The organism is Sinomonas mesophila (assembly GCF_001999765.1).
Classification (GTDB): domain Bacteria; phylum Actinomycetota; class Actinomycetes; order Actinomycetales; family Micrococcaceae; genus Sinomonas; species Sinomonas mesophila.
In genome coordinates this window covers 22,780-78,585 of sequence record NZ_KV908328.1, presented here as the reverse complement: position 1 = coordinate 78,585, position 55,806 = coordinate 22,780, and the positions used below count along the sequence as shown (strand labels likewise).

50 protein-coding genes, 3 tRNA genes and 1 pseudogene are annotated in these 55,806 nt (G+C 72.7%); 33 read left to right on the top strand and 21 right to left on the bottom strand.

From position 1 onward, the window contains the following. Positions 1–151 precede the first annotated feature (151 nt). The 4 genes from BV907_RS08710 to BV907_RS08695 all read left to right on the top strand — a co-directional run bounded on the left by BV907_RS08710 (position 152) and on the right by BV907_RS08695 (position 6,622). Positions 152–1,975, top strand: a complete 1,824-nt coding sequence (locus BV907_RS08710; RefSeq protein ID WP_077489337.1) for a phosphoenolpyruvate carboxykinase (GTP) — start codon at positions 152–154, stop codon at positions 1,973–1,975. A gap of 150 nt (positions 1,976–2,125) precedes the next feature. Beyond that, positions 2,126–3,484, top strand: a complete 1,359-nt coding sequence (locus BV907_RS08705; protein ID WP_077489336.1) for an MFS transporter — start codon at positions 2,126–2,128, stop codon at positions 3,482–3,484. Then, the gene (locus BV907_RS08700; protein WP_077489335.1) at positions 3,477–6,026 is read left to right on the top strand and encodes a PEP/pyruvate-binding domain-containing protein; all 2,550 of its coding nucleotides are present in this window, start codon (positions 3,477–3,479) and stop codon (positions 6,024–6,026) included. Before BV907_RS08705 ends, BV907_RS08700 begins: the two co-directional genes overlap by 8 nt. Next, a complete protein-coding gene (locus tag BV907_RS08695) occupies positions 6,023–6,622 on the top strand; it encodes a TetR/AcrR family transcriptional regulator (protein ID WP_077489334.1) in 600 nt (199 codons plus the stop codon). Before BV907_RS08700 ends, BV907_RS08695 begins: the two co-directional genes overlap by 4 nt. 52 nt (positions 6,623–6,674) lie before the next feature. Here the strand turns inward: BV907_RS08695 and BV907_RS08690 are convergent, their stop codons facing one another. Beyond that, entirely contained in the window at positions 6,675–7,349 is a 675-nt protein-coding gene (locus BV907_RS08690; protein WP_077489333.1) for a GntR family transcriptional regulator, read from the bottom strand. 109 nt (positions 7,350–7,458) lie between these two features. Between BV907_RS08690 and poxB the strand changes: the two genes are divergently transcribed. Further along, on the top strand, positions 7,459–9,195 hold the full coding sequence (gene poxB, locus BV907_RS08685) for a ubiquinone-dependent pyruvate dehydrogenase (RefSeq protein ID WP_077489332.1): 1,737 nt from the start codon (positions 7,459–7,461) through the stop codon (positions 9,193–9,195). A gap of 129 nt (positions 9,196–9,324) precedes the next feature. Here the strand turns inward: poxB and BV907_RS08680 are convergent, their stop codons facing one another. After that, the gene (locus BV907_RS08680) at positions 9,325–9,693 is read right to left on the bottom strand and encodes a winged helix-turn-helix transcriptional regulator (RefSeq protein ID WP_217697903.1); all 369 of its coding nucleotides are present in this window, start codon (positions 9,691–9,693) and stop codon (positions 9,325–9,327) included. Positions 9,694–9,780: 87 nt separating this feature from the next. Between BV907_RS08680 and BV907_RS08675 the strand changes: the two genes are divergently transcribed. After that, on the top strand, positions 9,781–10,386 hold the full coding sequence (locus BV907_RS08675; RefSeq protein ID WP_077489330.1) for an NAD(P)-dependent oxidoreductase: 606 nt from the start codon (positions 9,781–9,783) through the stop codon (positions 10,384–10,386). Between the two features lie 260 nt (positions 10,387–10,646). Here the strand turns inward: BV907_RS08675 and BV907_RS08670 are convergent, their stop codons facing one another. Continuing rightward, positions 10,647–11,096, bottom strand: a complete 450-nt coding sequence (locus tag BV907_RS08670) for an RrF2 family transcriptional regulator (RefSeq protein ID WP_077489329.1) — start codon at positions 11,094–11,096, stop codon at positions 10,647–10,649. A gap of 17 nt (positions 11,097–11,113) precedes the next feature. Further along, positions 11,114–12,031, bottom strand: a complete 918-nt coding sequence (locus tag BV907_RS08665; protein WP_077489328.1) for a LysR family transcriptional regulator — start codon at positions 12,029–12,031, stop codon at positions 11,114–11,116. Between the two features lie 72 nt (positions 12,032–12,103). On the opposite strand from BV907_RS08665, the gene BV907_RS08660 reads away from it, so the two are divergent. Continuing rightward, positions 12,104–13,081, top strand: coding sequence for an EamA family transporter (locus BV907_RS08660; RefSeq protein ID WP_175637418.1), 978 nt, complete (start codon positions 12,104–12,106; stop codon positions 13,079–13,081). Between the two features lie 13 nt (positions 13,082–13,094). Here the strand turns inward: BV907_RS08660 and BV907_RS08655 are convergent, their stop codons facing one another. Then, a complete protein-coding gene (locus BV907_RS08655) occupies positions 13,095–13,544 on the bottom strand; it encodes a hypothetical protein (protein WP_077489326.1) in 450 nt (149 codons plus the stop codon). Continuing rightward, positions 13,541–14,986: a phosphomannomutase/phosphoglucomutase gene (locus tag BV907_RS08650; RefSeq protein WP_245827867.1), complete on the bottom strand. Its 1,446-nt coding sequence runs from the start codon at positions 14,984–14,986 to the stop codon at positions 13,541–13,543. The genes BV907_RS08655 and BV907_RS08650 overlap by 4 nt, the downstream gene beginning before the upstream one ends. Positions 14,987–15,119: 133 nt before the next feature. Here BV907_RS08650 and BV907_RS08645 point away from each other — a divergent pair, with 133 nt between their 5' ends. Continuing rightward, positions 15,120–15,779: a biliverdin-producing heme oxygenase gene (locus BV907_RS08645; protein WP_077489325.1), complete on the top strand. Its 660-nt coding sequence runs from the start codon at positions 15,120–15,122 to the stop codon at positions 15,777–15,779. A gap of 84 nt (positions 15,780–15,863) precedes the next feature. On the opposite strand, the gene BV907_RS08640 is transcribed toward BV907_RS08645, so the two are convergent. Next, entirely contained in the window at positions 15,864–17,597 is a 1,734-nt protein-coding gene (locus tag BV907_RS08640) for a thiamine pyrophosphate-dependent enzyme (RefSeq protein WP_077489324.1), read from the bottom strand. Between the two features lie 104 nt (positions 17,598–17,701). Between BV907_RS08640 and BV907_RS08635 the strand changes: the two genes are divergently transcribed. After that, positions 17,702–19,906 (top strand): RecQ family ATP-dependent DNA helicase, encoded by a 2,205-nt coding sequence (locus tag BV907_RS08635; RefSeq protein WP_077489323.1) that lies wholly within the window; start codon positions 17,702–17,704, stop codon positions 19,904–19,906. Positions 19,907–20,049: 143 nt separating this feature from the next. Continuing rightward, a complete protein-coding gene (locus BV907_RS08630; protein WP_077489322.1) occupies positions 20,050–21,045 on the top strand; it encodes a hypothetical protein in 996 nt (331 codons plus the stop codon). A 95-nt stretch (positions 21,046–21,140) separates the two neighbouring features. Here BV907_RS08630 and BV907_RS08625 read toward each other — a convergent pair. Then, positions 21,141–21,229, bottom strand: a tRNA-Ser gene (locus BV907_RS08625). A 59-nt stretch (positions 21,230–21,288) separates the two neighbouring features. Further along, positions 21,289–23,406 carry a prolyl oligopeptidase family serine peptidase gene (locus BV907_RS08620; RefSeq protein ID WP_077489321.1) on the bottom strand — a complete coding sequence of 706 codons (2,118 nt, stop codon included), beginning with the start codon at positions 23,404–23,406 and terminating at the stop codon, positions 21,289–21,291. Positions 23,407–23,444: 38 nt separating this feature from the next. Between BV907_RS08620 and BV907_RS08615 the strand changes: the two genes are divergently transcribed. Then, positions 23,445–25,409 carry an FAD/NAD(P)-binding protein gene (locus BV907_RS08615; protein ID WP_077489320.1) on the top strand — a complete coding sequence of 655 codons (1,965 nt, stop codon included), beginning with the start codon at positions 23,445–23,447 and terminating at the stop codon, positions 25,407–25,409. A 426-nt stretch (positions 25,410–25,835) separates the two neighbouring features. Here the strand turns inward: BV907_RS08615 and BV907_RS08610 are convergent, their stop codons facing one another. Both BV907_RS08610 and BV907_RS08605 read right to left on the bottom strand, forming a co-directional pair. Further along, a complete protein-coding gene (locus BV907_RS08610) occupies positions 25,836–26,630 on the bottom strand; it encodes a VOC family protein (RefSeq protein WP_077489319.1) in 795 nt (264 codons plus the stop codon). Between the two features lie 133 nt (positions 26,631–26,763). After that, positions 26,764–26,851 (bottom strand) — tRNA-Ser (locus BV907_RS08605). Positions 26,852–26,925: 74 nt separating this feature from the next. On the opposite strand from BV907_RS08605, the gene BV907_RS08600 reads away from it, so the two are divergent. The 7 genes from BV907_RS08600 (at position 26,926) to BV907_RS08570 (ending at position 33,359) form a co-directional block, all read left to right on the top strand. Continuing rightward, the gene (locus BV907_RS08600; RefSeq protein WP_077489318.1) at positions 26,926–27,909 is read left to right on the top strand and encodes an NAD(P)H-quinone oxidoreductase; all 984 of its coding nucleotides are present in this window, start codon (positions 26,926–26,928) and stop codon (positions 27,907–27,909) included. 195 nt (positions 27,910–28,104) lie between these two features. Beyond that, positions 28,105–30,381 carry a carbon starvation CstA family protein gene (locus BV907_RS08595; RefSeq protein WP_077489317.1) on the top strand — a complete coding sequence of 759 codons (2,277 nt, stop codon included), beginning with the start codon at positions 28,105–28,107 and terminating at the stop codon, positions 30,379–30,381. After that, positions 30,381–30,632 (top strand): YbdD/YjiX family protein, encoded by a 252-nt coding sequence (locus BV907_RS08590; RefSeq protein WP_077489316.1) that lies wholly within the window; start codon positions 30,381–30,383, stop codon positions 30,630–30,632. The genes BV907_RS08595 and BV907_RS08590 overlap by 1 nt, the downstream gene beginning before the upstream one ends. A gap of 158 nt (positions 30,633–30,790) precedes the next feature. Continuing rightward, positions 30,791–31,357, top strand: a complete 567-nt coding sequence (locus tag BV907_RS08585; protein ID WP_139346683.1) for a bacterial proteasome activator family protein — start codon at positions 30,791–30,793, stop codon at positions 31,355–31,357. An 8-nt stretch (positions 31,358–31,365) separates the two neighbouring features. Beyond that, the gene (locus BV907_RS08580) at positions 31,366–31,806 is read left to right on the top strand and encodes a hypothetical protein (protein WP_077489314.1); all 441 of its coding nucleotides are present in this window, start codon (positions 31,366–31,368) and stop codon (positions 31,804–31,806) included. A 100-nt stretch (positions 31,807–31,906) separates the two neighbouring features. After that, entirely contained in the window at positions 31,907–32,761 is an 855-nt protein-coding gene (locus BV907_RS08575) for an aldo/keto reductase (RefSeq protein ID WP_077489313.1), read from the top strand. A 76-nt stretch (positions 32,762–32,837) separates the two neighbouring features. Next, positions 32,838–33,359 (top strand): DNA mismatch endonuclease Vsr, encoded by a 522-nt coding sequence (locus BV907_RS08570; RefSeq protein WP_077489312.1) that lies wholly within the window; start codon positions 32,838–32,840, stop codon positions 33,357–33,359. Here BV907_RS08570 and BV907_RS08565 read toward each other — a convergent pair. Beyond that, positions 33,345–35,132 (bottom strand): glycoside hydrolase family 15 protein, encoded by a 1,788-nt coding sequence (locus tag BV907_RS08565; protein ID WP_077489311.1) that lies wholly within the window; start codon positions 35,130–35,132, stop codon positions 33,345–33,347. The genes BV907_RS08570 and BV907_RS08565 overlap by 15 nt on opposite strands. 169 nt (positions 35,133–35,301) lie before the next feature. Here BV907_RS08565 and BV907_RS08560 point away from each other — a divergent pair, with 169 nt between their 5' ends. After that, a complete protein-coding gene (locus tag BV907_RS08560; RefSeq protein WP_077489310.1) occupies positions 35,302–35,820 on the top strand; it encodes a hypothetical protein in 519 nt (172 codons plus the stop codon). A gap of 55 nt (positions 35,821–35,875) precedes the next feature. Here BV907_RS08560 and BV907_RS08555 read toward each other — a convergent pair whose 3' ends face one another. Then, a complete protein-coding gene (locus BV907_RS08555; RefSeq protein WP_077489309.1) occupies positions 35,876–36,778 on the bottom strand; it encodes an SDR family oxidoreductase in 903 nt (300 codons plus the stop codon). 145 nt (positions 36,779–36,923) lie between these two features. Between BV907_RS08555 and BV907_RS08550 the strand changes: the two genes are divergently transcribed. Then, positions 36,924–37,874, top strand: a complete 951-nt coding sequence (locus BV907_RS08550; protein ID WP_077489308.1) for a DNA topoisomerase IB — start codon at positions 36,924–36,926, stop codon at positions 37,872–37,874. On the opposite strand, the gene BV907_RS08545 is transcribed toward BV907_RS08550, so the two are convergent. After that, the gene (locus tag BV907_RS08545; RefSeq protein ID WP_077489307.1) at positions 37,871–38,281 is read right to left on the bottom strand and encodes a hypothetical protein; all 411 of its coding nucleotides are present in this window, start codon (positions 38,279–38,281) and stop codon (positions 37,871–37,873) included. The two genes, BV907_RS08550 and BV907_RS08545, sit on opposite strands and share 4 nt — an antisense overlap. A 476-nt stretch (positions 38,282–38,757) precedes the next feature. On the opposite strand from BV907_RS08545, the gene BV907_RS08540 reads away from it, so the two are divergent. Beyond that, on the top strand, positions 38,758–39,342 hold the full coding sequence (locus BV907_RS08540; protein ID WP_175637417.1) for an SDR family oxidoreductase: 585 nt from the start codon (positions 38,758–38,760) through the stop codon (positions 39,340–39,342). 33 nt (positions 39,343–39,375) lie between these two features. Next, a complete protein-coding gene (locus tag BV907_RS08535) occupies positions 39,376–40,161 on the top strand; it encodes a sigma-70 family RNA polymerase sigma factor (protein ID WP_077489305.1) in 786 nt (261 codons plus the stop codon). A gap of 18 nt (positions 40,162–40,179) precedes the next feature. Here BV907_RS08535 and BV907_RS08530 read toward each other — a convergent pair whose 3' ends face one another. Beyond that, positions 40,180–40,410 carry a glycosyltransferase family 9 protein gene (locus BV907_RS08530; RefSeq protein WP_175637416.1) on the bottom strand — a complete coding sequence of 77 codons (231 nt, stop codon included), beginning with the start codon at positions 40,408–40,410 and terminating at the stop codon, positions 40,180–40,182. A 245-nt stretch (positions 40,411–40,655) separates the two neighbouring features. On the opposite strand from BV907_RS08530, the gene BV907_RS08525 reads away from it, so the two are divergent. The 6 genes and pseudogenes from BV907_RS08525 (at position 40,656) to BV907_RS08495 (ending at position 45,180) form a co-directional block, all read left to right on the top strand. Further along, positions 40,656–41,942, top strand: coding sequence for a glycosyltransferase (locus tag BV907_RS08525; RefSeq protein ID WP_077489304.1), 1,287 nt, complete (start codon positions 40,656–40,658; stop codon positions 41,940–41,942). Beyond that, positions 41,942–42,994, top strand: a pseudogene (locus tag BV907_RS18305) (adenylyltransferase/cytidyltransferase family protein); the annotation flags it as partial. The gene BV907_RS08525 and the pseudogene BV907_RS18305, both read left to right, overlap by 1 nt. A gap of 182 nt (positions 42,995–43,176) precedes the next feature. Further along, on the top strand, positions 43,177–43,446 hold the full coding sequence (locus tag BV907_RS08510; RefSeq protein ID WP_077489302.1) for a DUF7218 family protein: 270 nt from the start codon (positions 43,177–43,179) through the stop codon (positions 43,444–43,446). Then, positions 43,427–43,999: a DUF6328 family protein gene (locus BV907_RS08505; RefSeq protein ID WP_245827866.1), complete on the top strand. Its 573-nt coding sequence runs from the start codon at positions 43,427–43,429 to the stop codon at positions 43,997–43,999. The genes BV907_RS08510 and BV907_RS08505 overlap by 20 nt, the downstream gene beginning before the upstream one ends. Before the next feature lie 139 nt (positions 44,000–44,138). Next, positions 44,139–44,621 (top strand): universal stress protein, encoded by a 483-nt coding sequence (locus tag BV907_RS08500; RefSeq protein WP_077489301.1) that lies wholly within the window; start codon positions 44,139–44,141, stop codon positions 44,619–44,621. A gap of 211 nt (positions 44,622–44,832) precedes the next feature. Beyond that, on the top strand, positions 44,833–45,180 hold the full coding sequence (locus tag BV907_RS08495) for an SPW repeat domain-containing protein (RefSeq protein ID WP_342745537.1): 348 nt from the start codon (positions 44,833–44,835) through the stop codon (positions 45,178–45,180). 48 nt (positions 45,181–45,228) lie between these two features. Here the strand turns inward: BV907_RS08495 and BV907_RS08490 are convergent, their stop codons facing one another. Continuing rightward, entirely contained in the window at positions 45,229–47,142 is a 1,914-nt protein-coding gene (locus tag BV907_RS08490; protein WP_077489299.1) for an amylosucrase, read from the bottom strand. A 169-nt stretch (positions 47,143–47,311) separates the two neighbouring features. Next, a tRNA-Thr gene (locus tag BV907_RS08485) sits at positions 47,312–47,384 on the bottom strand. Positions 47,385–47,606: 222 nt separating this feature from the next. On the opposite strand from BV907_RS08485, the gene BV907_RS08480 reads away from it, so the two are divergent. After that, a complete protein-coding gene (locus BV907_RS08480) occupies positions 47,607–48,317 on the top strand; it encodes an HAD-IA family hydrolase (RefSeq protein WP_245827865.1) in 711 nt (236 codons plus the stop codon). 38 nt (positions 48,318–48,355) lie between these two features. On the opposite strand, the gene BV907_RS08475 is transcribed toward BV907_RS08480, so the two are convergent. Genes BV907_RS08475 through tmk form a run of 4 tightly spaced genes read right to left on the bottom strand, consistent with a single transcriptional unit; the run spans position 48,356 to position 52,498 of the window. Next, on the bottom strand, positions 48,356–49,036 hold the full coding sequence (locus BV907_RS08475; protein WP_077489298.1) for a phosphotransferase family protein: 681 nt from the start codon (positions 49,034–49,036) through the stop codon (positions 48,356–48,358). Positions 49,037–49,040: 4 nt separating this feature from the next. Further along, positions 49,041–50,579: an alpha/beta hydrolase gene (locus tag BV907_RS08470; RefSeq protein WP_077489297.1), complete on the bottom strand. Its 1,539-nt coding sequence runs from the start codon at positions 50,577–50,579 to the stop codon at positions 49,041–49,043. A gap of 12 nt (positions 50,580–50,591) precedes the next feature. Next, the gene (locus BV907_RS08465) at positions 50,592–51,734 is read right to left on the bottom strand and encodes a DNA polymerase III subunit delta' (RefSeq protein ID WP_077489296.1); all 1,143 of its coding nucleotides are present in this window, start codon (positions 51,732–51,734) and stop codon (positions 50,592–50,594) included. Then, a complete protein-coding gene (gene tmk, locus BV907_RS08460) occupies positions 51,731–52,498 on the bottom strand; it encodes a dTMP kinase (RefSeq protein WP_077489295.1) in 768 nt (255 codons plus the stop codon). Before tmk ends, BV907_RS08465 begins: the two co-directional genes overlap by 4 nt. 143 nt (positions 52,499–52,641) lie before the next feature. On the opposite strand from tmk, the gene BV907_RS08455 reads away from it, so the two are divergent. From BV907_RS08455 to BV907_RS08440, 4 genes are all read left to right on the top strand, one after another. Next, entirely contained in the window at positions 52,642–53,817 is a 1,176-nt protein-coding gene (locus BV907_RS08455) for a trans-sulfuration enzyme family protein (RefSeq protein ID WP_077489294.1), read from the top strand. Between the two features lie 9 nt (positions 53,818–53,826). Further along, entirely contained in the window at positions 53,827–54,147 is a 321-nt protein-coding gene (locus tag BV907_RS08450; RefSeq protein ID WP_077489293.1) for a DUF2516 family protein, read from the top strand. Between the two features lie 51 nt (positions 54,148–54,198). Further along, positions 54,199–55,050, top strand: a complete 852-nt coding sequence (locus tag BV907_RS08445) for a class I SAM-dependent methyltransferase (protein WP_139346675.1) — start codon at positions 54,199–54,201, stop codon at positions 55,048–55,050. A gap of 10 nt (positions 55,051–55,060) precedes the next feature. Beyond that, positions 55,061–55,806 (top strand): phosphoglyceromutase (locus BV907_RS08440; protein WP_077489409.1); only part of this gene is annotated, 746 nt, incomplete at its 3' end.

Below are 55,806 nucleotides of genomic sequence, written 5' to 3'. Positions count from 1 at the left end.
TCACTTAAATCCAGCCGTTGGAGCCTCTTATCCCCGAAATCCCGGGGTTTCAGATGTTTCGCTCTCATTTCAGAAACCTTGGTGGGCGGGTGGTACAGACCACCTTCCCTACAGTGGAAGGACACGCCGACCCGATCAAAGGAGTAAGACTATGGGCGAAACTCGTCTGCCGCTGCTCGCGGAAGCCCCCACCACGTACGAGCCGCTGCTCTCCTGGGTCGAGGAAGTTGCCGAGCTGACCAAGCCCGAGAGCATCCACTGGGTCGACGGCTCCGAGGCGGAGTACCGCCAGCTGACGGACGAGCTCGTCGCCGCCGGGACCCTCACGCCCCTGAACCAGGAGCTGTTCCCGAACTCTTTCGCGGCCTTCTCCGACCCCGCGGACGTGGCCCGCGTCGAGGAGCAGACCTTCATCTGCTCCGAGGACGAGCGCGACGCTGGCTTCACCAACAACTGGATGGACCCGTCCACCATGAAGGAGAAGCTGCGTGGCCTCTTCGACGGCTCCATGCGCGGCCGGACGATGTACGTCATCCCCTTCGTCATGGGCCACCTTGACGCCGAGGAGCCGAAGTTCGGCGTCGAGATCACCGACTCGGCCTACGTCGTCGCCTCGATGCGCGTCATGGCCCGCATCGGCACGGACGTGCTGAACACGATCGAGGCCACCGAGGCGTTCTTCGTCCCGGCTCTGCACTCCGTGGGCGCCCCGCTCGAGCCGGGCCAGGAGGACGTGGCGTGGCCGTGCAACCCCGAGAAGTGGATCGTGCACTTCCCCGAGGAGCGCTCGATCTGGTCCTTCGGCTCCGGCTACGGCGGCAACGCCCTGCTCGGCAAGAAGTGCTACGCGCTGCGCATCGCCTCGGTCATGGCCCGCGACGAGGGCTGGCTCGCCGAGCACATGCTCATCCTCAAGCTCACGAGCCCCGAGAACAAGGTCTACAACGTCGCCGCGGCCTTCCCATCCGCGTGCGGCAAGACCAACCTCGCGCTGCTCGACCCGACGATCGAGGGCTGGAAGGTCGAGACCCTCGGCGACGACATCACCTGGATGCGCTTCGGCAAGGAGGGCGAGCTCCGCGCGATCAACCCCGAGGCGGGCCTGTTCGGCGTGGCCCCCGGCACCGGCTGGGGCACCAACCCGAACGCGATGCGCGCCATCGCCAAGGGCAACAGCATCTTCACTAACGTCGCGCTCACGGACGACGGCGGCGTGTGGTGGGAGGGCATGACCGACGAGGTCCCGGCCCACCTCACCGACTGGCAGGGCAACGACTGGACCCCCGAGTCCGGCCGCCCCGCCGCCCACCCGAACTCGCGCTTCTGCACGCCGATCGACCAGATCGACATGCTCGCCCCCGAGTACTTCGCCCCGGAGGGCGTCGAGATCTCGGCGATCCTGTTCGGCGGCCGCCGCAAGACGACGGTCCCGCTCGTGACGCAGTCCCGCGACTGGGCGAACGGCATCTTCATGGGCGCCACGCTCTCCTCGGAGACGACCGCCGCGGCCGCGGGCGCCGTCGGCGTCGTGCGCCGCGACCCGATGGCGATGCTGCCGTTCATCGGCTACGACGCGGGCGACTACCTCAACCACTGGGTCAACGTCTCCGCCAAGGCGAATCCGGCGCGGCTGCCGAAGATCTTCCTCGTCAACTGGTTCCGCCGCACCCGCGAGGGCGGCTTCGCGTGGCCGGGCTTCGGTGACAACTCCCGCGTCCTCAAGTGGGCCATCGAGCGCATCGAGGGCGCCGCGGACGCCGTCGAGACCCCGATCGGCTTCGTGCCGACCCCGGAGAGCCTCGACCTGACCGGCCTCGACATGACACCCGCCGAGGTCCAGGAGGCCGTCCGCTTCGACCGCGACGAGTGGGTGACCGAGCTCGCCGGCCTGCAGGAGTGGTTCGACCGCTTCGGCGGCTCGCTCCCGGACAGCATCACGGCCGAGCTCGAGGGCCTCAAGTCGCGCCTTTCGTAGTCCAGGACTGACGCGCACGACGGCGGCGTCCCACCTCGCGTGGGGCGCCGCCGTCGTCGTGTGCGCACCGCTGCGCGTGACCCTGTGGACGCGGCCAAGAAGCCAATAGAGGACGTTGCGTTCTCTAACGTTCGGGCGTACCGTGGGCGCATGGAGCGCAGGGACCGGATTCCCGAGCGGGTGCGCAGGGCGTTTCCGGGGCTCATGCTCGTCATGTTCCTCGCGACGGTGGACCAGACGGCGATGGCCTCGGCCCTTCCGAGCGTCGCCGGGGACCTCGGGGGCCCGGAGCACATGCCGCTCATCGTGGCCGCCTACTTCGTCGCCGCGACGGCGGCCATGCCCGCCGCGGGGTTCCTCGGCGACCGGGCGGGCCACCGCAGGGTCCTCCTCGGCGGGCTCGCCGTCTTCGTCCTCGGAGCGTCGCTGTGCGCCTCCGCCGCTGGTGTGCCGCAGCTCGTCGCGTACCGCACCCTCCAGGGCCTCGGAGGCGGGACGCTCATGATCGGCGCGCAGGCCACGCTCGGCGAGCTTGTGAGCCCGCGGGAACGAGGGCGCTATCTAGGCCTGCTCGGCATCGCCTTCATGGCGGCGGCAGTCATCGGTCCTCTCGTGGGCGGCGCCGTCGTGGACCTTGCCTCGTGGCGGTGGATCTTCCTCGGCTACGTCCCGCTGGCCGCGGGGGCCGCGTACGCGATCGTCCGCGGCATCCGCCTCACGCCGCCCACGCGCCACGCCGGTCCGAGCATGCCCCGGGCCCTCTGGCGGGACCCCGCATTCGTGCTCGCGGTGGCCGTGAGCTTCCTCGTCGGCTTCGCGATGTTCTCCTCCATCGCCTATCTGCCCGCCTACCTGCAGATCGCGCTCGGAGCCTCCGCGACGGCCTCCGGCGCCGTGCTCCTGCTCCTCATGGTCGCGCTCCTGACCGCCGCCATCGCCTCCGGGGCCGTCGTGAGCCGCACGGGGCGCTACCGGGCCTTCCCCGTCGCGGGGATGGCGCTCGCCGCGGCGGGTCAGGGGACCCTCGCGCTCCTGGGTCCGGCCGGTGGGCTGCCCGCCGCGGCCGCATCCGTGGCGCTGACCGGCCTCGGCGTGGGGCTCACAATGCAGATCATGGTCGCCGTGGCTCAGAACGCCGCGACCCGCGAGACCCTCGGCGCCGCGACGTCAGCCGTCGCGCTCGTGCGCCAGGCGGGGGCCGCGGCCGGCGTCGTGGGCCTCGGCGCGATCCTCACGGCAGGTTTCGTGGCGCGCCTGCCCGAGGAGGCCATCAGGGTGCTCGGCGACCGCGCCGGCTCCCTCGACCCGGAATCGCTCGCGACCCTGCCCCCGGGGATCGCGGGGGACGTCTCCGCTGCGTTCGGCGCCGCCCTTCCGCCCGTGGCCGCCGCGTCCGCCGCCGTTCTCGCGGTCGCGTTCGTCCTGACCCTGTTCCTTCCCGAGCGCGAACTGCGAACCGAGGCCTTCGCCGAAGGCCGCGGCCAGACCCCAGGAGGCCGCCATGCCTGAGCCGATCGTCCGCCCCCTCGCATCCTTCGGTGCCGGGGACCTCGCCCTCGCCGGGGGCAAGGGCGCCAACCTCGGGGAGCTCGTGCGCGCGGGGTTCCCCGTCCCGCCCGGGTTCGTCGTCACGACGGCCGCGTACGCCCGGATGGCCGACGACGCGGGGCTCGGTGCGCTCGTCGAGGAGGCCCTCGGCGCGGGGCGGACGGGACAGGCTGCGGCCGGACAGGGCGCCGCCGCCCGGCTCCGCGACACCGTCCGGGCCGCGCGGGTTCCCGAGGACGTGCGCCGGGCGGTCTCGCTCGCCTACGCAGAGCTCGGCGGCGGGCCCGTCGCCGTGCGCTCGAGCGCGACCGCCGAGGACCTCGGCGGCGCGGCGTTCGCGGGCCAGCAGGACACGTTCCTCAATGTCGTGGGCCCCGACGCCGTGCTCGACGCCGTGCTCCGCTGCTGGGCGTCGCTCTGGACGGACCGGGCGGTCGCGTACCGCGCGCGGGCCGGGGTCGACCACGCGGGGGTGGGCATCGCCGTCGTCGTCCAGCGGCTCGTCGACGCCGACGTTGCGGGCGTGCTGTTCAGCGCGAACCCGGTGACGGGGGAGCGGGGCCAGACGGTCGTGGACGCGGCCGCCGGGCTCGGCGAGGCCGTCGTCTCGGGACTCGTCACGCCCGAGCACTGGGTCCTGGGGCCGGAGGGCGAGGTCCTTGACCACGCCCCTGGCGGCCGCGACGCGGCGGTCCGGGCGGCCGCGTCCGGGGGCACCGTCGTCGAACGCGCTCCCTCGAACGGGCACGGGCTGGCGCCCAGGCCGCTCCTCACCCCGGCCCAGCTCGCCGAGCTCGCGCGGCTGGCGCGGCGCGCCGAGGAGCACTTCGGAAGGCCGCAGGATATGGAGTGGGCCCTCGCGGACGGCCGCGTGATGCTCGTCCAGTCCCGCCCGCTCACGGGCCTGCCGCCGCAGCCGCCGCGCCTGGACCGCTTCCAGCGCATCGTCGGCCCGTTCTTCCTCGAGATGTTCCAGGTGCGGCCGTACCCGCTCGACGTCACGGGGTGGCTGCGCCACGGGATCGTGGACATGCTGCACCGCATGGCCGGCAGCGTCGGCGTCGTCTTCCCCGACGTAGGGCAGCTCCTGCGCGAGGAGGACGGCGTCGTCGTCCAGCTCGTGCCCCCGCTGCCGCGGCCCACGCTGCGTACCCTCGCCGCCCCGGCCTCCGTCCTCGCGCGCATGCGCCGCTACGACGCGCGGCACTGGAGAGAGGACCCGCGCCTCGCCGCGTTCCTCGCCGAGATCCGCCGGCTCGAGGCCGCGGACCTCGCCGCGCTCCCGTGGCGCGCGGTGGTGGGTGTGGCCGAGGACGCCCTCGCTGCGATGTCCCTCGTCGCCGACCTCCGTGTCGCGTACCTCCCGAGCTCGTTCCTCCCGCAGGCCCCGCTCCGGCTCGCCCTCGCCGCGCTGGGCCTGCGGCGCCTGGGGCCGGCCCTCGTCGCCGGCGCCCCGACGCGCACGAGCGCCGCCAACGAGGCTCTGGCGGCCCTCGCCCGGCGAGCCGCCGCGGACGCCGAGCTGTCCCGCATCCTCGCGGCCGACCCGCCGTCGTCCGTCCTGGCGCGCGTGCGCACCGAGCCCCGCTTCGCCGCGTTCCGGGCCGAGCTCGAGGCCTTCCTGGCCGAGTTCGGCCACCGCGAGACCGTGAGCGTCGTCGTCTCGAGCGCGCCCACGTGGCGCGACACCCCCGAAACCGTGCTCGGGATCGTGCGCACGCTCATGGGGGACGCACCCGCCGTGCCGGCCGGCCAGACGGCCGAGGCGCTCGCCGAGCTGCGCCGGCACCCGCTCGTGCGCGCGCTCCCGCCGCTGCGGCGCGCGCTGCTCGACGCCGTCGAGCGCGCCCGCGCGGGCATGGCCTTCCGCGAGGACTCCCACTTCTACGCGACCGCGGTGCTCCCGCCCCTGCGCCGCGCCCTCCTCGAACTCGGCCGGCGCCTCGCCGAGGCGGGCGTCCTCGACACGCGCGACGACGTCTGGCACCTCACGTTCGGCGAGCTCGCCGCTGTTACAGACGACGGCGATACCGCCGTCGGCGGCGCGCTGCCGGCCTGGGTGCGCGAGGCGTACCGCCCGCTCGTGGCGGCACGGGCCGAGAAGCGACGCAGCCTCGAGCCGTTCCCGCTGCTCGACCCCGAGCTCCTGTTCGCCGACCGGCGCACGGCCGAGGGCGCCCTCGTGTCCGGGACGGCGGCGAGCCGGGGCCGGGCGTCCGGGCCCGTACGCGTCGTCCGGGGGCCTGAGGAGTTCGGGAGCCTCGGCGCGGGGGACATCCTCGTGTGCCCCTACACGAACCCCTCGTGGACGCCGCTGTTCCAGCGAGCGGCGGCCGTCGTCGTCGACACGGGCGGGCTCGGCTCACACGCGGCCATCGTCGCCCGCGAGTATGGGATCCCGGCCGTCATGGGCACCGGCCGGGGGACAGCGGTGCTGAGCGACGGGCAGCGCGTCGTGGTCGACGGCTCGGCAGGCGCCGTATTCCCGGACGGGGAACGGTGAGTCCGGACGCGCCGGCCGATCACCGGACCCTCCCCCGGCGCCGCGGGGCCGCGCTGCACCGGGCGATCTTCGACGCCGTCCTCGGGATCGTTGCCGAGGAAGGCTACGCGGGCCTGAGCATGGAGCGCGTCGCGGCCCGGGCCGGGACCGGGAAGGCGAGCCTGTACCGCCGCTGGGATGGCCTGCCCGCGCTCGTGCTCGACGCCGTGCGGGACGCGATGCCGCATCCCGGGCGGCTCCCCGACACGGGCAGCCTGCGCGGAGACGCCCTCGCCGTCCTCACCCTCGCGGCCGAGCAGCTGCGCGGCCCGGTCGGCGTCGCCCTCAGGGGCCTCCTCGGTGACGCGCTGCGTGACCCGGCCGCGGACCGGCTTGCGGCCGTGAGCCGCGGCAGCGCGCTCGCCATGATGCGCACGATCGCCGAGCGTGCCGCCGCCCGCGGCGAGTGCCCGGCGTCGGCCCTCACGGAGCGGCGGCTCGAGGCTGGGCCGGCCCTGATGCGGCAGCGCTTCCTCCTCGGCCCGGGCCTGCTCGACGCCGAATTCCTCGAGGGCGTCGTCGACGACGTGGTGCTGCCGCTGCTCACGCGGGAGTGAAGGCTGGTGCCGGTGCCTGCCCGGCGCTGTTCTCCGCAGGGGAGTCCGGTGATCAGGGGAGGAGGCCCTCCACGATCGGAAGGCACTCGTTCCGGCTGTGCTCCACATGGGCGAAGGCGAGCGCGGCGGCCAGGTCGGCGTGGCCCGCGACGATGGCCTGCACGAGGGCCACGTGCTCGGCGTGGAGCACATCCTGGTCGCGGTCGCTGGCGATGTGGAAGAGCCTGCGCACGTGGCCGCTCACGGGTGCCATGAGCTTGTCGAGCAGGCGGTTGCCCGAGAGGGCGAGGATCTCCTCGTGGAGCCGCGCGTTGACGTCGGCGATGTGCGCGGCGTCCTTCGCGGCCACCGCCCGGGCGGCCTCCTCGAGCGTGGCTTCGAGGGCGGCAGGGGAGCTCCCGGCGGTGCAGGCCTCCGAGGCCAGGCGCGCTGCGAGCACCTCGAGGCTCGAGCGGACGTCGAAGAGCTCCGTGACGTCCCGGACCGTCATGTGGGTCACGACGGCGCCGCGGCGCGGGAGGGTCACGATGTAGCCCTCGCTCTCGAGCTGGGGGAGCGCCTCCCTCACGGGGATGCGCGAGACCCGGAGGTCTTCGGCAACCTCGCGCTCGCGGATCCTCTCGCCCGGCGCCAGTGTCCCGTCGATAATCCGCTCGCGGAGCCACTCGTATACCCCGGACGCGAGAGAGCGGCCCGCGCGCGCGGTGTCGGTGCTCTCCTGTGCCATGGGCTCCTCCCGAGGATCGTTGCCCATCGTACTCGGGACAGGAAAGACGGCCTCGTGACGTGCGGCCCGAGGGGTACCCGCCTCGGGCCCGCGCCGCTAGCGTGGCCGCATGACGACCATAGCGCAGAACATCGTCGAAACCCTCGCCGCCAACGGGATCCAGCGTGTCTACGGCATCCCGGGCGACTCGCTCAACGGCGTCACCGAGGCCCTCCGCGAGACGCCGAGCATCGACTGGGTCCACGTCCGCCACGAGGAGGCCGCGGCCTTCGCCGCCTCCGCCGAGGCCGCCCTCACGGGCGAGCTCGCGGTGTGCGTGGGCTCGTGCGGCCCCGGCAACCTGCACCTCATCAACGGCCTCTACGACGCGAACCGCTCGCGCGTGCCCGTCCTCGCGCTCGCGGCGCACATCCCGAGCGCCGAGATCGGCTCCACCTACTTCCAGGAGACGCACCCGCAGGAGGTGTTCCGCGAGTGCAGCGTCTACGCCGAGCATGTCAGCGACCCCGAGCAGATGCCGCGCATCCTCGAGATCGCCCTCCGGACCGCCGTCGAGCGGCGGGGCGTCGCCGTCGTCGTGCTACCGGGCGACGTCGCGCTCGCTCCGGCGGCACGGCCGCTCGAGAAGCGCGGCGTCGCCGTCGTGCGCCGCGCGCGGCCGCGCATCGTGCCCGACGGCGCCGAGCTCGCTGAGGCCGCCGCGATCCTCAACGGCGCCTCCAAGGTGACGATCCTCGCGGGCGCCGGCACCGAGGGCGCCCACGCCGAGGTCGTGGCCCTCGCCGACGCGCTCGGCGCGCCGATCGTGCATGCGCTCCGCGGCAAGGAGCACCTCGAGTACGACAACCCCTTCGACGTGGGCATGACCGGCCTGCTCGGCTTCAGCTCGGGCTACCGCGCGATGGAGGCGTGCGACGCCCTGCTCATGCTCGGCACGGACTACCCCTACCGGCAGTTCTATCCGGAGAAGGCGAAGATCGTCCAAGTCGACGTGCGCGGCGAGCAGCTCGGCCGGCGCGTGTCCCTCGACCTCGGCCTTGTCGGCGACGTGCGCACGACGGCGGCCGCGCTGCTGCCGCTCGTGGAGCGCAAGCGCCGCCGCTCGCACCTCGAGTCGGCGGTCAAGCACTACGCCAAGGCGCGCGCCAAGCTCGACGACCTCGCGACCCCGACGACGGCGGGGGAGCCGCTGCACCCGCAATACGTCTCCCGGGTCCTCGACGCGCTCGCCGCCGAGGACGCGGTGTTCACGGCCGACGTCGGCTCCCCGGTCGTGTGGGCCGCGCGCTACCTGACGATGAACGGGCGCCGCCGGCTCATCGGATCGTTCAACCACGGGACCATGGCGAACGCGCTCCCGCACGGCATCGGCGCGCAGGCCGCGTTCCCCGGCCGGCAGGTCGTCTCGCTCTCGGGCGACGGCGGCCTCGCGATGCTCCTCGGGGAGCTGCTCACGCTCACGCAGAACCGGCTCCCGGTCAAGGTCGTCGTCTTCAACAACTCGTCGCTGAACTTCGTCGAGCTCGAGATGAAGTCCGCCGGGTTCGTCAACTACGCGACCGACCTGGCCAATCCCAATTTCGCGGCGCTCGCGGAGGCCATCGGGATCAGGGGCGTGCGGATCGACGACTCGTCCGCGCTCGAAGCCGGGCTCAAGGAGGCCCTCGCGCACGACGGCCCGGCGCTCGTCGACGTCGTGACCGCGCGGCAGGAGCTTGCCATCCCGCCCGCGATCACGCTCGAGCAGGCCAAGGGCTTCACGCTCTATGCCCTTCGGACGGTCCTGTCGGGGCGCGGCGACGAGCTGCTCAACCTCGCGAAGACGAACTGGCGCCAGCTCTTCTAGCCCAGGATGCGGGGTCACCTCTCAACGTTGCGGGGTCACCTTCCAACGTTGCGGGGTCACCTTCCAAGGATGCGAGGTCAGTCCCTCGCCGCGCGAGGTGACCCGCCACCCGAGGTGCGGTGCGAAGGGTCAGTCCGCGACGGCGTCGAATGCCTCGCGGGCCTCGAGGATGCGCCCGGCGTGGGACTCGGCCCACGCGCGGACCGCATCGAGGGGCACGAGGAGGCTCTCCCCGAGCGGGGTCAGGCGGTACTCGACACGGACGGGGACCTCGGCGTAGACGGACCGGGCCACGATCCCGTCGCGCTCGAGGGAGCGCAGCGACTGCGTGAGGACCTTGGGCGTCACGCCCTCGACGGCGGCGCGGACGGCGGAGAAGCGGCGCGGGCCGTCCTTGAGCGCCTGGACGATGAGCGGGGTCCACTTGTCCCCGATGCGCTGCAGGACGACGCGCGAGGGACAGTCCGCGCTCATGACGTCGAAAGGCCTGGTTTCCACGTGGTAACTATAGAACGTTGAAGTACTTGGTATCAATTGGATACTGTAGGCGCTCAACTGCTTGACCCTTCAACCTAAGGAGCGCGCATGAAGATCGCCGTCTACGGAGCCACCGGCATGATCGGCAGCCAGATCGCGGCCGAGGCCGTCCGCCGCGGCCATGAGGTGACCGCCTTGAGCAGGAGCGGCGGCGCCGTCGAGGGGGCTGCGGCCCGCGCCGCCGACCTCGCCGACCTCGAGGCGTACCGCTCGATCGCGCACGCGCACGACGTCGTCGTGCTCGCGACGGTGCCGGACCGCACCGGCGGTTCGCGCGAGCCGTTCGTCGAGGCGCACCGGGCGATCGCCCAGGTCCCCAGCGAGGCGCGACTCTACATGGTGGGCGGCTTCGGCGGTCTCAAGAACGCCGAGGGTGTCCAGATCAAGGACGCCCCGGGCTTCCCGGCCGAGTACAAGGGCGAGTCCGACGCCGTGTACGCGGCCTACGCTGCCCTCCGCGACGCGGGAGTCGATGTCACCGTCCAGGCTCCGGCCGCCGTCATCGCCCCGGGCGAGCGCACGGGCGCCTATACGACCGCCGTCGGTGTCCCCGCCGCCGGGCACTCGATCTCGAGCCAGGACTACGCGGTCGCGGCCCTCGACGAGCTGGAGCGGCCGCAGTTCCGTGGGGCGTGGTTCACCGCCGCCAACTGACCCCGCAACACAGGGAGGTGACCCCGCAACGCAGGGAGGTGACCCGCAACGCAGGGAGGTGACCCGCAACGGCGATCGACGGGGCCGCCTCCGGGACCCCCCATACATGGCCCCGGGGGCGGCCCCTTCTCGCATCTGTCCTGCCCCGGCGGACGCGCGGTATCCGCCCCCGAACCGGGCCGCTTTTCCAGCATCTGTAGTGCTGAATTGGACCCCAGTCTTCTGCCCAGCGTAGAAAAAGGCAAACCGAGCGAGCTGTCTCAGGCGGGCGGGCGCAGGCCGATCTGGAGGAGGACGGGGCGCATCTGGCGCTCGTGGGGGAGCGCGCTGATGACGACGTCGTCGAGCGCCGTGTAGAAGGACTCGCGGGCGCGGCGCAGGGCGCTGCGGAGGCCGCATTCGGTGTTGAGCGGACAGTGGCCGCTGGGCGACTCGCACTCCACGAGGTCCTCACGGGTATCGAGCGCGCGCAGGACGCCGCCGACCGTCGCCTGGCGCCCGGCGGCGCTGAGCCGGACCCCGCCGGAGCGGCCGCGGGTCGCCTCGAGGAAACCGAGCTCCCTGAGGCGGAGCACAGCCTTGCTCACGTGGTTGTACGGGGTCCCGATCCCGTCCGCGATCGCGCGGGTTGCGAGCGGCTGGCTGTGATCGAGGGCGCCCAGCAGCAGGAGGGCGCGGAGGCTCACGTCCTCGAAGGCGGTCATGCGCATGGCGAAAGTGTACGCGCTTACGCCGCCGCGGAGGGGGAGGATCCCGCGGCCGCCTCGTGCAGGAGCCGCACGACGAGCTGGACTCCGGGGCTCGCCGACATCGTCCGCCGGTAGGCGGCCGAGACGAGCCGGCGCGGGCGCTCGCCCGCGAGCGGCCTCGCGACGACGCCCGAGGGCAGCTCGGGCCGGCCGAGCCGGGGCACGAGGGCGAGCGCCGCGCCGTCGTCCGCGAGGGCGACGTGCGTCGCGAAGTCCGGGTCCGTGAAGCCGATCCGGGGGAGCGCGCCCTCGGCGCTGAAGAGCCGCATGAGGGCCTCGTGGCAGATCGCACCGCGCGGGGTCGAGCACCAGGTCTCGTCGAGGAGGTCGCGGCGCTCGAGCTCGCGGCGCGCCGCGAGCCGATGGCCGGCGGGGAGCACGACGTCGGCCTCGTCCTCGCACAGCGGCTCGAGCGCGACGTGCGCGGGGATCTCGAGCGGCACCGAGTTCCAGGTGTGCACGACGGCGATGTCCGCGTCCCCGTGCGCGACGAGCCGGACGGCGTCGGCTGGTTCCACGCTCGTGACCTCGAGCCGTAGGCCGGGGGCCTCCTCGGCGGCCCGCCGGACGACGGTGCCGAAGAGGGCGCGGGTCGCCGTCGAGAAGGACACGACCGCGAGCGTCCCCTGGGGCGAATCGTCTGCGGCGAGCATCGCCTCGACCCGCTCGAGGTCGGCGAGGAGCCGGACGCCGCGCTCGACAAGGGCGCGGCCCCGCTCGGTCAGCACCACGCCGCGGCCGGCGCGCTCGAGAAGGGCCGCGCGGGACTGCCGCTCGAGCTTCTTGATCTGCTGCGACACAGCGCTCGCGCTGAAGCCGAGGGACTCTGCGGCGGCGACGACCGAGCCGTGGCGCTCGACGGCGACGAGGGAGCGCAGGGCCTGGAGATCGATCATGAAGAGATTGTAGATGGTCCTATGCAGAAATGCGTGCTGGTGCTTCATGGTCCGGGGATAGAGCATGGAGGGGTGAAGCCGAAGCACACTGCCCTCGCCGTCCTCGTCGCCGTCCTCTGGGGCGTCAACTTCGTCGCGATCGAGCTCGGGCTCCGGGACGTCCCGCCGCTCGTGTTTGTGGCCCTGCGCTTCGGGCTCGTCGCCGTGCCCGCCGTCTTCTTCGTGCCGCGCCCCCAGGTGCCGTGGCGCGTCCTCGTCGGGATCGGGGCCTTCATGAGCGCCGGCCAATTCGGGCTCGTGTACGTCGCGCTGCATCTCGGGATGCCCGCGGGGCTGGCCCCGCTCGTGCTGCAGAGCCAGATGGTCTTCACGATCCTGCTCGCAGCGGCGGTGCTGCGCGAGCGTCCGACGGCGGCGCAGCTCGCCGGGGTGGGCGCGGGCGTGGCGGGGCTCGTCGTCGTGGGGCTCGGCCGCGGTGCGGTGGCCCCGCTCGGTCCCGTGCTCCTCGTCGTCCTCGCCGGACTGTCGTGGGGGGTCGGCAACACGGTGGCCCGGGCCGCGAAGGGGGCGTCGGGGCTCGGGATCGTCGTGTGGTCCGCCCTGGTGGTGCCGGTCCCGATGCTTGGGCTCGCCGCCGTCGTCGACGGCCCGGCCGTGGCGCTCGGTTCGCTGGCGCACCTGTCGTGGCAGGCGTGGGCCGCGACGCTCTTCACCGTCGTGCTCGCATCCCTGGTCGGCTACTCGGCATGGAACACGCTGCTCGGACGGTACCCCTCCGCCGCCGTCGCGCCCTACACGCTCCTCGTGCCGCCCGTGGGCATGCTCGCCGCATGGCTCGCCTTCGGCGAGGTCCCCGAGGCACTCGAGATCGTGGGCGGGGCCCTGCTCCTCGCCGGCGTCGCGACGACCCTGATCAGGCCGCGCCGGCGCCCCCTCCCGGCCGCGGGTCACCCCGCGGGGGCCGCAGCGGGTCACCCCGCGGGGGCCGCAGCGGGTCACCCCGCGGAGGCCGCAGGGAGCGGCGCCCGCGAGGTGGCCGCGCGGGGGTGACCCGGCCCGGGGCTCAGGCGGTGAAGACCGCCGGCTCGTGGCCGTCGGGCTCGAGCGGGCTGAAGACATAGCCCTCCGCGGTCAGCGTGTACGGGACGACCGCCGCCATGAGCCCGCCGTCCCGGTGCTCGGCAGCGGCGTGGATGCCGTCAGAACCACCAGCGCCGTGCTCGGGAAGGGAGACGTCGGAGGCGAAGGCGACGGCCTGGTACCCGTCGCGGCCCTGCCGCAGGAGCTCGAGGACGTCCTCCATCATCGACTCGGCGTCGAGGCCGCCCTCCGCGTCCGGCTCGGGCGGGGTGACGAGCACGAGCCGCAGCTCGCCGTCGTCCGCCAGGGTCACGCCGAACGGGAGGAAGCCGCCGTTCTGCTCAAGGTGCTCCTGCGCGATGCCGAGGGCGGTGCCGAGGACCTCGCGCAGCTGTGCGGACTGGTCCTTGGCCTGGCCCTGCTGGTCGCTCATGCGCGCACGATCTCGAGGACGTTGTCGCGCAGCGACTCGAGCGTCTCGCGGTCCTTGGCCTCGCCGTTGAACCGCAGGTACGGCTCGGTGTTCGACGGGCGCAGGTTGAACCACCACGAGCCGTCCGCGGCCGAGAAGGTCGTCCCGTCGAGGTCGTCGATCGCGACGTCCTCGCCCGCGTACGCCTCGCGCACGCGCGCGACGGCGGCCGCCTTGTCCTCGATCTCGGAGTTGATCTCGCCCGAGGAGACGTACGGCTCGTACTCGGCGCCGAGCTCGGAGAGCGGCAGCTCCTGGCCGCCGAGGGCCGCGAGAACGTGCATCGCCGCGAGCATGCCCGTGTCCGCGTTCCAGAAGTCGCGGAAGTAGTAGTGCGCCGAATGCTCGCCGCCGAACACCGCGCCCTCCTCGGCCATGACCGCCTTGATGAAGGAATGGCCCACGCGCGTGCGGACTGGCCGGCCGCCGTCGTGCTGGACGAGCTCGGGCACGGCGCGGGAGGTGATGAGGTTGTGGATGACGACGGGCTCGGCCTCGCCCGCGGCCTTCGCCCGGGCGATCTCGCGGCGCGCGACGAGGGCCGTGATGGCCGACGGCGAGACGGGCTCGCCCTTCTCGTCGATGACGAAGCAGCGGTCGGCGTCGCCGTCGAACGCGAGGCCGATATCCGCGCCGTGGCGCACGACGGCGGCCTGAAGGTCGCGCAGGTTCTCCGGCTCGAGCGGGTTGGCCGGGTGGTTGGGGAACGTGCCGTCGAGCTCGAAGTACAGCGGGACGATCTCCAGCGGCAGGCCGGAGAGGAGCTGGTCGCCGAGCACGGCGGGGGTCGTGAGGCCCGCCATGCCGTTGCCCGCGTCGACGACGACCGTGAGCGGGCGGATGCCGGAGAGGTCGACGAGGCCGCGCAGGTACGCGGCGTAGTCGGCGAGCACGTCCCGCACCGCGATCGGGCCGGGCTCGTCGACGGGCTCGATCACGCCGGCGGTGAGGTAGGCCTCCGCGGCGGCCCGGATCTCGGCCAGGCCGGTCTCGGAGGAGACGGGCAGCGCGCCGGCCTTGGCCATCTTGATGCCGTTGTAGGCGGCCGGGTTGTGGCTCGCGGTGAAGGTCGCGCCCGCCGCGCCGACGGCGCCGCACGCGTAGTAGAGCTCGTCGGTGGAGATGAGGCCGATGGTCTCGACGCGGCCCCCGCGGGCGGCGGCGCCCCTCGCGAAGGCTGAGATGAACTCGGGGGAGGAGGGGCGCATGTCCCCGCCGACGAGGACCGTCTGCCCCGCGAGGCCCAGGACGTCCACGAAGGCCGCGCCGACAGCCTCGACGACGGTCGCGTCGATGGTCTCGCCCACGATCCCGCGCACGTCGTAGGCCTTGAAGGACGCGGAGAGGTCGGTCACGGGCGCCTTGCCTGCGGGCGCGTTGAGGGGGCTGCTCACGTTGGTCACGGCCTCGATTCTACTGGCGCGGCCGAGGCCGGCGATCCGTGGCGGCCGTTCAGCCCTTCCGCGGCGGCCGTGGTTGTGACACTGTGTCGTCAAGAGCGCGGCCGCGCCCCGTCCGGTCACCACAGGAGTCCCCATGACCGCCTTCGCCGAGGAACTCAAGAGCCACACGGAGGCCGCCCACCGGCACGCGGAGGAGGCGGCCTTCGTCTCCGACCTGCTGGCGGGCCGGCTGGACGCCGCGCAGGTGGCCGTCATGCTCGCCCAGAACCTCGCCATCTACCGGGCGCTCGAGGCGGCGCTCGCGGCCAACCGCGACCCCCGGCTCGCCCCCTTCACGGATCCCGCCCTTGAGCGGGTTCCGGCGCTGGAGTCGGACATGAGGTACCACTTCGGTCCGGAGTGGGCGGGCCGCCTCGAGGCCGGGGACGTCCCCTCAACCCCCGGTGCGCTGGCCTATGCCGGGCGGATCGAGGCGCTCGGCCCGGCATCGGCGACGTTCCTCCTGGCGAACCACTACGTGCGCTACCTCGGCGACCTGTCCGGCGGCCAGATCATCGCGAGCATCGTCCAGCGCCACTACGGCGTGCCCTCCGAGGGACTGGCGTTCTACGCCTTCTCCGGCGTCCCGAAGCCGAAGCCCTACAAGGACGCGTATCGCGCCAAGCTCGACGCGGCCGCGTTCAGCCGCGGGGAGAAGGACGAGATCCTCGCCTATGCCGTCGAATCGTTCGAGCTCAACCGGCAGGTGTTCCTCGACCTGTCCGCCGCGCGGGTCGGGAGCGCCGCGCACTGACGCGCGACGGCGCGTCCCCGGGGCCTGGGCCGGGGACGCGCCGTCGCGCGCTGCTGCGGGATCCGCGGCTGCGGACGGGAAGGGTCAGTACGCCTTGACGCGCTGCTCGACCACGAGGTGGATGAGGGCGAACACGCCGTCCTCGTCGATCGCCTTGAGCGCGGCCTCGAGGGCGGCCGGGACGTCAGCGTCCTTCTCGACCCGGACGCCGAAGCCGCCGAAGGCCTGGGCCATGAGCGCGAAGTCCGGGTTCTTCAGCTGGGTCCCGGAGATGCGCTCGGGGTAGTGCCGTTCCTGGTGGGTGCGGATCGTGCCGTACTCCTGGTTGTCCATGACGACCACGAGTGGGGTCGCCCCGTACTGGGCCGCTGTGGCGAGCTCCTGGCCGTTCATGAGGAACTCCCCGTCGCCCGCGATGGTCACGACGCGGCGGCCCGGGTGGGCGAGCGAGGCCGCGATCGCGGACGGCACGGAGTAGCCCATCGAGCCGTTGCGGGCCGAGATCATGGACGCGTAGCGCTGGGTCGGGAAGTAGCGGTGGGCCCAGTTGGTGTGCTCGCCCGCGCCGAGGGTGACCATGGCGTCCTCGGGCAGGTCTTCGCAGAGGTTGGCCATGAGGGTGTCCATGCGGGCCGGACCGTCGGTGGGCTCGGCCGGCGGGAGGGCGGAGAACTTCTCCTGCTCGATGCGCATCCGCTCGGTCCAGGCCTTCCATTCCTCGCGGACGGGCAGGTTCATCATGACGAGGTCGCGCACGAACACGTCCGGCTTGGCCACGATCTGGTAGGAGACCGGGCCGGAGCGGCCGCGCAGGGACGGGTCGATCGTGACGAGGAAGTTCTTCTTGCCCCAGTCCTGCCGGCAGACGAAGCCGTCGGTGATGACGTCGCCGGGAACGGTGCCGACGAAGACGAGCAGGTCCGTCTCCTCGAACAGGTTGTAGGTCGGCTTGGGCCGGCCGTAGCCGATCGGTCCGACGTAGGACGGCGAGTCGAACGGGATGGTGCCCTCGCAGCGCCACTCCGCGGCGGCCGGGATGTTGTGGTCCTCGAGCCAGTTCGTCAGGGCGGTCGCGCCCTCCTGGGTCCAGTCGTTGCCGCCGACGACGAAGAGCGGCTTCTCGGCCTCGGACAGGGCGGACTTGAGCGTCTTCCAGTCGGTGACGGTCATGCCGCCGTTCGCGACCGGGATGGCCGGGTGGATGGCCGGGTCGATCTGCTGCTGGATGACGTCCTCGGGGAGGCCGACGACGACCGGGCCGGGACGGCCGCTCATCGCGGCGAACATGGCCTCGGCCACGAGCTCCGAGGCGCGCTCGGCGTGATCCAGGACCATGACGCGCTTGGCCCCGGTGTCGAACCAGGACTTGATGTCGAACTCCTGGAAGGCCTCGCGGTCGCGGTGCGCGAACGGGATGAGGCCCACGAACAGGACCATCGGCGTCGAGTCCTGCCAGGCGGTGTGCAGGCCCACGTGCGCGTTCGCGGCGCCCGGGCCGCGGGTGACCATCGCGATGCCGGGGACCTGGTTCATCTTCCCGTCGGCCTCGGCCATGTACGCCGCGCCGCCCTCGTGCCGGCACACGACCGTCTCGACCTCGGACTCGTGCAGCCCGTCGAGCACATCGAGGAACGACTCGCCGGGGACGACGTAGGTCCGGGTGACACCGTGCGCGATGAGCGAATCGACGATCACATGTCCCGCGGACTTCGTCGTGGGGGCCGCCTCCGGGGCGGCCAGCTCGGCCGTGCCGTTTGCGGGCAGGCTGGAGTCTGCAGGCAGGCTGGAATCGGACAGGAGCGGCGCCGTTGCCGTCATGGGAGTGTCATCCTTCTCTTTGGCACTGAGATTTCATCCACCGTAACGGGGGCGGGGCGCCCGCGGAGCGAGAAGTGTCAGACGTCACGCCCATACTTGAGGGCATGGTCCCGAATCCCAGAACGAGCCAGCCGGACGCCCCTTCTGCCACCCTGGCGGGGGGACCCGGCGCGCCCTCCGACGGCCTGCGTGAGGAGGCCCGCGGCGTCCTCGCGAAGCTCGTGGGACGCCCCGACGCCGACTTCCACCCCGGGCAGTTCGAGGCCATCGAGGCGCTCGTCGCGCACGGCCGCCGCACGCTCGTCGTCCAGCGCACGGGCTGGGGCAAGTCCGCCGTGTACTTCGTGGCCTCGCTGCTCCTGCGCGCCCGGGGCGCCGGGCCCACGCTCATCGTCTCCCCGCTGCTGGCGCTCATGCGGGACCAGGTCGCCGCCGCGGCGCGGGCCGGGGTGCGCGCCGTCGCGATCAACTCGGCGAACCGGCTCGAGTGGGACGAGGTGCACGCGGCGCTCGAGGCGGATGCGGCCGACGTCGTGCTCATCTCCCCCGAGCGGCTCACCAATCCCGGGTTCCGCGAGCAGCACCTCCCCGAGCTCCTCGCCCGGACGGGCCTGCTCGTCGTGGACGAGGCGCACTGCATCTCGGACTGGGGCCACGACTTCCGCCCCGACTACCGGCGGATCGCCGCGCTCATCGACGATCTCCCGGGCACGGTGCCCGTGCTCGCGACGACGGCGACGGCCAACGCGCGCGTCGTGCACGACATCGAGGAGCAGCTCGGCGAGGGCGTGCTGACCCTGCGCGGCGCGCTCGGGCGCGAGTCGCTGCGCCTCGGCGTCCTGCGCCTGCCCGACGCCGGGCACCGCCTCGCGTGGCTCCTGTCCCACCTCGACGGGCTGCCCGGGAGCGGGATCATCTACACGCTCACCGTCTCGGCGGCGGAGGACACGGCCCGCATCCTCTCTGGCGCCGGCCTTCGGGTCCTCGCCTACACGGGCAAGACGGACACGGCCGAGCGCGAGCAGGCCGAGCAGCTGCTCAAGGACAACCAGGTCAAGGCGCTCGTGGCCACCTCGGCCCTCGGGATGGGCTTCGACAAGCCGGACCTCGGCTTCGTGGTCCACCTCGGCGCGCCGTCGAGCCCCGTCGCGTACTACCAGCAGGTCGGCCGGGCGGGCCGCGGCGCGGCGAACGCCGACGTCCTGCTCCTGCCCGGCCCCGAGGACCGGGACATCTGGCGCTACTTCGCCACGGCGTCGATGCCGGACGAGCGCAAGGCACACGCCGTCGTCGCGGCGCTCGCGGAGGCCGGGAGGCCTCTCTCGACCGTCGCCCTTGAGTCGCTCGTCGAGCTGCGCCGCACGCAGCTCGAGCTCCTGCTCAAGGTGCTCGCGGTCGACGGCGCGGTCGAGCGCGTGGGCGGCGGCTGGCAGGCCACGGGGCTGCTCTGGGAGTACGACGGCGAGCGGTACGCGCGCATCGCCGAGGCCCGGGTCGCCGAGCAGGACTCGATGATCGTGTACGAGGAGACCTCGGGGTGCCGGATGGAATACATCACGAGTGTCCTCGACGACGAGACGGCCGCCCCGTGCGGGCGCTGCGACAACTGCGCGGGGCGCTGGTTCCCCGGGGACGTGGACACGTCCGTGCTCGAGACGGCGGGGAAGCAGCTGCGGCATCCGGGCGTCCCGATCGAGCCGCGGGCGCAGTGGCCGAGCGGGATGGACAAGCTCGGGGTGGGCGCCAAGGGCAGGATCCCGGCCGAGGAGCAGCTCGCCGAGGGACGCGCGCTCGCCCGGTTGACGGACCTCGGCTACGGCGGGCCCCTGCGGGACCTCTTCGCCGCCGGGGCCCCGGACGGCGAGGTCCCCGTCGGGCTGCGCTCGGCGTGCGTCGAGCTCCTGTCATCGTGGGCGCGCGGCGATTCACCGGCTGGGCCGTGGAGCGGCGCGGGCCGCCCGGGCGCCGTCGTGAGCGTGCCCTCGGCGACCCGGCCGCATCTCGTCGACTCGCTCGCCCGCGGCATCGCCGAGGTCGGGCGCCTGCCCTACCTCGGGGCGCTCGAGCGCACGCCGTCGGCCCGCCCGGGCCAGTCCGGCGGGAACAGCGCGTTCCGGCTCGCGGGGGTCTGGGAGGCCTTCGACGTCGGGCCCGAGCTGCGGGAGGCGCTCGCGGGGCTCGCCGGCCGGCCGGTCCTGCTCGTCGACGACCTCGTCGACAGCCGGTGGACCTTGACCGTCGCGGGGCGCCTCCTGCGCCGTGCGGGGGCCGGGGCCGTCCTGCCTCTCGCGCTCGCCCAGGCCGGCTGACACCGTCCGGCGCCTCCCACCGTCGGGGGCTGACCGGCGGCGCGCGCAACACTTGGTGTGGCGCAGGTCACGCAATGATCACGAAATGGTCTCGAGTGAGTAGGCTAGGAACGATCGCAATCCCTGCCCAGGAGAACCCTGACGTGACGTATCCCGCCCCGCCGAGCGTTCACCGGTGGGCCCTCCGTGCCCTCCTGCTCGCCATCACGGCAGTGTGCGCCCTCGGTGCCCTGACGGCGGTGGGGCTGGCGGGCGCGGCGCCGGCCGCGGCAACCCAGGGCGGGGCGGATCCGGCGGTGAACGCGTCCACCACGCCCGAGCCGCAGCCGACGGACACGGCGTCGCCCGCACCGTCCCCGACGCCCGGCTATGCCGAGGCGAGCCTCGTCCGCTCGGCCTGCGACACCGTGCAGCTGTCGGCACGGACCGAAGCGGGCCGCACGCTCGCCTACCGCATCGCCGACGAGGCCGGACGGGTCGCGGCGTCGGGCACCTTCACCGGATCCCTCGACGCCGCCCTCCCGGTGACGGCCGGCCACACCTACACCGCCCACGTGAGCGAGGGTGCAGACGGCGGGTCCCTCGCGAGTTCCGCCTCGGCGGACCTGCGGGAGCCCTGCCCCGTCGCCGTCGCCGCGGATGCCCCCCACTTCGACGACCAGTGCGGGGCCGAGCGCGACGCCGTCGTCGTGCCGCTCATCATCGGCGTCGACTACCGCGTGGGGGAGGCCGAGCTCGCACCCGGCGCGAACGCCGCGCACGGGCACGTGACCGTCGAGGCATCGGCGCGGCCGGGCTACGCGCTCAATGGCCCCTCTCGCTGGGTGCACGCGTTCATCTCCGAGCCGTGCCCCGCGACGGCGCCGCCCGCGGTCGGCCCCGTGACGCCGGCTTCGATCGCCCCGGAGCCCCAGCCCGGGACCGTGCCCCCGCCGACGGAGACGGCTGCGCCGGGCGCCGCCGCGCCGTCGTCCGCCGCCCCCACCGTCGTGCCGACCTCCGATGCCACCCCGCCGCGGACGTCCGCCGAACCGTCCTCGCAGACCGGCGTCGCGGCCCCCGGTCCGCTCGCGTGGGGGATCATGATCTCGCTCGTCGTGGCCGGCGGCGTCTTCTTCTGGTCCAAGACCCGGCACTGAGCCCGCCGGACCGGCGCCGTGCCGGCGGGCGTCCTGCCCCGAGAGCAAGAAAGCACCCCCAGTCGCAACTGGGGGTGCCTCTTCTTCTCACGCCGCGGAGACGGGGGGATTTGAACCCCCGGTCCAAGTTTCCCCGGACCCTTCATTAGCAGTGAAGTCCATTCGGCCGCTCTGGCACGTCTCCTTGCTATCGCTAGCTCCCCAAGGTTACCCAGATGACCGGGGGAGACGCAAAAGCGCCCCTCACGCGCCGTCGAGCGTGTGCAGCGTGCCGGTGAGGGCACGCCAGAGGAAGCTCTGGCTGCGTGCCTGGAGGGAGGCCGCCTGCCGGTTGTCCGAGGCCCCGGCGTGGCCGCCCTCGAGGGCCTCGTGGAACCACACGTTCGGGATGCCCATGGCCAGCATCCGCGCGGCCATCTTCCGCGCCTGGACCGGGCCGACCCGGTCGTCGGAGGTCGCGGTCCAGATGAACGTGTCCGGGTACTCCACGCCGTCCCGCAGGAGGTGGTACGGCGAGAACGTCCTGAGCCAGTCCCACTCCTCGGGGACCTCGGGATCGCCGTATTCCGCGATCCACGAGTACCCGGCGGAGAGCTTCGTGTACCGGCGCATGTCCAACAGCGGCACGCCGCACGAGATCGCGCCGAAGAGCCCGGGATAGGAGACGAGCATGTTGCCCACGAGCAGCCCGCCGTTGGACCCGCCGGAGCAGCCGAGGTGCTCGGGCGAGGTGACCTCGCGGCGAACGAGGTCCTGCGCCACGGCGGCGAAGTCCTCGTAGGCCCGGTGGCGGTTCCCCTTGAGCGCGGCCTGGTGCCACGAGGGCCCGTACTCGCCGCCGCCGCGGATGTTCGCCACGACGTACACGCCGCCGCGCTCCAGCCACGCGCGCCCCACGGTCCCGCTGTAGGCCGGGGTCCGGGCGATCTCGAACCCGCCGTAGCCGCTCAGCTGCGTCGGCGCAGTCCCGTCGAGCTCGAGGCCGCGCGGGGAGATCTGGAAGTACGGCACGCGCGTGCCGTCGGCGGAGGTCGCAAAGTGCTGCTCGACGGTGCACCGGGACTCGTCGAAGAACGACGGCGCCCGCTTGACCGGCGCGCTATCCTCGCCGAGGGTGCCGCGCAGGAGCGTCGTCGGGGTGAGGAAGCCGGTGGCAATGAGCCAGTAGTCGTCTCCGGCCTCGGGGTCCTCGTCGTCCACCGCGTAGCTCTCGACGAGGTGCAGCGGGGGGCACGCGTCGAGCGCCTCGGCCGGCCACGCGCCGTCGTGCGCGGGGGCGAGCACACGGATCTCGGACGAGACGTCGCGCAGGAGGTTGAGCATGAGCCGGCTCCGGGTCCAGGACCACGACTGGAGGGAGGTGTGCTCGTCCGGCGCGAACAGGAGGGTGAGCTCTCGTGAGCCGGCCATGAAGGCCTCGAAGTCCGCGGCGAGCAGCGAGCCGGCGGCGAAGAGGTTTCCCTCGAGCTCCCAGTCCCGCTGCGGGCGGAAGAGGATCCACTCGCGATGGAGGTCCACATCGACGTCGGTCGGAACCGGGATCCGGGCCCACGCGCCGTCCCTCCACACCGAGTGCTGGACGTCGAAGAAGCTGATCCTGTCGCTCGCGATGATGCGCTCGAAGCCGGGGGTGTCGTCGAAGCCGGCGCCGGCCATCATGTGCTCGGCCGGGACCTCGAAGATGACCTCGGCGTCCTCGAGCGAGCCGCCGCGCGGAAGGCGGCGCACGATTCGCGGGTAGGAGGACGTCGTCACGGCGTCCTCGCCGAGGGTCGAGGAGACGAGGAGGGTGTCGGCGTCGAGCCAGTCCACCCCGCCCTTGGCCGCCGGAAGGGAGAAGCCGCCCGCCGCGGGGTCGATGAAGGCTCGGTCCTCGACGTCGTACTCTCGCAGCGCGGCCGCATCTCCGCCGTCAGGGGAGAGCCGGACCATGCAGCGGCGCCACGATACGCCGTCCTCGGGCCGCAGGAAGCTGGCGCCGCCCCACACCCACTCGGCGCCCTCGGTGGCCGCGAGCGCGTCGAGGTCGAGGACGGTCTGCCACTCGGGCGCCTCGGTGACGTAGCTGTCCCAGCGCGTGCGCCGCCACAGGCCCTTGGGGTGCTCGGCGTCGCGCCAGAAGTTGTAGTACCAGGGGCCGCGCTTGGCCACCATGGGGATCCGCTCCGAGGAGTCCATGACCTCGAGGATCCGTGCCTCGAGCTCAGGGTAATGGCCGGACTCGAGGAGCTCCTCGGTGCGCGCGTTCTGCTCGCGGACCCAGGCCAGCTGGTCCTCGCCATGGATGTCCTCGAGCCACAGGTTCTCGTCGACGGGCTCGCCCGGTGCGTGGGCCAGCGTCTGCGCGGGGTCGGCACTCATGAGGCCATCCTTGCACGGCACGCATTAAGCTCAACCCTATGGTTCGGGGCGGGATGCTGCGCGTTGCGGTGGTTGGCGGCGGCCCCCGCGGCGCCTCCGCCGTCGAGCGCCTCCTCGCCAACGCCGCCCAGCGCGCGGACTCCGGGAGCCTCTCTCCGGGCCTAGAGATCACCGTCTACGATCCCTTCGAGCCAGGCCCCGGCCGCGTGTGGCGGACCGGGCAGCCCCGGCTGTTCCTCATGAACACGCAGGCCTTCTACCCGACGCTCATCCCCAGCGAGCCCGGCCTCGCGCCGCCCCTCGCCGGCGGGAGCTTCGACGAGTGGCGGGCCGCCGAGCGCGCCGCGGCCAAGGCCGGTCGCAGCGACCTGGCCCCGCAGGAGCAGGCCGAGCTGCTGGCCCTCGAGTCCCGCGACTTCGCGCCCCGCGCGCTGTACGGCCGCTACCTCGCCCGGACCTGGCAGGCCGTGACCGAGGCCGCCCCCGCCGGGACGGCGGTCCGGCACGTCGCCCAGGAGGTCGTGCGCGTGGGCCGCACTCCGCGCGGGTTCGCACTGACCCTCGCGAGCGGGCGAGCGAGGGAGGCGGACGCCGTCGTCCTCGCGCTCGGCCATGTGCCGACGCAGCTGGGCCGCGAGCAGCGAGCCCTGGCCGACGCCGCGGCCCGGCTCGGGCTGCACTACTTCCCTCCCGCGGCGCCCGCCGACGTCGACTGGGACGTGCTCCCGGCGGGCGAGACCGTGCTCGTGCGCGGGATGGGCCTGAATTTCTTCGACGCCCTGGTCCAACTCACGCAGGGCCGCGGCGGGCGCTTCGCCGAGGCCGCCCACGGACGGCTCGCCTACACGCCGAGCGGGCGGGAGCCGCGGATCGTCGCGGCCTCGCGCCGGGGCGTGCCGTACCGCGGCAAGGCCGACCTCGGGGCGTACTACGCGCCCTCGGTCACCCTGCGCTGGTTCACCCGGGAGGCCGCGCTCGCGCCGCGCCGGGCCGGCATCGAGCCCTCCTTCGACCAGGACCTCTGGCCGCTCCTGCATCGGGACGCCCTGTGGGCCTACTATTCGACGCTCGTGCGCGTCGAGGCCGAGTCCGTGGACGCCGGGTTCCTCGACAAGCTCGCCGCCGCGCTGGCCATCGAGGGTCCCGGGTGGGAACACGCGGCGTCGCAGGCCGCGCACGACGGCGTGTCCCCGGCCCGGCGTCTGGACCTCCGGGCGCTCGGCGCGCCGCTGGCCGGGTGGCACGCGCGGGACAGGGCCCAGCTCGACGCCCGGGTGCTCGCCCACCTCGACGAGGACGCGGCCGGCTCCTCGCGCGGCGAGGACGACCCCGTCAAGATGGCCATTGCCGCCCTTCACCGCGGCAGGGCCGTGCTCAAGGAGGCCGTCGCGGACGGCGGCATCACCGAGGAGTCCTGGGCCTCGGGTCTGCGCGGGTGGTTCGAAGGCCTCGTCGAGGGCCTCGCGAGCGGGCCGCCGTCGCTGAGAATCCGCCAGCTCGCCGCCCTCATGCGCGCCGGCGTCGTGGGCACGGTGGGGCCGGAGCCGCGCTTCGGAGCCGAGCGTGCCGGGGAGGCCGGGCCGTCCTTCACCGCCGCCTCGCCGTGGGTCGGGGGGCCTCGGGTCCGGGCCCGGTATCTCGTCGAGGCCCTCGCCCCAGCCAACTGGGTAGCGCAGGCCGACTCGCCGCTCCTCGCCGGCCTGCTGGCCGATGGGCTGGCGCGCCCGCGCTTCCTCGCGGGGGCCGACGGGGCTCCGCAGCCCTCGAGCGGGCTCGATGTCACCCCGCCGCCCTACCGGTCCCTCGATGTCAACGGGCATCCGGTCGCCGGCCTCTATGTCCTGGGGCTCCAGCTCTCGGCCGTCCAATGGGGTACGGCGATCGCCGCCGAGGCCCACCCGTTTGGCGAGCCCGGCGAGGCGCACGACGGCGCACCCTACCCGAGCGCGCAGCGAACCCTCCGGGACGCCGACGCCATCGCCCGCGACATCCTCCGCCCCTAGGCTTTCGGGTACGTATCTCGTCGCGGAATCCCTCTTCCGGGTACGCACCTCGAGCCCCGTCGATGTCTCACGACATCGTGGACACGTCGGCGCGTCCTGAGTGGAGGCGGGCCCGGTGCGACAGATGCGGATCTCGGCTGCCATTGCGCTTTCGGACTGAACTGTCCACGGTCTCGTGAGACGCACTGTCCACGATGTCCTGAGACATGGGTGTCTCTTCGGTCCTGCGGCATGCCGTTGCTGGTCAGCGTTCAGGCACAACGGCGGCCGGCGGCCTCCCGTGGAAGCCGCCGGCCGTCATCGTTGTCCGACTCGTGTACCCCCAACCCCGGATCGGCGTCGAGATACGTACCCGGAATGGGGGTGTGGCTCGAGATATGTACCCGAGAGGCCTCGGCGTGTCGCCCTGCGTTCCCCGCTGGGGGCCTACTCGGCCTGGCCTCCCTGCCGGAGGTCCTGCATGATCTTGAAGACCGCCCCGGTGGGGTCCGTGAGGGTCGCGAGCCGCCCGAACGGCGTGTCCTCGGGGCCCTGGAGGACGGTCGCGCCGCGCACGGTGGCCTTGGCGATGGCCTCGTCGGCGTCGTCGACACCCCAGTAGATCTGCCAGTTGTTGGGCATGCCGTCGGGGAGGGCCGACGTCGCGTCGAAGATCCCCGCCCTGGCGTCCCTGCCGGCCCCGAGCGTCGTGTACCGCATCTCGGGGGTGTCGCTCATCACGTCGGTCTCCCAGCCGAGGGCCTTGCGGTAGAAGTCCACGCTCGCCTCGTAGGCGCGGGTGTGCAGCTCGAACCATACGGGCGAGCCGGGCTCCGCCACCTTGCTGAACCCTGGCATCGGTCCGGGCTGCCAGGCGCCGAAGACTGCCCCGCCCGCGTCGGAGAACATCGCCATGTGCCCCTGCTCGGGCACCTCCATGGGCGGCATGAACACGTTCCCGCCCGCCTCCGCCACGGCGTCCGCCGTCGCGTTGATGTCCGCCGACGCGAGGAAGACGCTCCAGACGTCCGGCATGGCGGCCTGGTCCTCGGTCTTCCGCATGAGGCCCGCGACCGGCGCCCCGTCCTTGGAGGCGGTGGTGTATCCGCCGTACTTCTCCTCGTCCCCCGTCTCGTACGTCCAGCCGAAGATCTCGGCATAGAACTCCTTGGCGTTCTCGAGGTCGCTCGTGGTCAGGTCGGCCCAGCAGGGGGCTCCGGGCGTGATCTCGGGCGTGGGCATGGTGACTCCTTCAGTCGGTGGATCTCAGGTGTCTCGCCTAACGCCCACGACGCTATGCGGGTCCTCCGACAGTTTTCAAGGATGACAGCGCGAAAGGCGGCGCCCCGGACTGGGACGCCGCCTCACGTGAGCGCGGAAGGTAAGGGATTTGAACCCTTGGTACGGGGTGACCGCACACTGGTTTTCAAGACCAGCTCCATAGGCCGCTCGGACAACCTTCCTCGTGCCTAGTAGTGTTTCACAGGCAGGTGAGCTCGAGAAACCGACGCCCTGCGGGGCTTAAGGAGCGTCCACGATGAAGGCTGTGTTCATCGCCGAGGCCGGGGGGCCTGAGGTTCTCGAACTGCGCGACATCGAGGCCCCCGTCCCCGGGCCGGGGGAGGTCCTCATCGACGTCGCCGCTGCCGGCATCAATCGCGCGGACGTGCAGCAGCGGCGAGGCTTCTACCCGCCCCCGCCGGGCGCCTCCGAGATCCCAGGGCTCGAGGTCTCGGGCCGCATCGCGGGCTTCGGCCCCGAGGTGACGCGGCCCTTCGCCGTGGGCGACCGGGTGGTCGCGCTCCTGGCCGGCGGCGGCTACGCCGAGCAGGTCGCCGTGCCCGCGGGCCAGGTGCTGCGCGTGCCCGAGGGCGTCGACCTCGTCACGGCCGCGGGCCTGCCGGAGACGGCCGCGACGGTGTACTCGAACCTGTTCATGACGGCGCAGCTGGGCCCGGGCGAGCTGCTGCTCATCCACGGCGCGACGGGCGGGATCGGTACCATGGCCGTCCAGATGGCCAAGGCCTTCGGCGCGCGCGTCGCGGCGACGGCCGGCACCGAGGAGAAGGTCAGCACGGCCCGGGCGTTCCTCGGCGTGGACCTCGCGATCAACTACCGCGACGAGGACTTCGTCGAGGCGGTGCGCAGCGCGAGCGGCGGGCGGGGCGCGGACGTGATCCTCGACGTCGTCGGCGCGAAGTACCTCGAGCGCAACGTCGAGGCGCTGGCCCCGTACGGCCGGCTCGTCGTCATCGGCCTCCAGGGCGGGGCGAAGGCCGAGCTCAACCTCGGCACCCTCCTGAGCAAGCGGGCCGCTGTCATCGGCACGGCCCTGCGGCCGCGGCCCGTCGAGGAGAAGGCCGCAATCATGGCGGCCGTGCGCGAGCACGTGTGGCCGCTCATCGAGGACGGCCGGATCAAGCCGCTCGTCGACCGCACGTTCCCGCTCGAGGAGGTGCAGGCGGCCCACGCCCACTTCGACTCGGGCGAGCACGTGGGCAAGGTCCTGCTCACCGTCTAGGCGCGGCGCACGGTCCAGGGACTCGGCGCACGACGGCGTCGCGTGCCGCGCGCGCGACCGCTCGCCGCACGCACGCCCCGCTTCGGCGCATCCGCCCCCGGGGGCGCTCCCAGAGGCGTGTGTTCTGTCGCACTCCGGGGCTAGGCTCGTCAGCGTTCCATCACCTTGGAGCCTGATCCACTCGAGGAGGAGTCAATGAGCCCCGTCTCACGCGGCGCTGGGGGAGCGTCAGAGACCACACTCGTCCAGGACCCGGCACTGCCGCCGGTCGCCGTCGACGAGTCCGTCCTGGAGGCCGAGGACCGGCGCTGGACCCCGGCCAAGATCGCCGTGTGGGTGGCCCTCGCCCTCGTTGGCGGGCTGGCCTGGGTCATGCTCGCGCTGGTCCGCGGCGAGACGGTGAATGCGATCTGGTTCGTGTTCGCCGCCGTCTGCACCTACCTCATCGCCTATCGCTTCTACTCGAAGTACATCGAGAAGCAGCTGCTCAAGCCCAACGACGTCCGCGCGACCCCGGCCGAGTACAAGGCGGACGGCAAGGACTACGTGCGCACCGACCGCAACGTGCTCTTCGGCCACCACTTCGCCGCGATCGCCGGCGCGGGCCCGCTCGTCGGCCCGGTCCTCGCCGCCCAGATGGGCTACCTGCCCGGCACGATGTGGATCATCGTCGGCGTCGTCCTCGCGGGCGCCGTGCAGGACTACCTCGTGATGTTCTTCTCCATGCGCCGCGGCGGACGCTCGCTCGGCCAGATGGCCCGGGAGGAGCTCGGCGTCGTCGGGGGCACGGCCGCCCTGCTCGCGACGCTGCTCATCATGATCATCATCGTCGCCATCCTCGCCCTCGTCGTCGTCAACGCCCTCGGCGAGAGCCCGTGGGGCGTGTTCTCCGTGGCCATGACGATCCCGATCGCGCTCTTCATGGGCGTGTACCTTCGGTTCCTCCGCCCGGGCAAGGTCATGGAGGTCTCGATCATCGGCTTCGTGCTCCTCCTGGCGGCGATCATTGGCGGCGGTGCCGTGGCCAACACCGGCTGGGGCCAGGCTCTGTTCCACCTCGACCGGGTCCCGATCGCGTGGGGCATCATCGTCTACGGCTTCATCGCCGCCGTCCTGCCCGTGTGGCTCCTGCTCGCCCCGCGCGACTACCTTTCGACCTTCATGAAGATCGGCGTGATCGTGCTCCTCGCGATCGCGATCGTGGTCGTCCGCCCTGAGGTCAGCGTCCCGGCCTTCAGTGAGTACGCATTCAAGGACAACGGCCCCGTGTTCGCGGGCGGCCTGTTCCCGTTCCTCTTCGTCACGATCGCGTGCGGTGCGCTCTCCGGCTTCCACGCGCTCATCTCTTCCGGAACGACGCCCAAGCTCGTCGAGAAGGAACGCCAGACCCGTTTCATCGGCTACGGCGGCATGCTCATGGAGTCCTTCGTCGCGATCATGGCGCTCGTCGCCGCCGTGTCGATCGACCGCGGCCTGTACTTCGTCATGAACTCCCCGGCCTCGCTCACCGGCGGGACCGTCGAGACAGCGGCGGCCTGGGTCAACGGCCTCGGCCTCGCCGGGGTCAACGTGACGCCCGAGTTCCTCGCGGGGACGGCGCAGAGCGTCGGCGAGCCGTCGATCGTCTCGCGCACGGGCGGCGCCCCGACCCTCGCCGTCGGCCTGAGCCACATCATGCAGCAGTTCATCGGCGGGGCCGGGCTGGCGGCCTTCTGGTACCACTTCGCGATCATGTTCGAGGCGCTGTTCATCCTCACCGCGGTCGACGCCGGCACGCGGGTGGCGCGCTTCATGCTCCAGGACTCGATCGGGAACGTCATCCCCAAGTTCAAGGACACCTCGTGGCGCCCCGGCGCGTGGCTCTGCACCGCCATCATGGTCGCCGGATGGGGCTACATCCTGATCCTCGGCGTGACCGACCCGCTCGGCGGCATCAACACGTTCTTCCCGCTGTTCGGCATCGCGAACCAGCTCCTCGCGGCGATCGCCCTCGCCGTGTGCCTCGCGATCGCGGCCAAGCGCGGGACGTTCCGACACCTGTGGATCGTCGCGCTGCCGCTCGCGTTCGCGGCCGTCGTGACCATCACGGCGAGCGCGTACAAGATCTTCTCGCTGGTCCCGGCCGTGGGCTACTTCGCGCAGAACGCCGCCTTCTCGCAGGCCCTCGCCGACGGCAAGACGTCCTTCGGCACGGCCCGGAGCGTGGCAGCGATGGAGGCCGTCGTGCGCAACACGATGGTCCAAGGCGTCCTGAGCGTCGTGTTCGTCGTCCTGGCGATCATCGTGATCATCACGGCGCTCATCGCGACCATGAGGGCGTTCCGGGCCGGCGGCGGGGACAGCACCGAGGATCCGGCCGTCCCGTCCCGCGTGTACGCGCCGTCGGGCCCTGTCCCGACCGCGACGGAGCGTGCTGTCCTCGACGAGTGGAAGGCCGCGGGCATCAGCACGGTCCCGGCGGCGCACCACTGATGAGCCTCACCTCGGGCGGCCCTGACGGGGGCGGGCGGACGACGGCGCTTGCCGGCGTCCGCTCGGCCCTCGCCGCCGTGCGGGCGTATCTGCGCGGGGTCATGGGCGCGGACGCGTACGAGAGGTATCTCGAGCACCACCGTGCGGAGGAGGCCGCGGGCCGCTGCGCGGCGCCGCCGCTGACCGAGAGGGAGTTCTGGCGGGACCGCACGGACCGACAGGACACCGATCCGCAGGGCCGCTGCTGCTGAAGTGGCGCTGAGCTGGGGTGTGGGAGGATGACCACATGAGTGACCGCCAGGGGAACGAGCACACGGAGACGAGATCGGAGCGGCCCGGGGGAGGGCCCACTGAGCCTCCTGCCGAGCAGCTGGTCCAGGAGGCCACCGAGGTCCCCGTCGAGGGGACGATGCTGGACGACGCCGGCACCCCGCCCGACGGCGATGCCGCCGCGGCAGGGCGGCGCGGCAAGCGTGCGAGCCTCCAGGAGCTCGTCGACGAGCCCGCCAAGGTCATGCGCATCGGCACGATGATCCGGCAGCTCCTCGAGGAGGTGAAGGGCGCACCGCTGGACGAGGCCGCCCGGAACCGCCTCGCGGCGATCCACGAGCGCTCGATCGCCGAGCTCGAGGACGGGCTCGCCCCCGAGCTCGTCGATGAGCTCCACCGCATCTCCCTCCCGTTCACCGACGCGGCCATCCCGTCCGAGTCGGAGCTCCGCGTGGCCCAGGCCCAGCTCGTCGGCTGGCTCGAGGGCCTCTTCCACGGCATCCAGACCGCCATCGCGGCGCAGCAGGCGGCCCATCAGCTCGCGGCCGCCCAGGTCCAGCTGCGCCAGCTCCCACCGGGGACGATGATCGCCCCCGGCGTCGTGATCGGCGAGAACGGCGAGCCGCAGCGCGCCCCCGGCCTGGGCCGCCTCGGCCCGCGTGGCGAACGCCAGGAACCGGACCACGGCCCCGGGCAGTACCTCTGAGCGCACCCGTGGGACTCTTCAGCACGGCGTTCCAAAGCCGGCGCGACGACGCCGAGCTCGGCAAGGGCCTCTGGCGGCGGGCCCACGACCGCTTCAAGCGTGGCCTCGACCGCTACCACCAGGTCCTCGAGGGCATCGAGGACGAGTCGCTCTACGCCGAGCTCGTCGTCATCGCGGACGCGCTCGCGGGGCTCCTTCCGCGCGTGCGCGCCGTGTGCGCCGCGGCGCAGGAGGGCGCCCCGAGCGACGGCCTCGACGTCCCGGGCGAGCTCGCCGACGTCCACCGCGCCCTCTCCAAGGCCGGCAACGCCCTCGCGACCACGGCCGAGGCCGCGGCCATGCTGCGGCTCGCTGTCGGGCCCGTGCCCGTGGGCGCGCTCTCGGTCCAGCGCCGCGCGGCGGCCGTGCTCGAGCAGGTCGAGCTCGCCGAACGCCTCGTGGCCCGCTGATTTATTCCCGCCGTCGGGGGGTTTCGCGGTCGGCGAAGATGCTGAAGAAATCGGTCTCTGCCCCTTCCCTCCGCGCTTCGCGGCGGAAAGGATGGGGCCCATGACTTCCGCTGAAACCCTGACGTCCCCCGTGCTCGCGCTCAACGATGGCACCACCATTCCCCAGCTCGGCTATGGCGTGTGGCAGGTCGAGGACGCCGTCGCCGAGCGTGTGGTCGGCGAGGCCTTCGGCGTCGGCTACCGCCACATCGACACCGCCGCGGCCTACGGCAACGAGGCAGGCGTCGGCCGCGCCATCGCGTCCTCGGGCCTGGCCCGCGAGGACCTCTACATCACGACCAAGCTCTGGAACGCCGACCAGGGCCGCGGCAGGGTGGCCCCCGCCTTCGAGGACTCGCTCGAGAAGCTCGGCCTCGAGTACGTGGACCTGTACCTCATCCACTGGCTCCTGCCCCAGCGCGGCCTCTACCTCGAGACATGGGAGGAGCTCATCAAGCTCAAGGAGTCTGGCCGGGTCCGCTCGATCGGGGTCTCCAACTTCACGGTAGAGGCCCTCGAGGAGATCGAGCGCGCGACCGGCGTCGTGCCGGTGATCAACCAGGTGGAGACGCACCCGTACTTCCAGCAGGCGCAGCTGCGCACCGTCGAGGCGGCGAAGGGGATCCTGCACGAGTCCTGGTCCCCGCTCGGCCAGGGCAAGGACCTGCTCGGCGACCCGGCTCTGGCCGCGATCGCGGACAAGCACGGCGTGAGCGTCGCGCAGGCCGTCATCGCGTGGCACCTCGCCCTCGGCAACATCGTGATCCCGAAGTCCGTCACGCCCGAGCGCATCGCGCAGAACTGGGCCTCGCTCGGCGTCACCCTCGACGCCGAGGACCTCGCCGCGATCGAGGCCCTCGACAAGGGCGCGGCCGGCCGCATCGGTCCCGATCCGGCGACGGCCGACCACGGCTGAGGGGTCGCACCCATCCGCATCCCATCCCTCAGGGGCCATCTCCAGGAGGTGGCCCCTGGCCTTGTACGCTGGCCGCATGAGCCAGGCCAGGCGTCACGGCGGGGCGGACGACGGCGGCGACTCGCCGTCGTCGTCCGTCCCGCCAGGCGCGGCACGCACCAGGGCAGCGCCCGGCACCGCCTCGTGGGCCTCGACGCCGGCGATCCGCAAGACCATGCTGGGGAACCGCTCGCGGGACACGGCGCCCGAGCTTGCGGTGCGGCGCGCGGTGCACGCCATGGGGCTGCGCTACCGGGTCGCCTACCGGCCCGAGCCGAGGCTGCGGCGCACCGCGGACCTCGTCTTCACGCGGGCGCGCGTCGCCGTTTTCATCGACGGCTGCTACTGGCACGGCTGCCCCGAGCACTACATCGAACCGGCCCGGAACGTGGACTACTGGCGGCCCAAGATCGCCCGCAACCGCGAGCGCGACGCTGAGACGAGCGCGGCGCTCGGCGAGGCGGGCTGGCGTGTGCTGCGCTTCTGGAGCCACGAGGACCCGCACGAGGTCGCCCGGCAGATCGCCGCGGCCGTGCGCGCCCCGTCAGCGGGTCGCTGAGGGGTGCTCGTCACTCGACGGGCAGCCGTGCTCGAGCGCGTGCGCCGCGTTGATGAGGCCGAAGTGGCTGAAGGCCTGCGGTGTGTTCCCGAGCTGGCGGCCCGTGCGGGGATCGTACTCCTCGCTCAGGAGCCCGACGTCGTTCTGCAGGGCGAGGAGCCGCTCGAACAGCTCCCGCGCCTCGCCCGCCCGGCCGATCCCGACGAGCGCGGCGACGAGCCAGAACGAGCACGCAAGGAATACGCCCTCCCCGGGCGGGAGCCCGTCGACGGGGGACTCGGTGCGGTACCGCCGGATGAAACCGTCGACGCTGAGCTCGCGCTGCACGGCCTCGACGGTCGCGACGACCCGTGGGTCGGCATGCGGCAGGAAGCCCACGCGCGGGATGAGCAGGAGCGCCGCGTCGAGCTCGGTCGATCCGTAGGACTGCACGAAGTGGCTCCCAGACGGGTCGAGGGCGTTGGCGAGGACGTCCCCGCGGATCTCCTCGCGCACGGCCCGCCACCGCTCGAGCGGCCCGGGCAGCCCCGCCTCGACGCCCTTGACCATGCGGTCCGCGGCGACCCATGCCATGACCTTCGAGTGCGTGAAGTGGCGCCGGGGACCGCGCATCTCCCACAGACTGTTGTCCGGCTCGCGCCAGGTCTTCTCGAGGTGGCGCATGAGCGCGCTCTGGAGGTCCCACGCGTCCCTGCTCGCGCCGAGCGCGTTGCGCGTGAGCGCCAGGACGTCGAGCACCTCGCCCCACACGTCGAGCTGGAGCTGCTCGGCCGCGGCGTTGCCCGTGCGCACCGGCGTGGCGCCCTCGTAGCCCGGGAGCCAGCCGAGCGTCGCCTCTGGAAGGCGGCGCTTGCCCGTGATGGAGTACACGATCTGCAGGTCCGCCGGGTCCCCGGCCACGGCGCGCAGGAGCCAGCTGCGCCACGCGGAGGCCTCGTCCGTGTAGCCCGCGGCGAGGAGCGGCTGGAGAGTCAGGGTCGCGTCGCGGAGCCAGCAGAGCCGGTAGTCCCAGTTCCGCTCCCCACCGGGCCACTCGGGCAGTGACGACGTCGCGGCGGCCACGATCGCCCCCGTCGGCTCGAACGTGAGCGCCTTGAGGGTGATGAGCGAGCGGTGTACGGCCTCCTTCCACGGCCCGCCCATGAGGCACCGCCCGGACCAGTCGCGCCAGAACGCGAGTGTCCGCTCGAGGGAAGCGTCGGCGTCGGGCCGCGGCGTGTAGTCCTCGTGGCTCGGGCGCCACGTGAGCACGAACGGGACGCGCTCGCCCGCGCGCACGCTGAACGACGACGCCGTGCGCAGCCCGCGTCCGGCGAGCGGCGCCGTCGTGTTCAGGTAGGCCGCGTCGGGGCCGGCGACGGCGTGCAGGACGCTGTCGCGGCGGCGCACCCACGGGACGATGTGGCCGTAGTCGAAGCGCAGCGCGAGGTCGCCCTCCATGTCCACGGCGCCGCTGACGCCCTCGACGATCCGGACGAGGTCGACGACGCGGTCACGCGGCGGCATGAAGTCCAGGACGCGCGCCTCGCCGGTGTCCGTGCGCCACGTCGTCTCGAGCACGAGCGTTTCCGGGAGGTAGCGGCGCGACGTGCACTCGCCCGCCCCGACAGGGGCGATCCGCCACCGGCCGTGCTCGGGCGTCCCGAGCAGCGCGGCGAAGCACGAGGGCGAGTCGAAGTGCGGCAGGCACAGCCAGTCGATCGAGCCGTCCCGCCCCACGAGCGCGGCCGTCTGGAGGTCGCCGAGGAGCGCGTAGTCTTCGATCCGCGACATGCCCGCACCCTACCAAGGCGCGCAGGCGTACGACGACGGTGTGCACGGCGGTGTGCGGCGCGCCGTGCGGTTCGCCCGTGCGCTTCGCCCGTGCGCTTCCGGCGGGCCATGGTTGGGTCCGCGCCCGGCGGGTAGTTCTCAAGCGCAACCACATCGAGGAGGTGGACCCATGGACGCCCTGACGACATGGATCATCATCATCGTGATCGCCCTCGCGGCTCTCGTGATCCTTGCGCTCATGTCCCGGAAGGGGCGCGCCAAGCTCGAGGAGCGCAGGCACAACCGGGCTGAGACCTTGCGCGACGAGGCCGCGGAGAAGGAGCTCTCCGTGCGCGAGCGCGAGGCCAAGAGCATGGAGGACCGCGCGCATGCCGAGCAGGCCGAGGTCGAGGCGGAACGGCTGCGCCGCCAGGCGACCGACGGCTCGGCCAATCTCCGCGAGGAACGCGAGGAGATCGCCGAGCAGCGCCGCCGGGCGGACGAGATGGATCCCCGCGTGGACGCCGACCGAGGCGCGGCCGAGCCGAGTGCGAACGAGGCCGGCAGGGGCATGACCGAGCCGAAGCGGGACGAGGCCGGCAGGGGCATGACCGAGCCGAGGACGGACGAGGCCGGCAGGGGCATGACCGAGCCGAAGCGGGACGACGCCGGCCACCGGCACACGGATCCCCGCGAGCGGCCCATCTGACGCGCCCCAGGTACGTGCCCGTTAGGGCGCGTACCTGCCCTCAGCGCCCCTGCCCTCAGAACGGCTTGCCGCCCGTCACGGGCAGCACGGCCCCGGAGATGTACCCTCCCTCGTCCGAGGCGAGGAGCACGTAGGCCGCGGCGAGCTCGGCGGGCTGGCCCGGCCTGCCGAGCGGCGTGTCCTGCCCGAAGTCCGAGATGTGGTCCGGCCATCCCGTCGATGGGATGAGCGGCGTCCAGATCGGCCCGGGCGCCACGGCGTTGATGCGGATGCCCTTGGGCCCCAGTTCGGGCGCGAGGGCCTTCACGAGCGCCACCTGCGCCGCCTTCGTCATGGCGTAGTCGAACAGGCCGGCGGACGGCTGCACGGCTTGGATCGAGCTCGTGATGATGATCGACGCGCCGGGCGCGAGGTGGGGGAGCGCGGCCCGCAGGGTCCAGAACTGGCTGTACAGGTTGGTGCGCAGCACGCGGTCGAACTCCTCCGTCGGCACTGAGTCGACGCCGTCGCGGGCCCGCTGGTATGCCGCGTTGAGCACCAGGATGTCGAGGCGGCCGAGTGCGTGCAGGACGCGCTCGGGGAGCGAGGAGCTCACCGTCTCGTCGCGCAGGTCGCCCTCGAGCACGACGGCGCGCCGCCCGGCGGCGACGATCTGGCGCTCGGTCTCGGCGGCGTCCTCCGCCTCCTCCGGCAGGTGTGTCAAGGCGACGTCGGCGCCCTCGCGGGCGAAGGCGATGGCCACGGCGCGGCCGATACCGGAGTCGCCGCCCGTGATGAGCGCGGCGCGCCCAGCGAGGCGGCTGTGGCCCTCGTAGGTGTTCTCCCCGTGATCGGGGCGTGGAGTCGTCTCGCCGGTAGTGCCCGGCGGTTCCTGCTCCTGGCGCGGCCGGCCGCCTGTCGGATGGGCTGCACGGGGGTCATCGGGTGCCGTGCTGTCGGGGGAATCGGTTTTGTCCATGGCAGACTCCGCTCGGTCGTCACGCGGGAAGGGCCGCTGCTTGACCCATGGCCACGGTAGGGCGACCCCGGGCCTCGGCGAAAGGGGGTCCGCCGGGTTGGGCGAAGATGGTTGATGCTGCTCCCGGCAGGGTACGAACAGGCGCGTGGTCCGTGCATCCTCCCCGCGCAGCGTCTGGATCCGCCGCCGCGCCGGCCGCGGATTCACCTACCGGGATGCCGACGGGCGGCGCATCTCCTCGGAGGAGGATCTCGAGCGGATCCGGGCGCTCGTCATCCCGCCCGCGTGGCGCAACGTGCGCATCGCCGCCTCGCCGAGGTCCCGCATCCAGGCCCGCGGCGTCGACGTGGCCGGACGGACGCAGTACATCTACCACGCCGCCTGGCGCCAGCGGCAGGACGCGCGGAAGTTCCGGAGGGCGCTCGAACTCGCCGACCGCCTCGCAACGGTCCGCCGCAGGGTCACCGCCGATCTCCGTGGGGCACGCGGCCCCCGGCTGCAGGCCCTCGCGGCGGGCGTGCGCCTCGTGGACCGGCTGGGGATGCGCGTGGGCGGGCGCCGGTACGCGCGCCAGTACGGGACGTTCGGAGTGACGACGCTCCAGCGAAGGCACCTGACGCTCGACGGCGACCGCATCACCTTCGACTTCCCTGGCAAGTCAGGCCTGCGGTGGTCCCTCGAACTGACCGACGCGGACCTCGCGCGGTACCTCCGGTCCCTGCCCCAGGGCGCCCCCACGGGCCACGCCCTCGGGTACGACGACGAGCAGGGCTTCAGCACGGTCGGCGCCTCGGCCCTCAACTCCTACCTCCGCGAGTGCGCGGGAATGGGCGTGAGCGCGAAGGATCTCCGGACGTGGCGGGCCACCGTCCTCGCGGCCCGCGCGCTCGCCCGGAGCCTCGAGGCGGGCGCGGGCCCCGACGTGGCCTGGCGGGCCGCCGTCGGGAAGGCCGCCGCGTGGCTCCACAACACCCCCGCGGTCGCGCGGTCCTCGTACGTCGACCCGGCGCTCCTGACGGCCTACAGGGCGGGAAGGGCGGTCCCGCCCGCCAGCCGCTCCGAGCGTGCCGTGACGCGACTGCTCCGAGACGGCTAGGCCCCCGGCGACCGGTCGGGGAAATCGTCCGTCGTGCGGGGCGCTTCAGTGTCCTCGTCGCGCGGGGTCAGGTAGCGCTCGCCGTCGTCGGTGCTCCCCACCTCGTACTCCTCGGCCACCGCGTCCATGGCGGCCTGGTCGACCGGGCCCGGGGGACGAACGGGCCCGGGATGCGGCGTCCGCCCGGCGTCGCCGTACATGGCCCCGAGTCCCTGGGAGGCGGGGGTCACATCCGCACGGCCCGGCGCGTCGTCGTCCTCCGCGTTGCGGGGGATGGGCTTCCCGGGCTCGGGGCCCTGCTCCTGGGCACCGGTCCGGTCCTCGTAGGCCTCCGGCTCTTCCCGCGGCCCGCGTCGTGCCGCCTCGCGCTCCGGCTCGTGCTCGGGGTGGGCGTGTGTGGCGCTCATCGATCCTCCTGGGTTGCTCGGCGCCGGACGGCGAGCGGCCGGCACTCTGACATCGGCTGACATCGGTGCCTCGGGGGAGGCGTTCTGCGCACCCTTACCCGGCCGATGAAGTGGGCAAACACGCCGCTGGAACTCGCCGCTCAGGGGGCTGGGTGCAGGCTGGCAAGCAGTCCGAGACTTTCAGTGTTCTGGGTTTGTCTAGCATCAGGGAACCTGTTTCTCGAAGCCTTGTTACCCCGTTTCCGGTGTGCCTACGGTGAACTAGGCGCAGGAGGAAGAAGGAGGAGGCAGCACGTACGAGGACGCCGGAACGCACGGGTGCGACCGTACGCCGGCGTCGAGACGTTCCACCGACTGTAGGAGCCATCCTTATGTCCGGACCGGCCCGTCTCGAGCGCCGCAAGGTGCTCATCGCGGGAGAAGACGCCAGCCTGGCTCTCAGGTTGAGGGCGGTCTTGGGCAGGGCCGGGGCCGTTGTGAAGGTCCATACCCTCTCCGAGGCCACGGTCCACGGTGGGCGGCCGACGGCCGAGGGCGGCGCAGCGACCCCCGAGGAGGCCTTGGCCGAGCTCGGCGGGATCGACGTCCTCATCAACACGGGGCCCGCGGACCTTCCGCGGGGAGTCAGCCCCTCGGCGCCTCAGGACGTGGAAAGAGCACTTGCTGAGTCCATGTCCCTCCTCGTGACAAGCACCGAGGCGGCACTTCCCGCCATGGGGCCCGGAGCGAGCATCATCAATACCGTCCTCTATTCGTCTCCCTCCCGCGGCACTGAGTCGGCGCTCGAAGCGCTCGCCGGGGCCGTGCTGGACACGACGCAGGGCTGGGCAGAGGTCCTGGCCCGGCGGGGAATCCGGGTCAACGCCGTGGCGGCGGCACCGACCCGGAATAGCACAGCCACGAGCCAGGCCGGCCCCTATCTTCTGGGAGCACCCGTGGACGACGATGAGGAACTCGACGTCTTCGTGTACCTGGCCTCACAGGAGTCCTGCCGCGTCACCGGTTCGATCCTCGGCGTCTCGCGCGATCTTCAGGACGCGCGCCTAGCACAGGTTCGATGACGGGCCCGCTCCTACCCCAGCAAGGAGTCCCTCATGAAGACCATCCGCACCCGCCCGGCGGAACCCCAGGCCGTCGATCCGGCACCAGACGATCCGGCGCCAGACGATCCGGCGCCAGACGTCGGCGAGCCCGAGACGGGCGCGGCCGCTGATCTCGCCATCGAATACCTCGGCGTCGCCGATGCGCTCGCCCGGCGCTTCCGCTGCCCGGGGCACGACGCCGAGGATCTGCGCCAAGTCGCGCGGCTCGGGCTCATGAAGGCGGCCCGGCGCTACCGCGCCGCGCTCGGGCATGGATTCGTCCCGTACGCCGTGCCAACGATCGCGGGCGAGCTCAAGCGCTACCTGCGGGACCAGTCCTGGATGGTCCGCCCACCGCGCTCGGTCCAGGAGCTCCGGCTCAAGATCAACGCACTCCGGCCGCGGCTGACCCAGGAGCTCGGACACGAGCCCACGACGGCCGAGCTGAGCGCGACGACGGGTGTGCCCGCCGCGGACGTGGCAGAGGCCCAGATCGCCGATTCCTCCCTCGTGATCCAGCGCATCGAGCACGGCGACGGCGCCGAGGATCCGGAAGAGCGGCGGACCTCGTTCGTGCCCTGCGAGATCGACACGGGCTACGATCGCGTCGACACCCTGCAGTCGCTCTCGAGCGCCCTCGAGGACGCCTCCTACGACGATCGGCGGCTCCTCTACCTGAGGTTCGTCCGCGAGATGACGCAGGACGAGATCGCCGAGACGCTCGGGGTCAGCCAGATGCAGGTGTCACGCCTGCTCAAGCGCCTGCTCGTCCGCCTCAGGCGTCGCATGGCCGCCTAGCGGCACCGATTCGCCGGCTCAGGAGATCTCGAGGCCGAGCCGGCCGACGGCGTCGAGCACGTGGCCGGGGTACACGGCCAGGAGCGCGGGGTCCGGCCTCTCGGCGAAGAGCTCGCCGACGCGCTGTGTGGCATCCGTGAGCACCAGATGGGGGCCGTCCACAGGCGGCCCCCACTGCTGCGGCGCGGCGGGCCCGAAGAGCACGACCGACGGCGTCCGGTAGGCGGTCGCGACGTGCGCTTCCAGCACACATCAGACGATCCGTGGGAGCCCGCTGCCTGAGCCGGGTGGGCACCGAGGCGCCCACCGAGATGGTTTAGTCTATCGACCGCCGGGAACTGGCCTCTCATGTACACGCCGCTTCTGGGTAGCGCTCGTCCGGGGGGATCTCGTCTTCGCCGTCGACTTCGCCCTCGGCCTCTCCCTCGGCGCATCGCCCACCAGCACAGGGACCGGGCCCCGGCCCCGGCCCTCAGCGAGACGAGGAGCAGGACATGAAGATCTCGATGGTGTCTGAGCAGGCGAGTCCCCTGGCGGCGGTCGGCGGAGACGAGGCGAGCGGGCAGAACATCCACGTCGCCGAGCTCGCGGCGGCGCTCGTCCGGCGCGGCCACGAGGTGACGGTGTTCACCCGTCGCGACAGCGAGCGGCTGCACTGGGAGCAGATCCTGCCCACGGGCGTCGCGCTCGTCAACGTCGACGCCGGCCCCGCCCGGGCCGTCCCGAAGGACAGGCTCCTGCCGTACATCCCCGAGTTCGCCGAGAGGATCGCCGGATACTGGGCCGAGAACCCGCCGCACGTCGTCCACGGCCACTTCTGGGTGTCGGGGATCGCGTGCATCGAGGGCGTGGGCACGCTCCAGAGGATGGGCCTGCCGCTGCCGGCGGTCGCGCAGACGTTCCACGCCCTCGGCACCGTCAAGCGGCGCCATCAGGGCGCCGAGGACACGAGCCCCGCCGAGCGCGAGACGCTCGAGCCGTGGGTCGCGCGCAGCGTGGACCGCGTCATCGCTACGTGCCCCGACGAGGCCTTCGAGCTCCGCGGCCTGGGTGTGGGCAGACGGCGCATCTCGATCGTCCCGTGCGGCGTGGACACCTCGGTGTTCACCCCTGAGGGCCCGGCGCGGCCCCGCGGATCGCGCCTCCGGCTCGCGGCGATCGGCCGGCTCGTGCCGCGCAAGGGCGTCGACACGGTCATCGAGGCCCTCGGCCTGCTTGCCGCCGAGGGGCGCAGGGACATCGAGCTCGTCGTCGCGGGCGGGGCCCTGCCCAAGGACAGGATCGCCTCCGACCCCGAGGTGCGCCGGCTGCGGGCCCTCGCCGAGTCGCTCGGCGTCGAGGGCCAGGTCATCTTCGCCGGGCAGGTCGCGAGGGACGACATGCCGGCCCTCATGCGCAGCATGGACGCCGTCATGTGCACGCCCTGGTACGAGCCTTTCGGGATCGTCCCGCTCGAGGCCATGGCGAGCGGCGTGCCGCTCGTCGTCGCGGCCGTCGGGGGGCTCAGCGAGACGGTGGTCGACGGCGTCACGGGCCTGCACGTCCCGCCCCGGGACCCCGGGAGCGTCGCCGAGGCGATCGCCCGGCTCGCGGACGACGCCGGCCTGCGGGCCTCGCTCGGGGCGGCCGGCGTCGAGCGCGCACGCTCGCGCTACACCTGGGACCGCGTCGCCGCGGACACCGAGCGGGTGTATCGGGCCATGCGGGACCATTGGGAACGCCCCGCGGCGGACGTCGAGGCCTCCAGGAGCCGTCTTCGGCGTGTCGAAGGAGCACGTTGATGAGCGCCGCGGCGTCGCTTGGCCCCGCGGCCGCCCCTCCTGCCGGACCCGCCGCCGCCCCTCCTGCCGGACCCGCCGCCGCCCGCGGGTCTTCCCCGTCCGCCGCCCGTGTCCACGCCACCGGCCGGCCCGCCGCGCTCGAGCGGGCGAGGATCGCCGTCGTGGGGGACACCCTCCTGGACATCGACCTGCACGGGCACGCCGCTCGGCTCTGCCCCGACGCGCCGGCGCCCGTCGTCGACGTCGGCCGTCGGCTCGAGCGCCCCGGCGGCGCGGGGCTCGTCGCGACGCTCCTCGCGGACGACGGCCACGACGTCCGGCTCGTCACGGCGCTGTCGGAGGACGACGCCGGCCACCGCCTCCGGCGCCTGCTCGCCCGCGTGGAGCTGGCCGCGGGGGAGCTCCCGGGGCCGACGCCCGTCAAGATGCGTGTGACGGCGGACGGCCAGCGCGTGGCCCGGATCGACGAGGGCTGCGGGCCCACGCCCCAGCCGCTCGTCGACGGCACCATGCTCGCGGCGCTCGAGGGCGTCGACGCCGTGCGGCGCGGGGGACCGCTTCGCGTCCGCCCTCGCCGCGGCGCTCGCCCGCGGCGAGTCCCTCGAGGCCGCGGCGGAGTCGAGCGTCGCGACGGCCGTCGCGTTCCTGGCGAGCGGGGGAGTCTCCGGCTGCTTCGACCTCCTGCACGCCGGCCACGTGCGCCTCCTCGAGGCAGCGCGTGCGATGGGCGACTGCCTCATCGTGTGCCTCAACTCCGACGACTCGGTGCGCCGGCTCAAGGGCGAGGGCCGCCCCGTCATGGGCCAGGCCGACCGCGCCGAACTCCTCGAGGCCCTGAGCTGCGTCGACGCCGTCGAGATCTTCGACGAGGACACGCCCGAGCGCGCCATCTCCCGGCTCAGGCCCCATGTCTGGGCCAAGGGCGGCGACTACCGCGCCGAGGACCACCCCGAGACCTCGCTCCTGCGCCGCTGGGGAGGCCAGACCCCGATCGTCCGCTCGAACCCGGACGGTCGACGACGTCGCTCGCCGAGGCGATCTCCGGCCTCGGCCGACCGCACACCCCCGCGGTGCGACGGGCGGCTCGAGATGCTCGGCTACGTGGACGGCGCCGGTGCCGGTCCCGAGACGGAAGGGTGTGAGGTTGCCGCGCCGGGGGAATAGTCCTCTGTCCGCATCACGCGGACGTGCGCCAAGTGCGCACGCGGACAACGGGACGGAAGGAGTGGCGGGCATGCCAGGCAGGAAGACACCTCCGAGCATCAAGGACCCGGAGCTGTACGAGAAGCTCCGCGACCAGGGCGACTCGAAGGAGAAGGCCGCGCGGATCTCCAACGCCTCCGCGAAGGAGGGCCGGAAGAAGGTCGGCAGCCGCGGGGGCAAGGCAGAGGACTATGAGGACCGCACCGTCGACGAGCTGCGCAAGCGCGCCAAGGAGCTCGGCCTCACCGGGTACTCATCGATGAAGAAGGCCGAGCTCATCGATGCCATCCGGAATCACTGACCCCGGCGCGGCCGTCCGCAAGAACGGGGCCGCGCCGTCGGACGAGTACCTGCGCCGCGAGACCTACGCCGAGAAGCTGGACCGGAACTGGGCGGAGATCCTGCAGGAGCTGCGCATCCTGCAGACGGGGCTCCAGCTCATCGCCGGCTTCCTCCTGACCCTGCCGTTCCAGGCCCGGTTCGCGACCCTCGACGCCTACGGCGTGTGGCTCTACCTGATCAATGTGCTCACTGCCGCGGCGGCGCTCGCTGTCGTCCTCATGCCCCTGAGCGTCCACCGCTGGCTCTTCCGGCGCCAGGTCAAGAACCGGCTCGTAAGCAGCGGCGCGTGGGCGGCCAAGCTCGGACTCGCGCTCGCGGCCATGCTCATCGTCGGGACGACGGCGTTCATCTTCGACACCGTGCTGGGCCGCATGGAGTCCTGGATCGCAGGCGGGAGCCTCCTGCTCCTGTGCCTCGTCATGTTCATCGCGGTCCCGGCCTCCTTGCTCCGCGGAGTCGGAAGCGAGCGATTCGCGCGGCCCGACGAGCCGGGGCGCGAGGCGGACGGCTGAGCGGGGCGCGCGCCACCGCGGTGCCTCGGCGTGGCCCCGACCCCGCTGCCCGAGGCCGCGGCGGCGACGGTGGCCCGGTGGCGCGGACGCGAGTCCCAAGGCCCTAGCCGTCCGCCGCCGGGAGGCCTACCGTCAAAGTATGGCCGAGGAAAAGGCCGGGGGCGGGCGCGGGATCGTCGTGGGCGTGGACGGCTCGCCTCTTTCCGTCGATGCCCTCCGCTGGGCAGCACGCCTCGTGCCGATCCTCGGTGGGCCGATCATCGCTGTCGCCGCGTGGCACGTTCCCAATGCCGGGTTCATCGACGCCGCGGGGATCGAGTGGAACCCCGAGGAGGACGCCCGCACGGTCCTCGAGAGTGCGCTGTCCGAGGCCTACGGCGACGAGCGGCCGGAGGACCTCGAAGTCCGTCTCGTGCATGGACGTCCCGCCCCGACCCTCATCGGGGAGAGCCGCGGGGCGCGCCTGCTCATCGTCGGCTCGCGCGGCCTCGGCGGCTTCATGGGGATGCTCCTCGGCTCCGTGAGCCGGGCCTGCGCGGAGCACGCGGAGGTTCCCGTGCTCGTGCTGCATGCCGGGGGAAGCAGGTCGGGGAGTACCGCCGTGCCTGATCCGCCGATGTGAGCCCTGCGCACGCCCCCCACCAAAAGCCGCTGCGGTCGCCGTCACAGAGGCGTCGCTAGGCCACGGGGCCTTTACACCGATGCCAGCCGGGCGTGTACTGGAGTCGGCCAGCGGCTTCAGGCGCCGGCGCCCTGTGCACCGACCCACCACTGACCGGCTCCCCCGGGAGGCCGGGGGACGTGAGAGATGGGAGGCACCTATGAAGAAGTGGATGCGTTGGGAAGACTACGTCGCCATCGCGGCGGGCCTCTACACAGCGCTCTCGGTGATGTGGACGGTCCAGTCGGCTTCGTCGACGACCCTCATGCTCGTCTTCGGCGTCCTGCTGATCGTCACGGGTGTGCTCAACCTGGCCATGCCGGGCACGCCTTGGCTCGAGTACGCGCAGGCAGCGGTCGGCGTCCTGCTGTTCGTGTCCCCCTGGATGGGCATGTACACGTCCCAGATGGGCGCGTCGTGGACGTCCTGGATCGCCGGTCTTGTCGCCGCAGGCGTGACGGCCGCCGCGATCAAGCCGGCCATGGACGCACGGCACCACCGCGTGATGCCCTCGCACTGAGCACTGCGTGATCCACTCCCGGCCGCGGCGCCACGCGCCGCGGCCGCCCTATGCCCCGCGCCGGACCCGGAGCCAGGTGAACTCCTGCGCGGGCAGCGTGATGCCGTCGCCGAGGGGCACGACCAGCCCCGTGAAGAGATCCTCGGCGTCCGGGTCGAAGCCCGAGAGCCTCAGCGGGGCGATGTGCTGGGGGCTGTCGGAGAAGTTCGCGAGGACGAGCACGGCGCCAGATTCTCCCGGGCGCTGGTAGGCGAGCACGTGCCGGTTCCCGGGGAAGAAGTCGACGAGCCGGTTGCCCCCGAACTCCGGGGTCCTGGCCCGGACGGCGAGCATCTTCTTCAGGTCCGCGTAGATCCTGCCCTCATGGCTCCAGGGATCGTCGCGTCGCGCGTAGCGCTGGGCGGGGTAATGCGGCCGGTGGACCCAGCGGCTGTCCGCCTCGTGGCCGGGCTCCTCCGCGTAGCGGTAGTCGTTGAGCTGGCCCACCTCGTCGCCGAGGTAGATGAGCGGGATGCCTCCCGTGCTGATCGCGATCGAGTGGGCGAGCAGGATCCGGCGGATGGCCTCCTCGGTGCCGTCCTCGAGGCCGCACAGCGACGCCGTCGTGCCGGAGATGCGGCAGTCTCCCGTGCGGGGGTTGTCCTGGAAGGGCACGCCGCGGGCGAAGCTCCCGGGGTAGCGATTGACGTAGAAGCGGTTGAGGAAGCGGCGGTGGTCGAAGCCGTTGATGCCGAGCTCTGCGGCGTCCTCGTCCGCGAACGTCCAGCCGATGTCGTCGTGGCTGCGCACGTAGTTGACCCACGAGGTGCCCTCGGGGAGGTTGTGCCGCCGCTCGAGCGCCTGGGAGAGCAGCGACGCGTCCCGGGTCGCGAGGGCCTCCCACGTGAGGGCCATCTCGAGCGGGTTGTAGGAGATCTGGCATTCGGCCGGGTCGATGTACGTCACGACCTCGTCGGGGTGCACGATCGCCTCGGACTTGAACAGGAGCGAGGGTGCCGCGAGCCGGCAGACGGCGTTGAATGCGCGCAGCAGCCAGTGCGCCTCAGGCAGGCTCTCGCAGCTCGTGCCGAGACGCTTCCAGATGAAGGCGACCGCATCCATCCGCAGGATGTCGACACCCTGGTTGGCGAGGAACAGCATCTCGCCGGCCATGGCCCGGAACACGGCGGGGTTGGAGTAGTTGAGGTCCCACTGGAAGGTGTGGAACGTGGCCCATACCCAGCGCCCGCCCGGAAGGGGCACGAAGGAGCCGGGGTGGTCGTCGGGGAAGATCTCGCGGACGGTGCTCTCGTAGGCGTCCGGCATGGCCCGGTCGGGGAAGATCCAGTAGTAGTCCGAGTACTCCCGGTCCCCTGCGGCCGCGCGCCGGGCCCACTCGTGCTCGTTCGAGGTGTGGTTGAAGATGAAGTCCGCGACGAGGCTGATGCCGTGCGCGCGCAGCTCGGCGGCGACGTCCCGGAGCTCCTCCATGGACCCCAGCCGGGGGTTGACCTCCCGGTAGCTCGAGACGGCGTAGCCGCCGTCCGAGTTCGGCTCCGGGGCGAGGAAGAGCGGCATGAGGTGCAGGTAGGTGAGCCCGAGCTCCTTGAAGTAGGGGATGTGCTCCCGGAGGCCCGCGAGGCTTCCCGCATAGCGGTCCACGTAGCACACGCCCCCGAGCATCTCGCGGGCCTGGAACCAGGCCGGGCTCGCGTCCCGGCGCGCGTCGAGCTCCTTGAGCTCCGCGGGCCGGCGCTGCCACGAGGCCGCGCACTCGACGACGAGGGCCCCCAAGTGCTCGAGCCAGTCGCCGCGCCCGCCGTAGAGCTGCTCGAAGAGCCGGGCGAGGTCCGCGAAGTGCTCATCGAAGCGGCGGCGGAAGGCCTCCCACTCCGGCCCCGAGCGCTCGAGCCCCTCGGCGGCCTCGAGGGCCGCGAGGGCATGCTCGCGCGGCTGCTGCTCGACGGTGGCGGTCTCCGCCATGGGACTCCTCCTGGGCCGGTCTGCATCGGCCCGGGGCAGGCCGTGTGGCCTACGTTACTTTCGTGCCGTCGGGAGCGGAACTGTGACAGGAGTGACTGGCGATGCGGGCTGCGGGCGTGCCGGAAATGCAGAGAACCCCTTCCCGAGGGAAGGGGTTCTCTGGCTCTCGAGCCTCCTAGCGGGATCGAACCGCTGACCTTCTCATTACGAGTGAGACGCTCTACCGGCTGAGCTAAGGAGGCAACCGGAGCAACCGCCGGGGCGGATCCACCGAGTGACTACTCTAGACGAGCCCAGCACCCGCGGTCAAAACGGGCGGTGCCGGACCGTGCGCAGGACGACGGCGGTCTCGGACCGGGCGAGTTCACCCCGCGTACGCGGCGCGTTCAGCGCCGCGACGGGACGTGCTGCGATCCTCGGATGACCCCCGTCCACGGGGGCCACCAAGAGGATCGAGGACGACTGTGACCCTGTACCCGCCGGCCGCCGGACCGCTCGCCCCGCGCCTCGCCGTGCTGGACATGAACGGGACGACCGTGATGGACGGCGGCGCGGCCGAGCGGGCCGTCGAGCACGCCCTCGCCTCGTGTGGGGTCGCCGGCGCCCGGCTCGACGCGGCCCTCGCCCGGTCGCGCCGGAGCGCGGGCCTGGACCGCTCCGAGCTGTTCGCCGGGGTGTTCGCGGGCGACGCCGACGCCGCCCGGGCGGCGACGCGCGCCTTCGCTGCCGCGTACGACGCGATGATCGCCCAAGGCGCGGTCCGGCCCGTGCCCGGGGCGGAGGAGACCGTGCACGAGCTGCGCGGCAACGGCGTCCGCGTGTGCCTCGCGACGGGCTTCGGCCGCCACACCCAGAACAGCATCCTGGAGGCCCTCGGCTGGATGGGGCTCGCCGACCTGTCCCTGTGCTCCGAGGACGCAGGGCGCGGCCGGCCCTACCCGGACATGGTCCTCACGGCGGTGCTCGCGCTCGACGTCGACGACGTCCGCGACGTCCTCGTCGTCGGCGACACGGCCGCGGACATCGCCTCCGGCCTGCGCTCGGGCGTGGGCGCCGCCGTCGGCGTCCTCACTGGAGCCCAGTCCCGCGGCGAGCTGGCCGCGGCGGGGGCGACCGCCGTCGTGCCCTCGATCGCCGACCTGCCGGGGCTCCTCTGGCCCCGCGGGGCGGCTTAGGGCGTCTCTCCCTCCTGGCGTAGCCAGATGGTGCAGGTCTACTCCTGCCAGCTGGCTGTCGCGGCAGCACGCTCCCGCCACTGCTTCGCGCCTGGACCGTTCGGCTCCCAGCGGTTGCAGAACTGCCATAAGGACTCGCATCTGGTCAGCATGGCCCCTTGGCGGACCAGCCAGGGCGGTACGTCTCCGCCGTACGCGCGGAAGAAATGGCCGAGTGCCTCCTGGTGCCCCGGATGGTGCATCCGTACGATCCACTCGCACCAAGCCAGATCCTCGACGGGGTCCCCGAGATGGGCAAACTCCCAATCGACGACGGCGGTGACCTGGAAAGTATCGGGATCGAGCAGCACATTCTGGGGGCCGAAATCACCGTGCACCAGCACCTTGTCCGCCGTTGATGCATCCGAGGACAGCACGCTGGGGTCGATCGCATGGATGCGGCGCAGCAACCCTCCGCACGTCTCCAATACCGCCGCAGCGTGACCGTCGTCGAGTAGTTCCTGGCCAGGAACGCCTGTCACGAAGCCGAGCGTGAGGGTCCCATCATCCACTCCGCGCAGCGGCGGCACAGGCAACTGTCCCTCGAGCCGGTTCAGCAGCCTGTACTCGCGATCAAGCCTGAACTCGGCGTCGGGCCCCTCGTAGGTCTTCTTCACGACGGCTCCGTCTCCAACGGTGTGGTTGGTGTAGCCGTGCTTGAATGGACGCACCGATCCCATGAGGTCAGCAGCGCGCGCCGTCCGCCGGGGCCCGGCCGTCCACGAGGTAGGCGTCGACGGCGTCGTCCACGCACTGCGAGCCGCGGCCGTAGGCCGTGTGGCCCTCGCCGGTCCAGGTCAGGAGCGCGGCGTTGCCAAGCTGGCCGCGCAGGGCCCCGGCCCACTCGACGGGCGTCGCCGGGTCGCCGGTCGTGCCCACGACGAGGATCGGGCTCTTGCCCGAGTACTCCGCAGGGGCAGGAGTCCGGACGGGCTTGGCGGGCCAGTCGCGGCAGTTCACGGGCCCGTACGCAAAAAACTCGCCGAGCGTGGGGGAGTCCTGAATGAGCTCGGCGGCCTCGGCGCGCATCGAGGCGGGGTCCGCATTGACCTGGTAGTCGAGGCAGTTATAGGCCATGAACGCGTTCGTGCCGTTCGAGCTGTACGTCCCGTTCGGGTTCCGGTCCGCCGAGAGGTCGGCGAGGCGCAGCATGCCCGAGCCGTCGCCGCGGAACGCGCCCGAGAGCGCCTGGTTCAGGGCCGGCCAGTTCCGGTCGTTGTAGAGGGGCAGGATGAACCCGTTGACGAAGTCGATCGAGTTCAAGGTCCGACCGTCGGTCGTGGGCAGCGGGCTCGCCTTGACCCGGTCGAGGAGCGCCCGGATCTGGGCGACGGCGTCGTCCTCGGTGCCCGTGAGCGGGCAGCCGTTCTGCCCGAGGCACGCGCGCACGTAGCTGCGGATCGCGGCCTCGAAGGCGCGGGCCTGTCCGCGCGTGATCGCGTGGTTGTCGAGCGAGGGGTCCATGGCGCCGTCGAACACCATGCGGCCCACGCGGTCGGGGAACAGGCCCGCGTAGGTCGAGCCGAGGAAGGTCCCGTAGGAGTACCCCAGGTAGTTCAGCTGGGACTGCCGGGTCGCCGCGGCGCGGATGATGTCGAGGTCCCTGGCCGAACTCTCCGTGTCGGTGTGGGCCAGCACCGGGCCGGTGTTCGCCGTGCACGCGTCGATGGTCTCGCGCTGGAGCGCGAACGCCGCCTCGAGCCCGGGATCCGTGGCCGTGTCGACGGTCATCTGGCGCATGCGGTCCCGGCCGGCGTCGTCGAGGCACGTCACGGGGGCCGAGCGCTTGACTCCCCGCGGGTCGAAGCCGATCACCGAGTAGGCGTTGAGCAGGTCCTCGGTGAACATCGACTGCACCGAGTCCTTGACCATGTCCACGCCGGAGGCGCCGGGCCCGCCGGGGTTGACCACGAGGCTCGACGTCGCGTGGCGGCCCGTGAGCCGGATCAGCGCGAGGTCGATCGTCTCCCCGTCCGGGGCGTCGTAGTCCACAGGCACGGTCACGGTGGCGCACTCGTAGTTGTCCTCGCACGGCGCCCAGTCCACGCTCTGCGTGTAGAACCGGCCGAGGCCGGCGGGGGCGCCCTCGGTCGCGGCGGGGTCCGTCGACGGCTGGCCGGAGCCTGCGCTGACCGGGACGCAGCCCGTGAGCGCGAGGGCGGCCGCGACCAGCACGAGGACGGCGGCGCGGGCCCGGGCGGCGAGCGGGGCGGGGAACGTCACGGGTGTCTCTCCTCAGATCAGGCCCACGGCCATCGCCTCGACCGCGAGCAGCGGGGCGACGTTCGTGGTGGTGATGCGTTGGCGGGTCAGGTTGATGGCGTCCATGCGGGCCAGGGTCTTCTCGGGCGTCGAGCCGGCGGCGAACTCGGCCACCTCCGCCGCGAGCCCTGAGTTGACGAGCTCGACGCCGTTGCCGAGCTGGATGACGAGGACATCGCGGTAGAACGAGAGCAGGTCGGTGAGCGTGCGGTCGAGCGAGTCCGTCACGCTGCGCTTCGCGCGGCGCTTCTGGTCCTCCTCGAGCTGGCGGACCTGGGCGCGCAGCGACGGCGGCAGCTTGTCGCCCTCCCGGATGCCGAGCGTGGCGAGGAGCCGCGCCCGCTCGGCGGCGCCGCGCTCCTCGTTCGACGACGTGGCCTCGTCCGTGGCGATCCTCGTCAGCTGCTCGGCGAGCGCCACCGCCTGGGAGACGGTCTTGAGGCTCAGGGGCAGGCGGACCGTCTCGCTCCGCCGCTCCCGGGCCGCAGCGTCCTGCACGAGCCGGCGCGCGATCCCGATGTGGCTCTGTGCCGCGCGGGCGGCCTCGAGCGCGAGGTGCGGGTCGGCGCCGTCGCGCTCGACGAGCAGCGCGGCGACGTCCTCCACGGGCGGGAGGCGGAGCCCCACGGGGCGACAGCGCGAGCGGATCGTGACCAGCACGTCCGCGGGGGAGGGAGCGCACAGCATCCAGACCGTGCGCGGCGTCGGCTCCTCGATGGCCTTGAGCAGCACGTTGGTCGTGCGCTCGGCCATGCGGTCCGCGTCCTCGACGACGATGATCCGCCAGCGGCCCGCCTGCGGCCGGTCGCCGGCCTTGGCCACCATCTCGCGGGCCTCGTCGATCGTGATCGTGACCTTCTCGGTGCGCACGAAGACGACGTCGGGGTGGGTCTCGCCGAGCACCTCGCGGCAGCCCTCGCACACGCCGCAGCCGCGGGCCAGGACGTCGTCCACCTCGCAGTTGAGCGCCGCCGCGAAGGCCTTCGCCGCCGTCGAGCGCCCGGAACCGGGAGGCCCCGTGAAGAGCCACGCGTGGGTCAGGCCCTCGCCCGCGGCAGCACGGCGCAGCTGCTCGACGACGTGCGCCTGGCCGCGCAGGTCGGCCCACACGCTCATGCGTGGGCCCGCTTCCCGGCGGCAGGGTCCCCGGCGGCTGTGTCCTCGGCCGGGCGAGCCGCCGTGCCCGCGCTCGCCGCGCGCCGCGCCCGGAGCCGCGCTTCGACCTCCGAGACGATCTCGCCGGCCAGGTCATCCGGCGCGCGGCCTGCGTCGAGGACGAGGGAGGCGTCCGGGCGCGCGGCGGCGAGTTGGAGGAACGCCGAGCGCACCTGCCGGTGGAACGCATCCGGCTCGGACTCGAGACGGTCCTCGGCCGCCTCGCCGGCGGTGCGCCGCGCCCGGCCCTCGGCCTCGTCGACGTCGAGCAGCACCGTCAGGTCGGGCCACAGGCCGTCGGTTGCCCACTCGTTGAGCGCGCGGACGGCGTCCTCCCCGAGGGCCCTCCCGACGCCCTGGTACACGACCGAGGAACCGATGTAGCGGTCGGTGATGACGACGGCGCCGCGCGCGAGGGCGGGGCCGATCGCCTGGGCGACGTGGGCGGCCCGCGCCGCGGCGAAGATGAGGGCCTCGGTGCGTGGGTCGATCTCGCCGTGCCCGTGCTCGAGGACGAGGGCGCGCAGCTTCTCACCGATCTCCGTCCCGCCCGGCTCGCGCGTGAGCAGCACCTCGTGCCCGGCCGCGCGCAAGGACTCGGCCAGGAGCCGCGCCTGGGTGGACTTCCCCGCGCCGTCGCCGCCCTCGAACGCGACGAAGAGCCCGGGGGCCTGAGCCTGGGCCGGGCCGCGGGAGGGCACGGAAGCGTGCGAGGGAGTCACCATTCAAGGGTACCGGGGGAAGCTGGACGCCCGCCGTGCGCGGGCCCACCTGTGGACAGCCGTCGGTCCATGCCGGCCGGGCCGCGCTCCGGCCGCCGACCGATGCCGGACGGGGGCGAGCCCCGTCCGTGCCATAGATTGGGCGTATGACCGCTGACCGAGACTATGCGTATCCCCACCTCGACGCCGACGCCCTCGCGCAGCTTAGCCCGGAGACTCTCACGGTCGCCGCGGGCCGGCCGGAACGCGGCCCCGACGCGCCGGTGAACCCGGAGATCGTCCTGTCCTCGACCTTCATGGGCCTCGGCGGCATCGGCGGGGGCGCCCGCGGCTACGGCCGCTTCTCGAACCCGACGTGGGAGCCGTTCGAGGCGGCCGTGGGCCAGCTCGAGGGCTCGGCGCTCCCCGCGCTCCTCTTCAGCTCGGGCATGGGCGCGGTCGCCGCGGCGATGTCCCTCGTGCCGGTGGGCGGGGTCCTCGTCGTCCCGCGGCATTCCTACTCCGGGACACTCGGGCTCGCCCAGAGCAAGGCCGAGCGCGGCGAGCTGCGGCTCATCGAGGTGGACATAGCGGACACAGAGCAGACCGTCGCGGCGCTCGACGGCGCGGACCTCCTCTGGGTCGAGAGCCCCACCAACCCCATGATGGAGGTCGCGGACCTGCCCGCCCTCGTCGAGGCGGCCCGCGCGCGCGGCGTGCTCGTCGTCGTCGACAACACCTTCAGCACCCCGCTCGGGCAGCGGCCGCTCGGCGTGGGCGCGGACGTCGTCGTGCACTCGGCCACCAAGTACCTCGCGGGGCATTCGGACGTGCTCCTTGGCGTGGCCATCGCCGCGACCGAGCAGCTCCGCACACGGATGCACGTCCACCGCACGCTCCACGGGGCGATCGCCGGCCCAGTCGAGGCGTGGCTCGGGCTGCGCGGCCTGCGGACCCTCGCGCTGCGCGTCGAACGCTCGCAGGCGAGCGCCGCCGAGCTGGCCCGACGGCTCGAGGAGCACCCCGCCGTCGCGCGCGTGCGTTACCCCGGCCTGCCCTCGGACCCAGGCCACGAGCGCGCGGCCAAGCAGTTCACCGGCTTCGGCTCGGTCGTGAGCATCGAGCTCGACGACGCCGAGGCCGCGGACGCGTTCGTTGCGCGCCTGGCGCTGTGGCTCCCGGCGACCTCGCTCGGCGGCGTCGAGTCCACGATCGAGCGGCGGCGCCGGCACCTCGCCGAGCCGCTCACGGTGCCCGAGGGGCTTGTGCGGCTGAGCGTGGGGATCGAGAACGTCGACGACCTGTGGGACGACCTCCGCCAGGCCCTCGACGGCGGACGGTAGGCTGGGGGGGTGGAAGGCGCAATCCTGATCTCCTACATCCAGATCGCCACGTTCTTCGTGACGGGGTTCATCTGTGCGGCCATCTCCGTGTGGGCCTTCGTGGACTGCATGGTCCGCAAGGGTCCGGCCTTCGAGGCCAACAGCAAGCGGACCAAGGGCTTCTGGCTCGGCCTCACGGGCGGGGCGAGCCTCGTCACCCTCCTGGGCCTCCTTGTCCCTGGCAGTGGGCTGCTCCTGAGCTTCGGCGGCTACGGGCTGTTCAACATCGCCGCCGTCACCGCGGCCGGCGTCTACCTCGCGGACGTCCGCCCCGCGGTCGCCTCCCGGTGACCGCCCGCACCGTGCCCGCAGCCGTCTCCCCCCGCCCCTAGGCGGCCGCCCGTGGTGCAGAAGGCGAGCCCCGTCCGCCCGGGGCACCGCGGCGTCGTCGGCAACGTCACGAGGGGGACCACCAACCCGAACCGCATGCGCCGCGTCGACCGCTGGATCACCGGCACCCACGCGCGGCGGATCCGCGCCCTGGCGCCCGCGCCGCTCGCCGTCGACCTCGGCTACGGCGCCTCGCCGACCACCGCCGTCGAACTCTTCACGCGGCTGCGGGCCTTCCGGCCGGATGTACGGCTCACGGGGGTCGAGATCGAGCCCGGCCGGGTCGAGGCCGCGAAGCCGCTCGAGCGCGAGGGCCTCGACTTCCGGCTCGGCGGCTTCGAGCTGCCCGTCGCCGAGCCGCCCGCGCTCGTGCGCGCGTTCAACGTCCTGCGCCAGTACGAGGAGGCGGACGTGGCGGCCATCTGGGAGCTCGTGTGCTCGCGCCTTGCCCCGCACGGCCTCTTCGTCGAGGGGACGTGCGACGAGATCGGCCGCCGCGCGGCATGGGTCGCGCTCGACGCCGGGGGGCCGCTCACGCTGTCCCTCGCCGTGCGGTTCGGCGCGTTCGAGCGCCCGTCCGACATCGCGGAGCGCCTGCCGAAGGCGCTCATCCACCGCAACGTCCCCGGGGAGCGCGTGCACGCGTTCCTCTCCGCGCTCGACGCCGCGTGGCTGGCCGCCGCCCCGCTCGCGCCCTTCGGCACCCGGCAGCGCTGGATCGCGACGTGCCGGGCCGCGAAGGCAGCGGGCTGGCCCGTGCTGCACGGCCCCTCGAGGTGGCGGCTCGGCGAGCTCACGGTCGCCTGGGAGGCGGTGAGGCCGGGCGGCGTCATGGAGGACGGGCCGGGCCCGCGCGGCCGATAGCATGGTCCCCATGACCTACACGCTCATCCTCCTGCGCCATGGGCACAGCGAGTGGAACGCCAAGAACCTGTTCACCGGCTGGGTGGACGTGGACCTCAACGACCAGGGCCGCAAGGAGGCCCAGCGCGGCGGCGAGCTGCTGGTCGAGGAGGGCTACCTCCCGGACATCCTGCACACCTCGCGGCTCAAGCGCGCGATCAACACCGCGAATATCGCCCTCGACGCGGCGGACCGCGGCTGGATCGACGTCAAGCGCAGCTGGCGGCTCAACGAGCGCCACTACGGCGCGCTGCAGGGCAAGGACAAGGCCCAGACCCTCGCCGAGTTCGGCGAGGACCAGTTCATGACGTGGCGCCGCTCCTACGACACCCCGCCGCCCGCCCTCGCGGACGACTCGGAGTTCTCGCAGGCAGGCGACCCCCGCTACGCGGACCTCGGCGACGACATCCCGCGGACCGAGTGCCTCAAGGACGTCCTCGAGCGCCTCATGCCGTACTGGGAGAGCGAGATCAAGGACGACCTCCGGGCCGGCAAGACGGTCCTCGTGACCGCGCACGGCAACTCGCTGCGCGCGCTCGTGAAGCACCTCGACGGCATCAGCGACGACGAGATCGCCGCCCTCAACATCCCCACGGGCATCCCCCTCGTCTACGAGCTCGACGAGGACTTCCAGCCTCTGAAGCCCGGCGGCACCTACCTCGACCCGGTGGCCGCCGCGGCCTCGATCGAGGCCGTCAAGAACCAGGGCCGCAAGTA

What these genes read in the sequence shown, in the direction of transcription:
- BV907_RS08500 (WP_077489301.1), top strand. Translation starts at nt 44,139, where the DNA reads ATGGCCGAGGAAAAGGCCGGGGGCGGGCGCGGGATCGTCGTGGGCGTG.
- BV907_RS08465 (WP_077489296.1), bottom strand. Translation starts at nt 51,734, where the DNA reads ATGAGCGTGTGGGCCGACCTGCGCGGCCAGGCGCACGTCGTCGAGCAG.
- BV907_RS08710 (WP_077489337.1), top strand. Translation starts at nt 152, where the DNA reads ATGGGCGAAACTCGTCTGCCGCTGCTCGCGGAAGCCCCCACCACGTAC.
- BV907_RS08475 (WP_077489298.1), bottom strand. Translation starts at nt 49,036, where the DNA reads ATGGGATCGGTGCGTCCATTCAAGCACGGCTACACCAACCACACCGTT.
- BV907_RS08645 (WP_077489325.1), top strand. Translation starts at nt 15,120, where the DNA reads ATGACCGCCTTCGCCGAGGAACTCAAGAGCCACACGGAGGCCGCCCAC.
- BV907_RS08490 (WP_077489299.1), bottom strand. Translation starts at nt 47,142, where the DNA reads ATGGCGGAGACCGCCACCGTCGAGCAGCAGCCGCGCGAGCATGCCCTC.
- BV907_RS08510 (WP_077489302.1), top strand. Translation starts at nt 43,177, where the DNA reads ATGCCAGGCAGGAAGACACCTCCGAGCATCAAGGACCCGGAGCTGTAC.
- BV907_RS08700 (WP_077489335.1), top strand. Translation starts at nt 3,477, where the DNA reads ATGCCTGAGCCGATCGTCCGCCCCCTCGCATCCTTCGGTGCCGGGGAC.
- BV907_RS08565 (WP_077489311.1), bottom strand. Translation starts at nt 35,132, where the DNA reads ATGTCGCGGATCGAAGACTACGCGCTCCTCGGCGACCTCCAGACGGCC.
- BV907_RS08535 (WP_077489305.1), top strand. Translation starts at nt 39,376, where the DNA reads ATGAAGACCATCCGCACCCGCCCGGCGGAACCCCAGGCCGTCGATCCG.
- BV907_RS08620 (WP_077489321.1), bottom strand. Translation starts at nt 23,406, where the DNA reads ATGAGTGCCGACCCCGCGCAGACGCTGGCCCACGCACCGGGCGAGCCC.
- BV907_RS08495 (WP_342745537.1), top strand. Translation starts at nt 44,833, where the DNA reads ATGCGTTGGGAAGACTACGTCGCCATCGCGGCGGGCCTCTACACAGCG.
- BV907_RS08575 (WP_077489313.1), top strand. Translation starts at nt 31,907, where the DNA reads ATGACTTCCGCTGAAACCCTGACGTCCCCCGTGCTCGCGCTCAACGAT.
- BV907_RS08545 (WP_077489307.1), bottom strand. Translation starts at nt 38,281, where the DNA reads ATGAGCGCCACACACGCCCACCCCGAGCACGAGCCGGAGCGCGAGGCG.
- poxB (WP_077489332.1), top strand. Translation starts at nt 7,459, where the DNA reads ATGACGACCATAGCGCAGAACATCGTCGAAACCCTCGCCGCCAACGGG.
- BV907_RS08675 (WP_077489330.1), top strand. Translation starts at nt 9,781, where the DNA reads ATGAAGATCGCCGTCTACGGAGCCACCGGCATGATCGGCAGCCAGATC.
- BV907_RS08705 (WP_077489336.1), top strand. Translation starts at nt 2,126, where the DNA reads ATGGAGCGCAGGGACCGGATTCCCGAGCGGGTGCGCAGGGCGTTTCCG.
- BV907_RS08505 (WP_245827866.1), top strand. Translation starts at nt 43,427, where the DNA reads ATGCCATCCGGAATCACTGACCCCGGCGCGGCCGTCCGCAAGAACGGG.
- BV907_RS08560 (WP_077489310.1), top strand. Translation starts at nt 35,302, where the DNA reads ATGGACGCCCTGACGACATGGATCATCATCATCGTGATCGCCCTCGCG.
- tmk (WP_077489295.1), bottom strand. Translation starts at nt 52,498, where the DNA reads ATGGTGACTCCCTCGCACGCTTCCGTGCCCTCCCGCGGCCCGGCCCAG.
- BV907_RS08590 (WP_077489316.1), top strand. Translation starts at nt 30,381, where the DNA reads ATGAGCCTCACCTCGGGCGGCCCTGACGGGGGCGGGCGGACGACGGCG.
- BV907_RS08615 (WP_077489320.1), top strand. Translation starts at nt 23,445, where the DNA reads ATGGTTCGGGGCGGGATGCTGCGCGTTGCGGTGGTTGGCGGCGGCCCC.
- BV907_RS08555 (WP_077489309.1), bottom strand. Translation starts at nt 36,778, where the DNA reads ATGGACAAAACCGATTCCCCCGACAGCACGGCACCCGATGACCCCCGT.
- BV907_RS08670 (WP_077489329.1), bottom strand. Translation starts at nt 11,096, where the DNA reads ATGCGCATGACCGCCTTCGAGGACGTGAGCCTCCGCGCCCTCCTGCTG.
- BV907_RS08455 (WP_077489294.1), top strand. Translation starts at nt 52,642, where the DNA reads ATGACCGCTGACCGAGACTATGCGTATCCCCACCTCGACGCCGACGCC.
- BV907_RS08655 (WP_077489326.1), bottom strand. Translation starts at nt 13,544, where the DNA reads ATGAGCGACCAGCAGGGCCAGGCCAAGGACCAGTCCGCACAGCTGCGC.
- BV907_RS08690 (WP_077489333.1), bottom strand. Translation starts at nt 7,349, where the DNA reads ATGGCACAGGAGAGCACCGACACCGCGCGCGCGGGCCGCTCTCTCGCG.
- BV907_RS08665 (WP_077489328.1), bottom strand. Translation starts at nt 12,031, where the DNA reads ATGATCGATCTCCAGGCCCTGCGCTCCCTCGTCGCCGTCGAGCGCCAC.
- BV907_RS08525 (WP_077489304.1), top strand. Translation starts at nt 40,656, where the DNA reads ATGAAGATCTCGATGGTGTCTGAGCAGGCGAGTCCCCTGGCGGCGGTC.
- BV907_RS08570 (WP_077489312.1), top strand. Translation starts at nt 32,838, where the DNA reads ATGAGCCAGGCCAGGCGTCACGGCGGGGCGGACGACGGCGGCGACTCG.
- BV907_RS08595 (WP_077489317.1), top strand. Translation starts at nt 28,105, where the DNA reads ATGAGCCCCGTCTCACGCGGCGCTGGGGGAGCGTCAGAGACCACACTC.
- BV907_RS08585 (WP_139346683.1), top strand. Translation starts at nt 30,791, where the DNA reads ATGCTGGACGACGCCGGCACCCCGCCCGACGGCGATGCCGCCGCGGCA.
- BV907_RS08600 (WP_077489318.1), top strand. Translation starts at nt 26,926, where the DNA reads ATGAAGGCTGTGTTCATCGCCGAGGCCGGGGGGCCTGAGGTTCTCGAA.
- BV907_RS08635 (WP_077489323.1), top strand. Translation starts at nt 17,702, where the DNA reads ATGGTCCCGAATCCCAGAACGAGCCAGCCGGACGCCCCTTCTGCCACC.
- BV907_RS08640 (WP_077489324.1), bottom strand. Translation starts at nt 17,597, where the DNA reads ATGACGGCAACGGCGCCGCTCCTGTCCGATTCCAGCCTGCCTGCAGAC.
- BV907_RS08610 (WP_077489319.1), bottom strand. Translation starts at nt 26,630, where the DNA reads ATGCCCACGCCCGAGATCACGCCCGGAGCCCCCTGCTGGGCCGACCTG.